This window comes from Rhodococcus aetherivorans, assembly GCF_011058165.1.
Classification (GTDB): domain Bacteria; phylum Actinomycetota; class Actinomycetes; order Mycobacteriales; family Mycobacteriaceae; genus Rhodococcus; species Rhodococcus aetherivorans.
Map to the genome: position 1 here is coordinate 1 of NZ_JAALEG010000054.1, position 42,502 is coordinate 42,502.

Genomic DNA, 42,502 nt, shown 5'->3' on the forward strand with positions numbered 1-42,502 from the left:
GCGGCGTGACCCCCAACGCCCGGCTAGACGACGGCCTCGAAGGACCATAGTGGCACGGCGTCGACGGGCGACCACCACACCATTTTCACCCCGGAACGGGCGTCCCGACAGGGACATATTGGCTAGACGACGGAAGCCGCCCGGTCCGAGGGACGGGGCGGCTTCCGGAGCAGAGCTTGCGTTCTACCTCAGAGTCCGTTGGCGACCTTGGCCAGGGCGGACTTCTTGTTGGCGGCCTGGTTGGCGTGGATCACGCCCTTGCTGGCAGCCTTGTCGAGCTTGCGGCTGGTGGAGACGAGGAGCTCGGTGGCCTTGTCCTTGTCACCGGCGGCCGCGGCCTCGCGGAAGGAACGGATCGCCGTGCGCAGCGAGGACTTGACCGACTGGTTGCGGAGTCGGTTGCGCTCGTTGGTGCGGATCCGCTTCACCTGGGACTTGATGTTGGCCACGCGTAAAATCCTGTCGTCTTGCTGGTAGTTGGTCGGAAAGCTCTGGGCGCACTACGGCACCGACGGACCACGATACCAGCGGCCTGTCGCAAACCCCAAACCGGGCGCCGGAACCGCCGGTGGTGACGGGCAGGTGACAAGCGGGTTTCCGGCACTGCACAGCCCGGCATCCTGTAGCAGGATTTCGGGCATGAGCAGCCGAACAACCGTCGCCCGACCCCCCGACCGCTCCCGCTCGCGCAGGCGTTCCGACGGGGTGTTCGACGGCTATCGCGACGTGCCCGGCTACACGCTCGCGTTCGACGAGATGTTCGACGAGACCGGTGGGGTGCGAGCCCCCTACCGGCGGCTGCACCAACGGTTCGTCTCCACCGGCGCCGACGAGCTCGCGGCGCGCACCGAGGCCCTCGGCCGCGCCTTCACCGACCAGGGCGTCACCTTCTCCCTGTCCGGACAGGAGCGGCCCTTCCCGCTCGACCTGATGCCCCGGGTCATCGCGGCGGCGGAGTGGGCCCGCCTCGAACGGGGCATCACCCAGCGGGTGAAGGCGCTCGAGATGTTCCTCGACGATGTCTACCGCGAGCAGCACATCCTCCGCGACCGCGTCATCCCCAAGCGGCTGGTGACCTCGTGCGAGCACTTCCACCGCGAGGCCGTCGGCATCGTCCCGCCCAACGGCGTCCGGATCCACGTCGCGGGCATCGACCTGATCCGCGACGAGAACGGCACGTTCCGGGTCCTCGAGGACAATCTGCGCTCGCCGTCCGGGGTGTCGTACGTCATGGAGAACCGGCGGGTGATGGCCCGGATCGCCCCGGACCTGTTCCGCGAGCACCGGGTGCGTCCCGTCGGCGACTACGCCTCGCACCTGCTGCGGGCGCTGCGGGCGGCCGCCGCGCTCAACGCCGCCGACCCGACCGTGGTGGTGCTGACCCCCGGCGTGGCCAACTCCGCGTATTTCGAGCACTCCCTGCTGGCCCGGCAGATGGGTGTCGAACTCGTCGAGGGCCGGGACCTGTTCTGTCGTGACAACGCGGTCTACATGCGCACCACCGAAGGCGAACGGCAGGTCGACGTGATCTACCGCCGGATCGACGACGCCTTCCTCGATCCGATGCAGTTCCGTCCCGACTCCGTGCTCGGCGTCGCCGGCATCCTCAACGCCGCCCGCGCCGGCAACGTCGTGATCTCGAGCGCCGTCGGCAACGGTGTCGGCGACGACAAGCTCGTCTACACCTACGTCCCCGAGATCATCGACTACTACCTCGGCGAGAAGCCGCTGTTGCCCAACGTCGACACGCTGCGCTGCTGGCTGGACGAGGAATGCGAGGAGGTGCTCGACCGTCTCGACGAACTCGTGATCAAGCCGGTGGAAGGCTCCGGCGGGTACGGCATCGTGTTCGGTCCCGACGCCTCGCCCGCCGAGCTGAAGACCATGACCCGCAAGATCCGCAACGACCCGCGCAGCTGGATCGCCCAGCCCGTCGTGCAGTTGTCCACCGTTCCCACCCGGGTGGGGGACCGGCTCGCGCCGCGTCACGTGGACCTGCGGCCCTTCGCCGTCAACGACGGGGAGGAGGTGTGGGTGCTGCCCGGCGGTCTCACGCGCGTCGCGCTGCCCGAAGGGTCGCTCGTGGTGAACTCGAGCCAGGGCGGCGGCAGCAAGGACACGTGGGTGCTCGCCGCGCGCAGTTCCGGGGAGGAACGAGAACTCGGCGGCGCCCAGGTGGTCGACCGGCCGGCGCACGGCGCGCAGGTCGAGCACGGACCCGACATCGGCGGCCCACAACAGCAACAGCAACAACAGCAGCAGCAGAGCGGGCTCGGGGGTGGGCGCTGATGCTGGCCCGCAATGCCGAGTCCCTGTTCTGGATCGGCCGCTACGTCGAACGCGCCGACGACACCGCCCGCATCATGGACGTCGCGGTGCACCAGCTGCTCGAGGACTCCACGGTCGACCCCGACCGCACCTGCCGGCAGCTGCTGCGGGTACTCGGATTCGCCGAGCCGCCGGGCGTGCTGGACGTGTCCACCGTGGTCGACCTGATCGCGTTCGACCGGCAGGGGCAGGGGTCGATCGTCGATTCCGTCGCGCACGCGCGCGAGAACGCCCGCGGCGCCCGCGAGGTCACCTCCAGCGAGATGTGGGAGTGCCTGAACGCCACCTACAACGGTCTCGCCGAGCGCAAGCGGGCCGCCCAGCGGCTCGGACCGCACGAGTTCTTCCGGTACGTCGAGGAGCGTGCGGCGATGTTCGCGGGCCTGGCGGACTCGACGCTCAGCCGCGACGACGGCTATCGCTTCCTGCTGCTGGGCCGGTCCATCGAACGCGTCGACATGGTGGTACGGCTGCTGCTCTCCCGGGCGGGCGACCGCCCGGGCTCGCCGACGTGGGCGACGGTCCTGCGGTCGGTCGGTGGTCACGACACCTACCTGCGCACCTACCGCGGTGCCCTCGACGCGAGCCTGGTGCTCGAATTCATGCTGCTGGACCGGCTGTTCCCGCGGTCGGTGTTCTTCGCCATCAGCGAGGCCGAGCGGTGCCTCGGTGCGCTCGACCGGCATCCGCACAGCCGGATCGGTGCCCGGGACGAGGCGCAACGTCTGCTCGGCCGTGCCCGCAGCGAACTCGAGTTCCTCGCCCCCGGACGGCTGCTCGAGGATCTGCAGACGCGCCTGCAGTCGCTGCAGGAGATGTGCCGGCAGGTCGGCGAGGCGATCGCGCTGCAGTACTTCCACGCAGCGCCGTGGGTGGCCTGGACCGATGCCGGCGCGGCACAGGGGGAGACGATCGTGGAGGGTGAGTTGTGACCTGGCGGATGCGAGTGGTCCACAAGACGGGGTACGCGTACGACGCGCCGGTCACCTCGTCGTACAACGAGGTACGGCTCACGCCCCGCGCGGACAGCCGGCAGACCGTCGTGCTCAACCGGGTCGAGACCACCCCGGCGACACGGTCGTACCGGTACGTCGACTACTGGGGCACGGCGGTGACCGCGTTCGACCTGCACGCGCCGCACACCTCGCTGGAGGTGACCGGACTGTCGGTGGTGGAGACCGAGGAGACCGCGGTGCCCGACGAGGCGATCGGATGGGACGAACTGCGCAGCGAGGAGAACCGGGACCGCTACGACGAGGTGCTGCTGCCGTCGCGGTACGTGCCGGCCGATCGCGGTCTCGCCAGGGTCGCCCGGCAGATCGCCAAGGGTGCCGATCCGGTGGCCGCGGTGCTGGCCGCGGCGCAGTGGGTGCACGACGAGATGTCCTACGTCCCCGGCACGACGGGGGTGCACACCTCGGCCGTGCAGGCCTTCGAGGAACGCGAGGGGGTCTGCCAGGACTATGCGCACCTGACGCTGCTCCTGCTGCGCGGCATGGGAATTCCCAGCCGGTACGTGTCGGGTTACCTGCATCCGACGGCCGCTGCCCCCGTCGGGGCGACCGTCGCGGGGGAGTCGCACGCGTGGGTCGAGGCCTGGACCGGTTCGTGGTGGGGTTACGACCCGACCAACGCCACGGTCGTCGGTGAACAGCACGTGTCCGTCGGTACCGGCCGGGACTACGCGGACGTGCCGCCGCTGAAGGGCATCTACTCCGGCGGCGGTTCGACGGCACTCGACGTTGTTGTGGAGGTCACCCGGCTTGCGTAGTGTCCGCTGTGTCTTGTTGCGGTAGTGCTGTGCGGCCTGTGAGCCCGTCTTCGACCCGCGGTGCTCGCCAGTGCCGAAGTTCGACACATCGGATCCGGTCCCGCGGGACCGCACGACGCGAGGTGGGCGCATGACGAACGAACGCGAGACGGGCCACGAGGGCCGGGCGGCGGACCGGGCACCCGGGGCCGCCGAGCACGAGACCGAGCACGAGACCGCGCTCGAGGCCGTGGAGAAGGACGAATTCTCGGACGCCAAGAAGTACGCCGCGGAGGCGATCGGCACGTTCGTGCTGGTCTTCTCCGCGGTCGGCACGGCGGTGTTCGCCGGGGACAAGGTCGGCAATCTCGGCGTCGCGCTGGCGTTCGGGCTGACCCTGCTGTTCCTCGTCTACGCCATCGGGCCGATCTCCGGATGCCATGTGAACCCGGCGGTGACGGTCGGCCAGCTCGCGATCGGCCAGGTCACCCTCAAGCGGGCGGTGTTCTACGTCGTGGCCCAGGTCCTCGGCGGCCTCGTCGCGGGCGTGACGATCTACTCGGTGGCGCAGTCGCTGCCCACCTACGACCGGGCCGCGCAGGGGCTCGGCGCCAACGGCTGGGGCCCGCACAGCCCGTCGGCGGTGGAGGGCCCGCTCGGCGGTGTGCTCGTCGAGGGTTACGGGATCGGGGCGACCATGGTCGTCGAGGTGCTGCTGACCGCGCTGCTGGTGTTCGTGGTGCTCGCCGCGACGGACCAGGCCTCGGACGTCCTGCTGGCCGGGGTGTCGATCGGATTCACCCTGGCGGTGATCCACCTGGTCTCGATCCCGATCGACAACACCTCGGTCAATCCGGCGCGGAGCATCGCGGTCGCGCCGTACCAGGACGGCGCGCTCGGACAGCTCTGGCTGTTCATCCTGTTCCCGCTGATCGGCGGCGCCCTCGGGGCGCTGGTCTACCGGTCGCTGTTCGGGCGGTTCGCCGGATTGCGGCCGTCCACGGCGCGGGTGGCGGGCGCCCGCCGGCGGTAAGGCGAGGGCCGGCTACTGCCAGCCGTACTCGGCGCGAAGGCGCGTGGCGACCTGCTCGAACCGGGCCCGGTCGAGCACCGCGCCTTCGCGCCGGATGCCTTCCTCGGGCACGTCCAGCACGCGGTCCAGGCGGACCCAGCTGGGCCGGCTGCCCGCGTCCCAGCTGCCGTTGCCCAGGGCCAGCCAGTCGCGGTGACCGTCCCGGTCGTTGTTCGACGACAGCATCAGGCCGAGCAGGGTGCCACCGTTGCGTCCGACGACGAGCACGGGCCGGTCCTTGCCCTGGGTCGCGTCCTCCTCGTAGGCCACCCACGTCCACACGATCTCGCCGGGGTCCGCGCGGCCGTCGAGGTCGGGGGCGTAGGCGATCCGCCGGGCGCGCTGCGCGGTGGGAGCGGTGTGGGAGGTCACCGGGCGGCCGGGCTTCGGGACCGGCCGGGCGGTGTCGGCGGCACCGGAGCCGAGCGCGGTCCGGGCCCGGTCGAGGGCGCCGGAGCGCTGCACCTGCTCGAGCAATCGCGGTCCCTGCTCGACCGCGAGCCGTCCCAGTTGCCTGCCCAGTTTCTTCCATGTGCCAGCCACGTCGGCGAGCTTAGCGGCGTGCGGGGCCGCGCAGGTGCGGCCGCGGGACCGGACCCGCCGCGACTTGGATATTCTGCAGGGGTGACCGCGTCCCGCCAGGGCCGCTGCCCGTCCGAGTCAGGAGCCCGACATCAGCACCTTCGCCGACACCACGTTCACGGACCCCGCGAAGATCCGGAACTTCTGCATCATCGCGCACATCGACCACGGCAAGTCGACGCTCGCGGACCGCATGCTGCAGCTCACCGGTGTGGTCGAGGAGCGCCAGATGCGGGCCCAGTACCTCGACCGGATGGACATCGAGCGCGAGCGCGGGATCACCATCAAGGCCCAGAACGTGCGGCTGCCGTGGCAGGTCGACGGCGAGGACTACGTGATGCACCTCATCGACACGCCCGGGCACGTGGACTTCACGTACGAGGTCTCCCGTGCGCTCGAGGCATGCGAGGGCGCGGTGCTCCTCGTCGACGCCGCCCAGGGCATCGAGGCGCAGACCCTCGCGAACCTCTACCTCGCTCTCGACAAGGATCTGACGGTCATCCCGGTCCTGAACAAGATCGATCTGCCCGCGGCCGACCCGGACCGCTACGCCGCCGAGCTCGCCCACATCGTCGGCTGCGAGCCCGAGGACGTGCTGCGCGTGTCGGGCAAGACCGGCGTGGGCGTGCCGGAACTGCTCGACGAGGTGATCCGGCAGGTGCCGCCGCCGGTCGGCGACCCCGACGCGCCGGCCCGCGCGATGATCTTCGACTCGGTGTACGACACCTACCGCGGCGTCGTCACGTACGTGCGTGTGGTCGACGGCAAGATCGTGCCCCGCGAGAAGATCAAGATGATGTCCACCGGCGCCACCCACGAGCTGCTCGAGGTGGGCATCGTCTCGCCCGAGCCGAAGGCCACCGCCGGTCTCGGCGTCGGCGAGGTCGGCTATCTCATCACCGGCGTGAAGGACGTGCGCCAGTCGAAGGTCGGCGACACCGTCACCTCTGCCCGCGGCGGCGCCGCCGAGCCGCTCACCGGCTACCGCGAGCCCCGCCCGATGGTCTACTCCGGCCTGTACCCGGTGGACGGGTCGGACTACCCCGTCCTGCGCGACGCTCTCGACAAGTTGCAGCTCAACGACGCCGCGCTCACCTACGAACCCGAGACGTCGGTGGCTCTGGGCTTCGGATTCCGGTGCGGCTTCCTCGGCCTGCTGCACATGGAGATCACCCGGGAGCGGCTCGAGCGCGAGTTCGGCCTCGACCTGATCTCCACCGCCCCCAACGTGGTCTACCGCGTGGTGCTCGAGGGCGGGCAGGAGCACATCGTCACCAACCCGTCGGACTGGCCCGAGGGCAAGGCCCGCGAAATCTACGAGCCGATCGTCAAGTGCACGATCATCTCCCCGAGCGAGTTCATCGGTTCGATCATGGAACTGTGCCAGTCGCGGCGCGGCGAGCTCGGCGGCATGGACTATCTGTCCGAGACCCGCGTCGAGCTGCGCTACACCCTGCCGATGGCCGAGATCATCTTCGACTTCTTCGACTCGCTGAAGTCCCGCACCCGCGGCTACGCCAGCCTCGACTACGAGGAGGCCGGCGAGCAGGAAGCCGCGCTGGTGAAGGTGGACATCCTGTTGCAGGGTGAGGCCGTCGACGCGTTCAGTGCGATCGTCCACAAGGACGCGGCGGCCGCGTACGGCAACAAGATGACCACCAAACTCAAGGAGCTCATCCCGCGGCAACAGTTCGAGGTCCCGGTGCAGGCGGCGATCGGGTCGAAGATCATCGCCCGGGAGAACATCCGCGCGATCCGCAAGGACGTGCTCGCCAAGTGCTACGGCGGCGACATCAGCCGCAAACGCAAGCTGCTCGAGAAGCAGAAGGAGGGCAAGAAGCGGATGAAGACGATCGGCCGGGTGGACGTTCCGCAGGAGGCGTTCGTGGCCGCGCTCTCGTCCGAGGCGTCTGCCGACAAGCCGAAGGGGAAGTAGCCCACCGTGCTCGAGACCTGGCTCACGCGCACCCTGGGCATCACCGTCCCGCTGCTCGGCGCCCCGATGGGAGGCCGCGCCGGCGGCCGGCTGGCCGGCGAGGTGACCCGCGCGGGGGGCCTCGGTCTGATCGGAGCCGCGCGTTACAACACCCCGCAATGGCTGGCGGCCGAGTCGGCGGTGGCCCGCGAACTCGGCGGCGGGCTGCTCGGTTTCGGCCTGATGACGTGGTCGCTGGCCGCCGACGACAGTCTTCTCGACGCGGTGCTGGCCGAACGGCCCCGGGTGGTGTCGCTGTCCTTCGGCGATCCGGCGCCCTATGTGCCGCGCGTGCACGCGGCGGGCGCCCTGGCGATCTCCCAGATCAACACGATCGAGGACCTGCGGATCGTCGAGGCCGCCGGGGTCGACGCGGTCGTCGCGCAGGGACACGAGGCCGGCGGGCACACCGGCCGCATCGGGACGCTGCCGCTCCTGCAGGAGGTGCTCGAATCGACGTCGCTGCCGGTGCTCGCCGCCGGCGGCATCGCGTCCGGACGGGGACTGGCCGCGGTGCTCGCGGCCGGCGCCGAGGGCGCGCTCGTCGGCACCGCGTTGCTGGCGAGCCCCGAGACGGTCGGCCCGGAGTATGCCCGGGACAGGCTCGTCGCGGCGAGCAGCACCGACACCGTCTACACCGACGTCTTCGACCGGGCCCGGCACCAGCCGTGGCCGGCGCGGTGGGGCGGCCGGGCCCTGACGAACGACTACACCGCCGAGTGGCACGGGCGCGGCGCCGACGAGGAGACCCTCGCCGCCGCGTACGACGGCAACGACCCCCGGCTCGGCGTGGTCTACGCGGGCGAGGCGGCCGGACTCGTGCGGGAACAGCGGCCCGCCGGCGAGATCGTCCGCGACATCGCGACCCGCGCGGAGGAACTGCTGCGCCGCTTCGGGTAGCGGGTCAGGGCGCCGGACGCGCGGGCAGGAACTCCCCGGCCGCGATCTGTTCCTCCGCCCGGATCACGTGCACGACCGCGTTGATCTGCGCCAGGTGGGTGAAGGCCTGGGGGAAGTTGCCCAGGTGCCGGCCCGAGCGCGGGTCGATCTCCTCGGCGTAGAGCTTGAGCGGGCTGGCGTAGCCGAGGAGTCGTTCGCACAGGGTGCGGGCCCGTTCCACCTCGCCGATCTCCACCAGGGCGGAGACCAGCCAGAACGAGCAGATCGTGAAGCTGCCCTCCTCGCCGGTCAATCCGTCGTCGGTGGAGTCCACCCGGTACCGCAGGACCAGGCCGTCCTCGGTCAGTTCGTCCTCGATCGCCAGGACCGTCGCCCGCACCCGCGGGTCGTCGGCCGGCAGGAACCGCAGCAGCACGACCAGCAGCGCGGACGCGTCCAGGGAGGGATGACCGTAGCGCTGGGTGAACACCCCGCGCTCGTCGACGCCGTGGGCGAGAATGTCCGCCTTGATCTCGTCGGCGACGGCGTCCCACCGCGCGGCGTGGTCCGGGCGGCCCTGCATGCGCGCCAGTCGCGCGCCGCGATCGAGGGCGACCCAGCACATCACCTTGGACGAGGTGAAATGCTGCGGCTCTCCCCGGACCTCCCAGATGCCGCGATCGGGCAGGCGCCAGTGGTCCTCGGCCTGGCCGACGAGCCGCTGCACGGCCGGCCAGAAGGTCTGGGGCATGTGCCGGCGGGTCCTCGCGTGCAGGTACACCGAGTCGAGCATGGCGCCCCAGATGTCGTGCTGCGTTTGGTGATAAGCATCGTTGCCGATCCGCACCGGACGGGCCCCGTCGTAGCCGCACAGGTGGTCGAGCTGCGATTCGGTGAGCACGCGCTCCCCACCCACGCCGTACATCACCTGCAGCGGCTGCAACCGGCCGTCCTCGCTGCGGGAGGCGTCGGAGATGAACGCGAAGAACGCGTCGGCCTCCCGGTCGAGGCCGAGGGTGTACAGGCCCCACAGTGCGAACGTGGAATCCCGCACCCACGCGTAGCGGTAGTCCCAGTTCCGTTCTCCGCCAGGCGTTTCCGGAAGAGACGTGGTGGCCGCCGCGAGCAGGGCGCCGGTCGGTGCGTAGGTCAGGCCCTTGAGGGTCAGGGCGCTGGCCTGCAGGTAACTCCGCCAGGGGTGATCGGGGAAACGGCCCGTGGTGATCCACTCGCGCCAGAAGTCGGCCGTCTCCGCCATTTTCGCGGCGGCTTCCTCGAACGTGGCGGGACACTGCACATCCGACCACGACAGCGCGACGAACGCCTTGTCGCCCTTGACCATCCGGGTGCGTGCCCGAGCCTCGCCGCCCTCGAGCCCGAGCCGGAGGTCGGTGGTGAGCCGTAGTTCGGGATGCTCGCCGGGTTCGCCGCCGGTGCAGAACGCGGTGGCCTCCTCGTACACCTTGCCCGTGTACTCCCAGCGCACCGGGGCGCGGTGGTAGTCGAACGCCGGCGCGCAACTGACGTCGAGTTCCACCGTCCCGCTCACGCAGCGGACGGTGCGCAGCAGAATGTGCTCGGCGTCCCAGTCCGTCGGCGTCCGGGTGTGAGTGCGCGATCGTTCCTGGACGGCGTGCCAGGGCCCCATCACCAGCGCGTCCCGCACCACCATCCATCCCGTCTCGGTCTGCCACGTGGTCTCGAGGATCAGTCCGCCGGGCAGATACCGGCGTGCAGCGGGCACGGTGCGGTCGTGCGGTCCGACACGGAAGTACCCGGCGCTGCGGTCGAGAATCGCCCCGAACACGCTGGGCGAGTCGGGCCGGGGCAGGCACATCCATTCCACCGCCCCGTTGCGCGCGATGAGGCATGTCGTTTCGCAGTCCGACAGGAACGCGTAGTCGTCGATCGGCGGGTACGGGCTGCGGTGTGGCGGGTGGGAATGCGCGGAGGAGATCCCGGACCCCGGAAACGTCTGTGCCATCACCTCATGATCCCGGCACCCGGCCGTCGGCGTCCACCGAAACGGCGACGACTAGGGTGGGGGCGTGGATCGGGTGGCATCGTGGTGGGACGGCTTCGAGTTGTGGCTGGCCGGCCTTCCCTTCGTCCCGCAGGTCGCGCTGGTGCTGGTCGTCATGGTGCCGTTGTGCGCCGGCGTGGCCTGGCTGCTCGACCGCGCCCTCGCGGGCGTGCTCGCGGCCGTCGGACGCAGAGAGCCGGCCGCGTCCGAACGGAAGACGGAGGATCGCTGACATGCCACGCTCGCGCGTGACCCTGGCCCTGCTGGCCCTGCTCGTTCTCGTCGTCGTGGCCTGGCTGCTGACCCGCTGACCCTGCGCCGGAGGTACGTCGTGAAATCTCGTCCGGGCCGGCGCGTCGCGGCGCTCGCCTCGATCGCGGCCGTCGTGCTCACCGCGTGTTCGGCCGGCTCCGGCGATCGCGGCGACGCGGCCGAGGCCGCCTCCGGGCCCACCGTCGACCTGTACGCCCACGAGGGTGCCCGGGCGGCGCTGGACACGGTGATCGCCGCGTTCGGCGCCACCGAGGCCGGCGAGGACGTCCGGTTCGACGTCGCGTCCGGTCCGTCCGCGCAGCAGGCCGTCGCCGTCGTGGACGGCGCCTCGGCCGATTTCGTCACCTTCGCATCGGTGCCGGACCTGACCGGCCTCGTCGACGCGGGACTCGTCGACCCGGACTGGAACGCGGGAGCGTACCGGGGAGTCCCGTACGGGTCCGTCGTCACGATGGTCGTGCGGGAGGGCAATCCGCGGGGTGTGGCGGGCTGGGACGATCTGCTCGCGCCCGGTCTCGAGGTGATCACCCCCGACCCGTCGGCCTCCGGTGCGGCGAAGCTGAACCTGCTCGCCGCGTACGCCGCGACGAGCGACGGCGGTGCCGATCCGCAGGCGGGGCTGGACTACCTCGCCGCGCTCGTCGGTGACCACGTCGAAACCTCGCCCGCGAGCGGCGAAGAGGCCGTGGAGGCGTTCGTGCAGGGTGCCGGCGACGTGCTGCTCCTCTCGGAACAGGAGGCGTTGCGGCTCGAGCGCGACGGCGCCGCCGTCCGGCGTGTCCCCCTGACCACCACTCTCCGGATCGACAGCCCCGCCGCGGTGATCGACAACGCACCCGACGTGCGGGCGGCCCAGGAGTTCAACGACTTCCTCTACACCGGGGAGGCGCAACGGCTGTGGGCGGCGGCCGGATTCCGGCCCGCCGACCCGGGTGCCGCACGCGAGTTCGCCGACGACTTCCCGGCTCCCGAAAGACTGTGGACCGTCGAGGATCTCGGTGGCTGGAGCACGGTCGACGCCGAGCTGTTCCGGCCCGGTACCGGCAGCATCGCCGTGATCTACGCCGGCGCGGCGAACTAGGGCGACGGAGCCGGGGATCCGCGCGCCCTGCGGACTGCTGCGCTCGAAATTCCTTGCGCGACCGGAGGTCACGGCCGCATGCGTCACTCGCGGCAGATGAGTACCGGGCAGCGGGAGTGATGGAGCAGGCCCTGGCCGGTGGAGCCGAGCAGAGCCGACGCGATCGTGCTGCGACCGTGGCTGCCCACCGCGACGAGTTGCGCGTCGATGGAACGCTCGATGAGGGCCACCATCGCGCCGCGGCGCTCGAGCTCCGTCCGCAGCTCGACGTCGGGATACCGCTCGCGCCAGCCGGCCAGGCTCTCCGCGAGGTCGGCGACCTTCTGCTCCGCGTACGTCGTCCAGTCGACGAAGCGGGCGGACTCGTCGTAGCCCCGCAGGGTCGACTGCTCGGTCCATGCGTGCACGGCGATCAGCGGTACGCCGAGGAACGACGCGAACTCGAACGCATGCTCGATGGCAGCGTTGCTCAACGCGCTGCCGTCGACGCCGACGACGACCGGCCGGGTGTCCACCTCCTCGTGATCGCCCTCGCCCCGCCACGCCACGACCGGGCAACGGGCGTGGTTGGCGACGCGGACGACGTCGGAGCCGGCGAACATCGAGCGCAGTTCGCCGGTCGTGGTCCGGCCCACCACCAGCAGGCGGGCGGTCTTCGACAGTTCGACGAGGGTCTTCGCCGGCGGTCCCGGCCGGCTGCTGCATTCGACCGTCACGTCCGTGCGGCCGTCGAGCGCCGCCCGGCGGGCGCGTTCGAGCAGCCGTTCGCTGTCGGCCTGCAGGAGCTTGGCGAACTCCTCCTTGGATCTGCCGCCGGTCGCGCTCGGCGCATCGGGCAGCACGTTGACGAGGTGCAGCGGCTCGCGGAAGATCCGGGCGGCAGATGCGGCCCAGTGGGCCGCGGAGAACGAGCCGTCCGAACCGTCGATGCCGACTACGATCCCGTGCCGAATCGGTGCTGTGGCCATGACGATGCCTCCTTGCCTCGACTCCAGTCTGTCCCGATAGGACCGGCGTGCGCCAGAGGCAATCGGTGGTTGTCAGGCGATGTGGCGCGCGGCGGTCCCGGCGTGCACGAGCGACTGCCGGTAGCGCTCGTCGATCACGAGCCCGACGGAATCGGAGGCCGCGAGGGTGGTGGCGCAGCTGACCTCGGGGAACGCCGCCCGGGCGGCGGCGACGGCGCGGTCCCACAGCAGGCCGGGGGCGAGCATCCACGGCGCGAGCACGAGGGTGGTGGCGCCGGCGGCGCGCAGGGCCGCCAGGGCGTCGACGACGGTCGGTGCCGCGGCGGTGGCGAAGCACGTCCGGCCCCACGCCCACGACGTGCCCCGCAGCAGGCGCGGGGTGATCGCGTCGGTGGCGGCGTTGGCGTCGTGGCGGCGGGATCCGACCGCGCACAGCGCGACGCCCACCGTCGGGTCGGTCCGGGAGACACCGGTGGCGGCGATCGCCTCGCGGGCCGCCGCGACGAGACGGTCGTCGGCGCCGAGGACGTCCGCCTGGATCACGTCGAGAAGCGGGTGCCGGGCGCGGGCCTCGGCGAGCAGCGCGGGCAGATCCACGCGGGCGTGGAAGGCGCTGCCCAGCAGCAACGGGACCACCACCACGCGGCGGTGTCCCTCGGCGGCGACGGCGTCGACGACCTGCCCCACCGACGGGGTGTTCAGGTCCAGGAACGCAAGCCGCACGTCCCGGCCCGGGTGGCGTTCCCGCAGCGCCGCGAGCACGGCAGCCATGGCGCGCGCCGAGCGCGGGTCACGGCTGCCGTGCGCGACGGCGACGAGCGGGATCATGCGGGGACGCGGTCCCCGAGTTCGATCTCGGCGAGGCTGTTGCCCACCAGGCCCGCCGCGAGGGTGTTGCCGCCCGCGGGATCGATGAGCAGGAAGCTGCCCGTGCGCCGGTTGACCTTGTAGTCGTCGGCCGCGATGGGCTCGGCAACCCGGACGGTGATGCGGGCGATCTCGTTGAGCTCGAGCGACTCGGGGGTGGGAACCGAGGTCAGGGTCTGCTCGTCGAAGCGCTCCTCGAGCGTCCCGACGATCGCCTGCGTCGTGCGGGTGCCGTGCTTGAGCAGCAGCCGGGCACCGGGCCGCAGCGGCTTCTCCGCCAGCCAGCACACCGTCGCCTCGAACTGGCCGATCGGTTCCGGGGCGGCGGCCGGGGCGGCGATGACGTCGCCGCGGGAGACGTCCACGTCATCCGCGAGGATCAGCGTGACGCTGCGGCCGGCGTGCGCGACGTCGAGCTCGCCGTCGGCGGTGTCGATCCGCTCGATCGTGGTCCGGGTGCCCGCGGGCAGGATCACGACCTCGTCGCCGGGACGGACACTGCCCGCCGCGACCTGTCCGGCGTAGCCGCGGTAGTCCGGGAACTCGGCGGTGCGGGGCCGGATCACGTACTGGACCGGGAACCGCAGCCCGATCTCGTGACGGCCGTGGACGTCGGCGTCGACCGGGACGGACTCGAGGTGCTCGATGAGCGTCGGACCGTCGTAGTATGGCGTGTTCTCCGAACGGACCGCGACGTTGTCCCCGTGCAGGGCGGAGACCGGGATCTCCTGCACGTCCTCCGGGGACCAGCCGAGCGACCGGGTCAGGGCGTTGAACTGGTCGCAGATGTCGGCGAACACGCGCGCCGGGTCGTCGACCAGGTCGATCTTGTTGACCGCCAGGACGAGCTTGGGCACGCCGAGCAGCGCGAGGACGGCGGCGTGCTTGCGGGTCTGCGCGATCACGCCCTTGCGGGCGTCGACGAGCAGCACCACGAGCTGGGCGGTGGACGCACCCGAGACGGTGTTGCGGGTGTACTGCACGTGTCCCGGGGTGTCCGCGAGCACGAAGCTGCGCCGGGGTGTGGCGAAGTAGCGGTACGCGACGTCGATGGTGATGCCCTGTTCGCGCTCGGCGCGCAGGCCGTCGACGAGCAGGGACAGGTCGGGGGTGTCGAGACCCTTGTCGACCGAGGCGCGGGTGACCGCGTCGATCTGGTCGGCCAGCACGGACTTGGTGTCGTACAGCAGCCGGCCCACGAGGGTGGACTTGCCGTCGTCGACGCTACCGGCGGTGGCGAGTCGAAGGAGGTCGCTCATGATCAGAAATATCCCTCTCGCTTGCGGTCCTCCATGGCCGCTTCGGAAACGCGGTCGTCGCCGCGGGTCGCCCCGCGCTCGGTGAGCCGCGACGCGGCGACCTCGGCGAGGATCGCCTCGTTGTCGGCGGCCTCGGACAGGATCGCGCCGGTGGTGGAGCCGTCGCCGACCGTGCGGTAGCGCACCGACCGGACCTCGAGTTCCTCACCCTCGGCCGGGCCGCCCCAGACGCCGGGCGTCATCCACATGCCGTCGCGCCGGTACACCGGGCGCTGGTGGGCGTAGTAGATGCCGGCGAGTTCGACGTTGTCCCGGGCGATGTACCGCCAGATGTCGAGCTCGGTGAAGTTGCTCAGCGGGAAGACCCGCACGTGCTCGCCGGGGGCGTGCCGGCCGTTGTACAGGTTCCACAGCTCGGGCCGCTGCCGCTTGGGATCCCACTGGCCGAAGGCGTTGCGCAGCGAGAAGATCCGCTCCTTGGCGCGGGAGCGCTCCTCGTCGCGGCGGCCGCCGCCGAACACCGCGTCGAAGCGGTTCTCGGCGATGGCGTCGAGCAGCGGCACCGTCTGCAGCGGATTGCGGATCCCGTCGGGCCGCTCGGTGAGGCGGCCGTCGGCGAGGTAGTCCTCGACCTTCGCCACGTGCAGCCGCAGCCCGTACTTCTCGACGACGTGGTCGCGGAACTCGAGGACCTCGGGAAGGTTGTGCCCGGTGTCGACGTGCAGCAGCGCGAACGGCAGCGGCGCGGGCCAGAAGGCCTTGAGCGCCAGATGCAGCAGGACCGTCGAGTCCTTGCCGCCCGAGAACAGGATCACCGGGCGCTCGAATTCGCCGGCGACCTCGCGGAAGACGTGGATCGCTTCGGACTCGAGCGCGTCGAGGGTGTCGAACCTGTCGCCGTCCGACTTGCGCCGGGATTCGGAGAAATTCGTGTCGATGAGTGTCATGAGGCGTGCAACCCGCATTCGATCTTGGCTCGGCCGGCCCACCGTCCGCTGCGCGGATCGGCTCCGGGTAGTGGTTTGGCGGTGCAGGGGGCGCACCCGATGGACGGATAGCCCTCGTCGACCAGGGGATTGACGAGGATCCCGTGCTCGTCGATGTAGTTCTGCATGTCCTCGTCGGACCACGCGGCGATCGGGTTGATCTTCACCAGCCCGAAGGCATCGTCGAAGGAGATCAGCGGGGCGTTGGCCCGGGTGGGGGCCTCCACCCGGCGGATGCCGGTGACCCACGCCTGATAGCCCTTCAGGGTCTCCTTCAGCGGCACCACCTTCCGCAGGCGGCAGCACTCGTTGGGGTCCCGCGCGAACAGATCCTTGCCGAGCAGTGCGTCCTGCTCGGCCACCGTCTGCTGCGCCTTGGCCTCGACCAGGTTGACGCCGTACACCTGCGCCACGGCGTCACCGGTGCCGAGGGTCTCCGCGAAGTGGTAACCGGTGTCGAGGAACAGCACGTCCACGCCGGGATGCACCTGCGCCGCGAGGTGCACGAGCACCCCGTCCTGCATGTTCGACGCCACGATGTACGAGTCGCCGAAGTTCTCCTCGGTCCACTGCAGCAGTTCCCGCGCCGAGGCGCCGTCGAGAGTGGCCGCCCCCTGCGCGGCCAGCTCCCTCAGTTCCTCCGTTGTCCGTGTCGTGGTCACGTTCCGTCCTTCGATCGTCTGCTCCCCGGTCATCGCAAATCGGCCTCGTCCGCGCGCAGCACCCACTGCGAGAAGCGTTCTCCCGCAGTGCGGTGCTTGACGAAGTTGCGCACCACGCGCTCGATGTAGTCGCCCATCTCGGCGCTGGTCACCTTGTGCTGGCGCAGCTTGCGGCCGAACGCGGCATCCATGCCGAGCGTCCCGCCGAGGTGCACCTGGAAACCCTCCACCTGGTTGCCGTCCCCGTCGTCGACGAGCTGGCCCTTGAAGCCGATGTCGGCGACCTGGGAACGCGCGCACGAGTTGGGGCAGCCGTTGATGTTGATCGTCACCGGAACGTCCAGCTGGGCGTTGATGTCGGCGAGGCGCTGCTCGAGCTCGGGCACCAGCGCCTGCGAACGCTTGCGGGTCTCGACGAACGAGAGCTTGCAGAACTCGATGCCCGTGCAGGCCATCAGGTTCTTGCGCCACGGCGTCGGGTTCGCGGGCAGGCCCAGTTCGCCGAGGTCGGCGATCAGCTGATCTACCTTCTCGTCGGCGACGTCGAGCACGATGAGCTTCTGGTACGGCGTGAAGCGGATGCGATCGGATCCGGCCTTCTCGGCCGCGTCGGCGACGGCGGCGAGGATCGTGCCGGAGACCCGGCCCGCGATGGGGGCGACGCCGACCGCGTTGAGCCCGTTGCGCAGCTTCTGCACGCCCACGTGGTCGATCGGGCGCGCCGGCTTCTCCGGCGCGGGTCCGTCCAGCAGCGGCCGCTTCAGGTATTCCGTTTCGAGAACGTCCCGGAACTTCTCGACGCCCCAGTCCTTGATCAGGAACTTCAGCCGCGCCTTCGAGCGCAGGCGGCGGTAGCCGTAGTCGCGGAAGACCGACACGACGGCCTCCCACACGTCGGGCACCTCGGCGAGCGGGATCCACGCGCCGACCCGTTGCGCCAGCATCGGATTCGTCGACAGGCCGCCGCCGACCCACAGGTCGAAGCCGGGGCCGTGCTCGGGGTGGTTCACGCCGACGAACGCGACGTCGTTGATCTCGTGCACCACGTCCTGCTGACCGGAGATCGCGGTCTTGAACTTGCGCGGCAGGTTCGAGTACTTCGGGTCGCCGATGTAGCGGCGGACGATCTCCTCGACCGCCGGTGTGCCGTCGATGATCTCGTCGAGGGACTCGCCGGCGAGGGGGGAACCGAGCACCACGCGGGGGCAGTCGCCGCACGCCTCGGTGGTCTTCAGGCCGACGGATTCGAGACGGCGCCAGATCTCCGGGACGTTCTCGACCTCGATCCAGTGGTACTGGACGTTCTCGCGGTCCGACAGGTCGGCGGTGTCGCGAGCGAACTCGGTCGAGATCCCCGCGATCGTGCGCAACTGCGCGAGGTTCAGGGCGCCGCCGTCGCAGCGCACCCGCATCATGAAGTACTTCGCCTCGAGCAGATCGATGTTCTCGTCGCCGGTGTAGGTGCCGTCGTAGCCCTGTTCGCGCTGCGTGTACAGGCCCCACCAGCGGAAGCGGTTGCGCAGGTCGCTCCGGTCGATTCCGTCGAATCCCGTGTGCGCGTAGATGTCTTCGATGCGCCGGCGCACGTTGAGCGGGTTGTCGTCCTTCTTGACCTGCTCGTTGGGGTTGAGCGGCTCACGGTAGCCGAGGGCCCACTGGCCCTCCGCGCGCTGCTTGGCGGGCCGGGCCGGGCGGCGGCGGGCCGCGGCGGTTTCGGTCGTATCGCCGGCGGGGGAGACGTCGGTGGTCGACGACATACGGGTACTCCTGGAGTTCGCGAGGGACCGGATCGGGATCGGCAGGGCGGGCTGAGCCCGGCGCGGACATGCCTCGACCCGGCGGGAAGCGGGGGCTGCCGGGGGTGGGGCCGACTATCGACAGTCGGCGCAGAAACCGGCGGTGCAGGACAGACACCGCGATGCACAGACACGCTTGAGGTCGACGTGGCGTCGCGCCACGAGTCGCACTCCGGGTCCGGTCATGCGGACCATTGTGCCATGTCACGGGCCTGTTCTCGAAACGTGGCGGTATTTACGCCGAATTTCGGGGAAATGCCGAGGTGACAGCGCCGGGCCGGGGTGGCGTGTCCGGGCCGTGTCCGGGCGGCGGGCTCCGGTCGGCCTTCTGGAACACTGGGGGAGTGAGTGGAACCAATGTCGGAGTCGGAGCAGGGTTCGAATTGCCGGCCTCGGCCCTCGCCGGTGTCGGTTCCCGCCCGTTCGGCGTGTACGTGCACGTCCCGTTCTGCGCGAGCCGCTGCGGCTATTGCGACTTCAACACCTACACCGCCGGAGAGCTCGGCACGTCCGCGTCTCCGCAGTCGTGGCTCGAGGGGTTGCGCAGCGAGCTCGACATCGCGGCGCGACTGCTCGGCGCCCCGGCGGCGCAGACCGTCTTCGTCGGCGGTGGCACCCCGTCGCTGCTCGGTGCCGACGGCCTGTCGCAGGTGCTCGCGGCGGTCCGGTCGAGCTTCGGCCTCGCCCCGGGCGCGGAGGTGACGACGGAGTCCAACCCGGAATCGACGTCGCCGGAGTTCTTCGACGGCATCCGCGGGGCCGGTTACACCCGCGTGTCGCTGGGCATGCAGTCCGCCGCTCCGCACGTGCTCGCGGTGCTCGACCGCACGCACACCCCGGGCCGGGCCGTCGCGGCCGCGGGCGAGGCGCGGGCCGCCGGATTCGACCACGTCAACCTGGACCTGATCTACGGCACCCCCGGCGAGCGGGACGAGGACCTCGACGCGTCCCTCGACGCCGTGCTCGCTGCGGACGTCGATCATGTCTCGGCGTACGCGCTGATCGTCGAGGACGGCACCGCGCTCGCCCGCCGGGTGCGCAGGGGCGAACTGCCGGCCCCCGACGACGACGTGCTCGCGGCCCGCTACGAGCGCATCGACGCGCGGCTCGAGGCCGCCGGCCTGACCTGGTACGAGGTGTCGAACTGGGCGCGCGCCGGCGATCCGTCGGCGCGGTGCGCCCACAACCTCGGCTACTGGGACGGCGGCGACTGGTGGGGGGCCGGGCCGGGCGCGCACAGCCACGTCGGCGGCGTCCGCTGGTGGAACGTCAAGCACCCGGCGCGCTACGCGGACGCGCTCGCCGCCGGCGGGCTCCCGGTCGGGGGCAGCGAACTGCTCACCGCCGGCGACGTCCACACCGAACGGGTGATGCTCGAGGTGCGGCTGCGCACCGGCCTGCCGCTGGACGTGCTCGCCCCCGAGGAACGACGCGCCGCCGAGACCGTCGTCGCGGACGGCCTCGCCGACCTGCGCGCCGGCCGGCTGGTGCTCACCGATCGCGGCCGGCTCCTCGCCGACGCGGTGGTGCGCGCGATCCTGACCTGACCGCGCAGCCGCCCGGCGCCCTCACCGCGCAGCGGTGCGATGTCCTGACCGCGCAGCGGTGCGATGTCCTGACCGCGCAGCGGTGCGATGTCCCGACCGCGCAGCGGTGCGATGTCCCGGCCGCGCAGCGGTGCGATATCTACGCCTCGGTGGTGTCGGCGTCCGGGGCGTGAGGGAACAGGGCGTCGTAGTCGAACACTCGCGCATGCAGGACGGTGCGGTTGCGCAGCGCCGAGCGCACGGCCCGGTGCAGGCCGTCCTCGAGGTACAGCACACCCTTCCACTGGACCGCGTGCGGGAAGAGGTCGCCGTAGAAGGTGGAGTCCTCCGACAGCAGCCGGTCGAGCTCGAGCACCTTCGTGGTGGTGACGATCTGGTCGAGCCGCACCTGCCGGGGCGGGATCTGCGCCCAGTCGCGCAGCGAGAGCCCGTGGTCGGGATACGGCTTGCCGTCCCGGACGCCCTTGAAAATCATGGCACCAACTTACGACGCCTCGCCGGCGGGCGCCGTCCCGCTCGCCGTCCGGGACCGGCGACTAAACTGGAGCGAAACGGCACGCAGTGCACCGTCCTGCGGTGGTGCGTGCCGTTCCGGGTGCGACAGCAGAGACGGAGGTGGGCGGGATGTCGAGCACCGAGGAACGGCGCTTCCAGGTGTTGCGAGCGATCGTGGCCGATTACGTGTCCACCAAGGAACCCATCGGTTCGAAGACGCTCGTCGAGCGCCACAACCTGGGCGTATCCAGCGCGACGGTCCGCAACGACATGGCCGTGCTCGAGGCCGAGGGGTACATCACCCAGCCGCACACCAGCTCCGGCCGGGTTCCCACGGACAAGGGCTACCGCCAGTTCGTCGACCGGATCGCCGACGTCAAGCCCCTCTCGGGGGCCGAGCGCCGGGCGATCCTGCAGTTCCTCGAGTCGGGTGTGGACCTCGACGACGTGCTGCGGCGCGGCGTCCGGCTGCTGGCGCAGCTGACCCGGCAGGTGGCGGTGGTGCAGTACCCCACGCTGTCGGCTTCGTCGGTCCGCCACCTCGAGGTGGTCGCGTTGACCCCCGCCCGGTTGCTGCTGGTGCTCATCACCGACTCCGGCCGGGTGGACCAGCGCATCGTCGAGCTCGGTGACGTCCTCGGCGAGGAGGACCTGTCGCGGCTGCGGGACCTGCTCGGTGCCGCGCTGACCGGTAAGCGGCTCGCCGCGGCGTCGATCGCGGTGAGCGAGCTGGCCGAGGATGCGCCCGACGAGCTGCGCGATGCGGTCATCCGCTGCGCAACCGTGCTGGTGGAAACCCTCGTCGAGCATCCCGAGGAGCGGCTCGTGCTCGGCGGCACGGCGAACCTGACGCGTAACGTCGCCGACTTCGACCCGCACGCCGGCTTCCCCGGCTCGCTGCGTACCGTGCTCGAGGCGCTCGAGGAGCAGGTGGTGGTCCTCAAGCTGCTGGCGGCGACGCAGGACGCCGGCCGCGTGACGGTGCGGATCGGCGAGGAAACCCAGGTCGAGCAGATGCGCGGCACGTCCGTGGTGTCCACCGGGTACGGTGCCGCGGGCACCGTCTTCGGCGGCCTCGGTGTGCTCGGCCCCACCCGGATGGACTACCCGGGGACCATTGCGTCGGTGGCTGCGGTCGCCCGCTATATCGGTGAGGTACTCGGCGAACGCTGAGCGCCGGGCGGCGCGGACGGACCATCCGACGACACAACATCTGTGCGAATAGAGAAGGACGAAGAACTCACGTGGCACGGGACTACTACGGGACGCTCGGCGTGTCGAAGAACGCGACCGATCAGGAGATCAAGCGGGCGTATCGCAAGCTCGCGCGCGAGCACCACCCGGATGTGAACCCGGACGAGGCGGCGCAGAAGAGGTTCCAGGAGATCTCCACAGCGTACGAGGTGCTCTCCGACCCGGAGAAGCGGCGCATCGTCGACCTCGGCGGGGATCCGCTCGGGTCCGGGCCGGGGGCGGGCGGTGGCTTCTCCGGTGCCGGCTTCGGCGGCCTCGGCGACGTGTTCGAGGCGTTCTTCGGTGGCGGGGCCACCACGTCCCGCGGGCCCAGGGGCCGCGTCCAGCCCGGCGCGGACTCGCTGCTGCGCACCCGGCTGACGCTCGAGGAGTGCGCCACCGGTGTCAGCAAGCAGATCGCCGTGGAGACCGCGATCCTGTGCGACGGCTGCGCCGGGTCCGGTACCAACGGCGACTCCAAGCCCGTGCGCTGCGAGACGTGCGGCGGCGCCGGTGAGGTGCAGTCGGTGCAGCGCTCGTTCCTCGGCCAGGTGATGACCTCGCGGCCGTGCCCGACCTGCCGCGGCGCCGGCGAGACGATCCCGGACCCGTGCCGCAAGTGCGGCGGCGACGGCCGGGTGCGGGCCCGCCGCGAGATCACGGTCAAGGTGCCGGCCGGTGTCAGCAACGGCATGCGCATCCGGCTGGCCGCGCAGGGCGAGGTCGGCCCCGGCGGCGGCCCCGCCGGCGACCTGTACGTCGAGATCATCGAGCAGGCGCACGACGTGTTCGTGCGCGACGGCGACGACCTGCACTGCACGATCCGGATCCCGATGGTCGACGCGGCGCTGGGCACCACCGTCGTGCTCGACACCCTCATCGACGGACCCGCCGAGATCACCGTCGAACCCGGCACGCAGCCCGGGTCGGTGGCGGTGCTGCGGGGCCACGGCATGCCCAAACTGCGCTCCGGGGTGCGCGGGGATGTGCACGCCCACCTCGAGGTGGTGGTCCCGTCGAAGCTCGACGGCAAGCAGTCCAAGCTCCTCGAGGAGTTCCGTCGCAAGCGCGAGCACGAGGTGCCCGAGGTCGTCACCACCGGCTCGCAGCACGCCGGGGGCTTCTTCTCCCGGCTGCGCGACGCGTTCAGCGCGCGCTGAGGCTTGGGCGGTGGCCGCAACCCTGTTCTATCTCGATCCGCTGCCCGAGGCCGGGGCTGTCGCGGTCCTCGACGGCAAGGAGGGCCGCCATGCGGCGACGGTGCGGCGCATCGCGGTGGGTGAGCGCCTCGTCCTGTCGGACGGCCGCGGCCACGTCGCCGACGTGGAGGTGACGGCCACCGCGAAGGACCGGCTCGAGGCCCGCGTCCTGGCTCGGCGCGAGGTCCCCGCACCGCGCCCGTGGGTCACCGTGGTGCAGGCGTTGCCGAAGTCCGATCGTTCCGAACTGGCCGTGGAGCTGGCGACGGAGGCGGGTGCCGACGCGTTCGTGCCGTGGCAGGCCGCGCGGTGCGTCGCCCGCTGGGACGGGCCGAAGGCGGCCAAGGGCGTCGCGCGATGGCAGGCCGTCGCGGTGGCGGCCGCGAAACAGTCCCGGCGCGCCCACGTTCCCGAGGTGGCGCCGGTCCAGCGGACCGCGGGCGTCGCCGAGGCCGTGCGCGCGACCGTCGCCCGCGGGGGTGTCGCGGCGGTCCTGCACGAGTCGGCAACCGAACCGTTCGCCGCGCTGCCGCTGGCCGACGTCCCCGAGCTGATGCTCGTGGTCGGGCCGGAGGGCGGCGTCGACGACGCCGAGATCGCGGCGCTGACGGCCGCGGGGGCCCGGCCGGTGCTGCTCGGGCCGACGGTGCTGCGAACGTCCACCGCCGCGGCCGTCGCGCTCGGAGCGGTGGGAGTGCTCACCGCACGGTGGAGCGCCCGGCCCGTCGAATGACCCGGGAACCGGCTCCGGAACGCGTTCGGAGGCTTCCGGTTCCGGGTTTTCCTGGGGATCTCGCCGCGCGGACCGCGCTTCACGGGGCCCGGCGGTCGAGCCGTACGGCCAGGCCGTCGAGCGGCGCACCCAGGCCTAGCTCGAACAGGTGGTCGAGGTCGAAGTCGTAGCCCTCCGCGGAGAGTGCGACGAGTGACCGGGCGAACGTCGGGTAGCTGCCGGAGCCGACGATCGCCTCCAGCGCGGGAAGCTGGTCGTCCACATGAGCCCCTGCGGCTCCCGCACGGTGCGCGGCTGCCGCTGCACTAGCGTGTCACGCATGTCCCGAACCCGTATCGCCTACGGTCCGCAGCCGCAGCAGTTCGGCCACCTGTACCTGCCGGACGCCGCGGATCCGGCCGGGCCCGTGCCCGTCGTGATGGTGGTCCACGGCGGCTTCTGGAGCGGGAAGTACCACCTCAACCTCGGCACGCCGCTGTCGCTCGAACTCGCCGCGCACGGTGTGGCGGCGTGGAACGTCGAGTACCGGCGGCTCGGCGCGGGCGGGCGGTGGCCGGAGATGTCCGCCGACGTCGTCGCGGCCCTCGACGCCGTCGCCACCGCGGTGGCCGAGCGGGCCCTGGCCGCGGGTGTCGAACTCGATCCGGCCCGGGTGCGGGTCGTCGGGCACTCGGCCGGCGGTCAGCTCGCCGTGTGGCTCGCGGGTCAGCGCACGCAGGTGCGCCCCGAACTCGTCGTCTCCCAGGCGGGTGCGCTCGACCTCGCGTCCGCGGGTGAACGCGGCCGGCGGATCGGGTACATCGAGGACCTGTTCGGTCAGCCCTACGACGCGGATCCGTAGTTGTACCGGTCGGCGTCGCCCCGGCACCGGGTGCCGATCGGTGTGCCGGTCGCTCTCGTGCACGGCACCGAGGACGCCCAGGTACCGGTGAAGGTCGCCGAGCGCTATGCCGCGGCGGCGGTCGCCGCGGGCGATCCGGTGGAACTGCACGTCGTCGACGGGGAGGACCACTTCGCGTTCCTCGACAAGCGGACCCGCAGCTGGGCACTGTCGCGCGACCTGCTGCTCGCCCCCGAACCGCTGGGCTCGGGGGCGCGCTCGGCGGGCTGAGCGCTCAGCCGCGGCGGGGCAGGACCGCGACGACGACGACGGCGCCGACGGCCAGGGCAAGGCCGCCGACGAGACTCGCCGACGTGATCGCCTGCGAGAAGGCGGAGGCCGATGCGTCGAGAAGCGGCTGGGCGTAGGAGGAGACGAACGGGTTCTTCGCCAGCTCCTCGGCGACGATCGCCGCACCGCCGACCGAATCGCCCGCCGCAGCGACGGCCGCGTCGGCCTGGGCGGCCATCGGCCCGTCGAGAGTCGCGAGCGGCAGTCCCGTGAGGAATCCGGAGATCTCGCGCTGGTAGGTGGTGGCCAGCACCGAGCCCAGCACGGCGATGCCGAGGGATCCGCCGAGCTCGACCGCGGTGTCGTTCAGGCCCCCTGCGGCGCCGAGGTCGGACTCGGGGAATCCGCTCATCACGAGGTCCGTGGCCGGGGGTGCGGCCAGCCCGATGCCGAGGCCGAGGAGCACGAGCGAGACGAGGAACAGCCCGTATCCGGAACCGTCGTCGACGAGGGCGAGAGCGAGGACGCCGGCCGCGGCGACGGCCGTTCCGGCACCGATCGCGACGCGGGCACCGAGGCGTGGGGCCAGCCGCCCGCTCACGGCCGATCCGATCGACACGGCCCCGGCCAGGGGGAGCAGGCGCAGACCGGTGTCGAGGGGGCTGTAGCCGAACACGAACTGGAAGTGCTGCGCCACGAAGTAGATCGCCCCGAACGACGCGAGGAAGAGCAGCAGCACGGACAGGCACGCGCCGCCGACGGAACGGTCGGTGACCCGCCCGAGGTCCAGCAGCGGCTGCGGGTGGCGCAGTTCCCAGGCGACGAACGCGGCACCGGCGAGGGCCGCGACCGCCACGGATCCGAGCGACGTTGCGTTCCAACCGAAGTGGAAGCCCTCGATGATGCCGAAGACCAGGGCGCCGACGGCCGCCACGGACAGGGCGCCGCCGGCCCAGTCGATGCGGGTGAGGTGCTCGGCCCGGGACGGCGGCACCAGCGCGAGCGCCGCGACCGCGGCGAACGCCGCGATCGGCACGTTGATGAGGAAGGTCGAACCCCACGCGTGCTGTTCGAGCAGCCAGCCCGCGAGCAACGGGCCGAGCGCGATCGCCAGTCCGGAGGTCGCGGCCCAGGCGGCGATGGCGCGGGGCCGTTCCGAGGCCGGGAACATGGCGACGAGCAGGGACAGGGTCGCGGGCATGATCACCGCGGCGCCGACCCCCATGGTGATGCGGGCGACGATCACCTCGGTCGCGGTGCCGGCGAGGCTGCCGAACACGGCCCCCGCGGCGAAGACGGCCAGGCCGGCGAGGAGGGCGCGCCGCCGGCCGTAGCGGTCGCCGAGGACGCCGGCGAGCAGCATCAGCGCGGCGTAGGGGACGGTGTAGCCGTCGATCACCCACTGCATGTCGGTGCTGGTGAGCCGCAGTTCGCGCAGCATGCTCGGCGCCGCGACGATCAGCGCGGTGTTCGCCATCACGACGATCAGCAGGCTCAGGCAGAGCACGGCGAGGCCGGCCCACCGTCGCGGATACGGGCGGGTGGGATCTGCGGTCGAGCGGGTCAGGATCGAGGTCATCGGCGCTCCTCACGGGATGCGGGCATCGGCAGCAATTTGCACAACACTGTGCAAGTTAGAAATTTGCACACGTGTGTGCAAGTAAAGTTGACGGACGTCACACCCGGCGGCGGAAGAAGGTGTCAGCGTGGCGGAACCGGTCCGGGGGCCGCGGCGGCGGACGAGCGGGAACCGAGCCCGGATCCTCGAGGCGGCGATGGGGTGTTTCGCCGCCGACCCGGACGCCAGCATGGACGACGTCGCGCGAGCCGCCGGCGTGGTGCGCCGCACCGTCTATGCCCACTTCCCGAACCGCGAGGCGCTCGTCGACGGCATCGCCGAGGAGGCGGCTGCCGCGCTCGCCGCCGCGGTCGACCGGCCGGACCCCGAGGAGCCCGACCTGGCGCTCGCCGCCGCGGCCCTGATGACCTGGCCCGTCGGTGACCGCTTCCGCGTGCTGCTGTCCTTCGCGCGCAAGGAGGTCGGCGACGAGCGCATCGGCGAACTCATCGCCCCGCTGCGCGCCCGCACCCTCGCGATCGTGGAGCGGGGCTGCCGGTCGGGGGTGTTCTCCGCCTACCTTCCGGCCGTCGTCCTCGTCGGGATGCTCGAGGGGCTCACCATGGCGACTCTCGAGCAGGCCAATCTCGGGGTGGTGCACGACGCCGGGGAGACCGTCGCCCTGGCCGCCCTCGTCCTCATGGGGGTCCCGCCGGAGCGGGCCGTCGACGTCGTCCAGCGGGCCCAGCGAGCGCAGCGGGATCGGCGCGCGGCGCACGGCCCGGGCGGCAATGCGGTGGGGCGCGGGGACGCCCGGCGCTAGACTGGCATCGTCACGACGCCCGTCGTGCGCGAGACGAACCGAAAGCAGGCCGTACCGTCCACGTGAGTGAACCAGACGACACCCGAGACACCGGGAACGCCGAACGGACCACCGTCCGTTCCCACCTGGACCTGCCGCCCGAAGCTGCGGCGCCGCTGCTCGGCTCGGCCGACGAGAATCTCATCGCCCTCGAACGGGCCCTCGGTGCGGACATCCACGTACGCGGCAACTCCGTCACCCTCACCGGCGCGCCGGCGGACGTCGCGCTCGCGGAACGGGTGCTCGGGCAGCTCGTCACCCTCGTCGGACGCGGGCAGGCGGTGACCCCGGACGCGGTGCGCCGCACCGTGGGCATGCTCACGCAGGGTCTGTCCGACTCGCCGGCCGACGTCCTCAGCCTCGACATCCTGTCCCGGCGCGGCAAGACCATCCGGCCCAAGACCCTCAACCAGAAGCGCTACGTCGACGCCATCGACACCAACACGATCGTGTTCGGCATCGGGCCCGCGGGCACCGGCAAGACGTACCTCGCCATGGCCAAGGCCGTGCAGGCGCTGCAGTCGAAGCAGGTCACCCGCATCATCCTCACCCGGCCCGCCGTCGAGGCCGGGGAGCGGCTCGGCTTCCTGCCGGGCACGCTGCACGAGAAGATCGACCCGTACCTGCGCCCGCTGCACGACGCGCTGCACGACATGATGGACCCGGAAGCCATCCCGAAGCTGATGCAGGCCGGGGTCATCGAGGTCGCGCCGCTGGCGTACATGCGCGGACGCACCCTCAACGACGCGTTCATCATCCTCGACGAGGCGCAGAACACCACCGCCGAGCAGATGAAGATGTTCCTGACGCGTCTCGGCTTCGGTTCCAAGATCGTCGTCACCGGCGACACCACGCAGGTGGACCTGCCCGGCGGTGCCCGCTCCGGGCTGGCGGCCGCCGCCGAGATCCTCGAGGGCATCGACGGCATCCATTTCGCCGTCCTCGACAGCAGCGACGTGGTGCGACACCGGCTCGTCTCCGACATCGTCGACGCCTACGAGCGTTTCGAGGCCGATCGGCCGGCCGGCGTCGCCATGGGCAACCGGGCCCAGCGGCGGGCAGCAGCCCAGAGCCGGGTGCCGCGCCGGTGACCGTGACCGAGGGCCCCGCCCGTCTCGTACCCGCCGTGTCCGCATCCGCCCAGAAGGAACGCCACAGATGAGCATCGAGATCTCGAACGAATCGGGGATGGACGTCGCCGAGGAGGACCTGATCGACATCGCGCGGTTCGTCATCGCCCGGATGGACGTGCATCCGGCCGCGGAACTGTCGATGGTGCTCGTCGACTCCGACACCATGGCCGATCTGCACATGCGCTGGATGGACCTGCCCGGCCCCACCGACGTGATGTCCTTCCCCATGGACGAACTCGAGCCCGGCGGCCGCCCCGACGCCCCCGAGCCCGGCCCCTCGATGCTCGGTGACATCGTGCTGTGCCCGTCTTTCGCCGCGGAACAGGCCGAGAAGGCCGGCCATTCGCTCGCGCACGAACTCGCCGTGCTCACGGTCCACGGGATGCTGCACCTGCTCGGTTACGACCACGCCGAGCCCGACGAGGAGAAGGAGATGTTCGGTCTGCAGAACCAGCTCCTCGAGGAGTGGTACGAGGAACTGCGGCGCGCCGAGCACGAGGCCAGGCTCGCGGCCCGCGATCAGCAGCTCCTCGGCAAGGCCGGCTTCTTCGACCCGACCGAGCGGTAGCGGCCTCGTGATCGGAGCACTGGCGTGAGCGCCCCCGCGCTCGTCGTCGTCGCCGTCGTGCTGGTGGCGCTCGGCGGGCTGTTCGCGGCGGTCGACTCGGCGCTGAACACCGTCTCCCCGGCCCGCGTGGAGGAACTCGCCAAGGGCGAGCGGCCCAGCGCGCAGAAGCTGCTGGTGATCCTCGAGGACCGGCCGCGGTACGTCAATCTCATGGTGCTGCTGCGCATCCTGTGCGAGATCACCGCGACGGTGGTGCTGGTGGCGGCGCTGCTCGACTGGATGGGCCACACCGGGGCGCTGGTGGCCAGCGCCGTGATCATGGTGCTCGTGGACTACATGGTGATCGGCGTGGGCCCCCGAACCCTCGGTCGCCAGCACGCGTACCCCATCGCCCTGGCCGGGACCGTGCCGTTGCGCGTGATCGGTGTCCTGCTCGGCCCGCTGAGCCGGCTGCTGATCCTGATCGGCAACGCGATCACCCCCGGCCGGGGATTCCGGAACGGGCCGTTCGCCAACGAGATCGAACTGCGCGAGCTGGTGGACATGGCGCAGGAGCGCGGCGTCGTCGCCGCCGAGGAACGGCGAATGATCCAGTCGGTGTTCGACTTCGGTGACACCACCGCACGCGAGGTGATGGTGCCGCGCCCCGAGATGGTGTGGATCGAGGTGGACAAGACCGCCGGCCAGGCGACGTCGCTCGCGGTGCGCAGCGGGCACTCCCGCATCCCGGTGATCGGCGAGAACGTCGACGACATCCGCGGCGTCGTGTATCTCAAGGACCTGGTGCAGCAGACCTACTATTCGCGCGACGGCGGCCGGAGCGTGACCGTCGCCGAGGTGATGCGCCCGGCGGTGTTCGTGCCGGATTCCAAGCGCCTCGACGATCTGCTGGCCGACATGCAGCGCGACCGCAACCACATGGCGCTGCTCGTCGACGAGTACGGCGGCATCGCCGGGCTGGTCACCATCGAGGACATCATCGAGGAGATCGTCGGCGAGATCGCCGACGAGTACGACACCGGAGAGATCGCGCCCGTCGAGGATCTCGGCGACGACACCTTCCGGGTCTCCGCGCGGTTGCCCGTCGAGGACCTCGGTGACCTGTTCGACGTTGCGCTCGACGACATCGAGGTCGACACAGTTGGCGGTTTGCTCGGGTTCGTGCTCGGCCGGGTACCGTTGCCGGGTTCCGAAGTGGAGACCCACGGTCTGCGGCTGCGCGGCGAGGGCGGCCGCGACGCCCGGGGCCGGGTCCGCATCAACACCGTGTACGTGCAACGGGTCCCCGCGACGGAGACGGCCGAGACCGCCGCCGAGGAATCGGTCGACGGGTGACCGCGGCCGTCGACGCCACGACACCCACCGTGCCGATCCGCACCGCCGGCACCGCAGACGAGGAGCTCGTATGACCGACCCCGACTTCCGTTCCGGCTTCGTGTGTTTCGTCGGACGGCCCAACACCGGGAAGTCGACGCTGACGAATGCGCTCGTGGGCAGCAAGATTGCGATCACCTCGTCGCGTCCGCAGACCACCCGGCACACCATCCGGGGCATCGTGCACCGTGAACACGCACAGATCATCCTCGTGGACACCCCCGGCCTGCATCGGCCGCGGACGCTGCTCGGGCAGCGGCTCAACGACCTGGTGCGCGACACCTATTCGGAGGTCGACGCGGTCTGCGTGTGCATCCCGGCCGACGAGAAGATCGGCCCCGGCGACCGCTGGATCGTCGAACAGGTGCGGCAGGTCGCCCCGCGCACGAAGCTGATCGGCATCGTCACGAAGATCGACAAGGTGAGCAAGGAGCGGATCGCGCCGCAGCTGCTCGCCGTCTCCGAGCTGCTCGGACCGGACGTGGACGTCGTGCCCGTGTCCGCCACCTCGGGCGAGCAGCTCGAGGTCCTCATCGACGTCCTCGCCTCGCACATGGAACCCGGGCCGGCGTTCTATCCCGACGGCGAACTGACCGACGAGCCCGAGGAGACGCTCATGGCCGAGCTGATCCGGGAGGCCGCACTCGAGGGACTCGGCGACGAGCTGCCCCACTCGCTCGCGGTGGTGATCGAGGAGATCACCGAGCGGGAGGGTCGCACCGAGAAGCAGGGCGAGCTGCTCGACGTGCATGCGCTGCTGTACGTGGAGCGGCCGAGCCAGAAGGGCATCGTGATCGGCAAGGGCGGCGCCCGCCTGCGTGAGGTGGGCACCGCTGCCCGCTCCCAGATCGAGAAGCTGCTCGGGGTGAAGATCTACCTCGATCTGCACGTGAAGGTCGCCAAGGACTGGCAGCGCGATCCGAAGCAACTCGGCCGCCTCGGCTTCTGACCGTCGCGTGCGGTGTCGTCGGAGGGGCCCCGACAGGAAGGGATGCGCAGTGCCCTCTCCCGCATCGCTCGCGCCGACCGGTCGGGTCCGCCCGGGAGGCGGTCGTGGCCGGTGACCCCGGAGGCGGTCTGCGAGGCATGATCGTGCGTCACCGCGTCGCGTTCGGTCTCCTCCTTGCGCTCGCCTCGTCGGCGTTCGCCGTGCTGTGGCTCTTCGTCGTGCCCGCGCGAGCCGACGAGACGACCGGCGTGCAGTCGGCCGCGATCCGCTACGCCCATCCGGCGTGCTGGATGCTGCTGGCCGCGGCGTCGGCCCTGTTCGCGACGCGCGCCCCGCGCCGGACCGTCGACGCCGTCGCGTGGAGTGCGCTCGTCGCGTATGCGGTCTTCGTGGTGGCGACCCTGGCCTGACCCGTGTCGGCGGCGCCGTGTGCGGCCCGCGGTCAGTCCGCCGCGGCGGGCACCGTGCTGCGCACCAGCTGCAGCACCGCCGCCGAGAGGTCGGGCGCGGCGCCGGTGGCCAGGCGGCGCAGCTGGAGTCCGGTGATGGTCGCGACCAGGGTCGGGGCGACCGACTCCGGTCGGGGGACACCGAGTTCGGTGAGGATGGTCACGGTCAGCGCGTCGTAGGCGGCCCAGCATCGGGCCGCCGCCTCCCGCAACTGCGGATCCCGGCCGGCCTGGACGTAGAGCTCGAACGGCGCGATCCGCTCCGCCGAGAACGACAGGTCCTCGGCGACCTGTCCGGTGAGTGCCGCGGCGTCGGCCAGGCTCAGTCCGCGACCACGGTAGTCCTCCGCCAGATCCCGCAACCGCGTGGTCTCGTCTGCGACGAACGTCGTCAGCGCCGACCGCAGCAGGTCGGACTGGGTGGGGAAGTGGTAGGTGATCGAGCCGAGGGAGACTCCCGCCCGGGCGGCGATGCGGCGGTTGGTGATCGCGGCGATGCCGTCCGTGCCGATCAGATGCAGGGTCGCGGCCACGATCGCGCCGCGGACGTCCGTGCCCATCGAGGTCACCACCACCGCTGCGGCGTGTGACGATCCCAGCGCAGTTCCGACTCGAGCTGGGCGGCGAGGGAGATCAGCAGGGGCTCCGCGTTCTCGTGTCCCATGAGCTGGGCGCCGACCGGCAGGCCCGATCCGGTGAAGCCCGCCGGGATGTTCACGCTCGGCCAGCCCAGGACGTTCCACGGCCAGGTGTAGGGGCAGGCGGCCGTGATCACCTTGTCGGTGGCCCAGCCCCCGAGGCCGTCCATCGCCTCCACCACCGGGGGTGGGGTGGCGGTGGTGGGGGCGAGGATGACGTCGAAGCGGTCGAAGATCGTGCCGATGCGCCGGCGGATGCGTGGTTCGGCGGCGCGAGCGGCGCGCAGCGGACGGCCGCGCAGCAGCCGGCCGGTGCGGGCGTTCGCGCGGGTGCGCGGGTCGGCGAGGGCCGGGTCGGGCAGCCGCCGCACCCAGTCGTCGACGCCGGCCATCGACCGGGGCAGGAAGTTCAGGCCCAGCAGCTTTCCGTAGGCCGGGTCGGCGACGGTCACGTCGTGGCCGAGGGCACGCAGCGTGCCGGCGAGGGCTTCGACGCGCGCGCGGATCTCGGCGTGCAGTCGGGTGCGGGTGGCGGTGTAGGGGCGCGCGAGCGAGAGCGCGATCCGCAGCCGGCCCGGATCGCGACCCACGGCGTCGGACACCGTGACGGCTTCGGCTTCGTGCAGGTCGCCGACGTGGTTGCCCGCGACGGCGTCGAGCAGCAGTGCGGCGTCGGCGACCGTGCGTGCCAGGGTGCCGTGGGTGGTGAGGCCGTGGAAGGCCTCGGGGTCGGGCCACATCGAGATGCGGCCGCGTTGCGGCTTGATTCCCACGAGGTTGGTCCAGGCGGCCGGGATGCGGACCGATCCGGCGCCGTCGGAGCCGAGCGCCGCGGACACCAGGCCCGCCGAGACCGCGGCGGCGCTGCCCCCCGACGAACCGCCGGGGGTGTGGTCCCGGTGCCAGGGGTTGCGGGTGTGGCCGAAGGCGCTGCCGCCGGTGAACGGCCACTGCCCCAGTTCGGGGGTGTTCGTCTTGCCGACGATCACGGCGCCGGCGGCCCGCAGCCGCCGCACCACCTCCGCGTCCTCCTCGCGGACGGCGAACTCGCCGGCGCATCCGAACGCGGTGATCTCGTGCGCGATGTCGGTGTCGTCCTTCACCGCGACCGGCACACCGAGCAGGGGGAGACGGACGCCGGCGGCGAGACGCCGGTCGGCCTCCTCGGCCTCGGCGAGCGCCTGCTCCCGGCGGACGCCACGGAAGGCATTGAGTGCGCGATTGCCGGCCTCGATGCGTTCCAGGGCCGCGCGCGTCGCGGCGACGGACGTGGTGGCGCCGGCGGCGAGGGCGGCGGCCTCGGCGGCGAGGCCGGGCGCTCGGGTGTCTGCCCGTGGTGCGGTCATACGGCTGCGTCCCCCTTCGTAGTGTTCGTTCGAACGAACAATAACGCGTTCCAGTTCGTCTCGTCGAGGGCGGGATGCGCAGAAATGTGGCGCTCGTCACATTGGCGGGAGGCGCGACAATCGGTTGGGTATGCCCCCGGGGATATCGCGGGAGCCTCCCCGGGGTGTCGTAGGGACCGGCTGTCAGGAGATACACATGGGTTCATCGCGCACACGCAACCTCCGGCGCGTACCGGACACGGAGACGCGGATGGTCTTCCGCACCATCCACGGGTACCGTCGCGCGTTCCGGATTGCCGGCGAGGGGCCTGTGCTGCTGCTGATCCACGGGATCGGCGACAACTCCTCGACCTGGCAGGAGGTCATCCCGCACCTGGCCCGCAGGTACACGGTCATCGCACCGGACCTGCTCGGCCACGGCCGCTCCGACAAGCCCCGCAGCGACTACTCGGTCGCCGGGTACGCCAACGGTGTGCGTGACCTGCTGTCGGTCCTGGGCATCGAGCGCGTCACCGTGGTCGGGCACTCCCTCGGCGGCGGCGTCGCGATGCAGTTCGCGTACCAGTTCCCGCAGATGGTCGACCGGCTCGTCCTGGTGGCCGCGGGTGGCGTCACCAAGGACGTTCACCCGGCGTTGCGCCTGCTGTCCCTGCCGGGGCTGAGTGAGGCGCTCAAGCTGCTGCGCCTACCGGGCGCCATGCCCGCGATGCGCATTGCCGGTGGCCTGCTGGGCCGGTGGCACGACACCCCCTTGCGTCCCGGGGTCCTGCTGCACGACACCTCGGATCTGATCCGGGTCCTGAGCGGATTGCCCGATCCCACCGCGTGCGAGGCGTTCCTGCGCACGCTGCGGGCCGTCGTGGACTGGCGTGGTCAGGTGGTGACGATGCTCGACCGCTGCTACCTGACCGAGGACCTGCCCGTGCAGCTGATCTGGGGTGAGCACGACAGCGTGATCCCGGTGGATCACGCGCACCTGGCGCATTCGGCGATGCCTCATTCCCGGCTCGACGTCTTCCGCGGCGCCGGCCATTTCCCGTTCCGGGACGATCCCATCCGGTTCGTGCGGGTGGTCGAGGAGTTCCTCGACTCGACCGCACCCGCCGAGTTCGACGAGCAGCGCTGGGGCCGGCTGCTGATCAACGGCGTGAGCGAGAGCCGGATCACCGGCGGTCCGGCCACCCGCCGGGCCGTGCTCGGCGCGATGGGCGCCGACGAGCGCAGCGCCACCTGAGCGATCCCGGCGCCCGCCGCCGCTAGGCGGGGGCCGCGCTCCACAGTGCCCGGAGTTTCTCGGCGGTCACCACGGTGCCGAAGTTCTGGGCCACTACGGCCACCGACGCATCGTGAGCGGCCGGGCTGTAGGTCGCGGCGCAGTCCTCCACCAGGGACACCCAGTACTCGTGGAACAGGGCGCTGCGCAGGCTCGACTCGACGCACACCTCGGTGGCCACCCCGGTGAACAGCAGCGATTCGATGTTCCGTGAGCGCAGGACGTCGTCGAGGTCGGTGCCGACGAACGCGCTGAACCGGTGCTTGACGACCACCGCATCCGCGTCTTGCGGTGCGACGCCGTAGAATTCGGCGCCCGCGGTGTCCGGCCGGCAGGTGAGCCCGGTGCGGGCCGCGTCGGGTCCGTCGCCGACCCGTCCGAGCCACTGTGGCGTGTCCGTGGTCTCGTCGTGAAGGGTGCGGACGAACACGATCTGCACGCCGGCGGCCCGCGCCGATGCGATGAGGCCGGCGAGGCGCGGTGCCATGGCGACCGCGGCCGTCACGTCGAAACCGCAGCGCGCCAAGGCGCCGTCCGGGGAGCAGAAGTCGTTCTGCATGTCGATCACGACAAGCGCGCAGCGCTGTGGGTCGTAACGGAAGGGAATCGAATCCATCGTCGGGTCCTCGGGGTAGGGGATAGAAGGAAAGTCGGGGACGGGTGTGCTCACGTCGGCCGAGGTCACCAGATGACCACGGCGGCCAGGGTCGCGACGACGAGGCCGGTCACGACGGGAACGGCGAGGTGGCGGACCATGTCGGTGACGGAGACCTTGCAGAAGCCGGCCACCACGACGAGGGACGACCAGATGACCAGGGTGCCCCCGCCGGTCCAGGTGGCGCCGTTCTGGGCGATGGCGGCGAGCGTCGCGGTGTCGATGCCCGACTGCGGGGCGAGGGCGGCGGCCAGGCCGCCGGTGAGCGGCAGGCCCGCCCAGCCGGACCCGTCCAGGCCCATCGCCATTCCGATCACGAGCATGCTCAGGGCGACGAAGAGTCCGTTGTCCGGGATGAAGCCCTGCACGCCCTCGACGGCGTCGAACAGGAAGGCCGGGCCGGTACTGTCCTCGAGACCCAGGATCGCACCGGAGTAGTCGGGGATGCCCATGTACACGAATCCCGCGACGGGAAGGATGATGCCCATCGCCTTGAAGGCGTAGGACAGGCCGTCGACGAAGTGCGTCGCGCAGAACTCGAGCGCCTCCTGCCTGCGGGCGGTGACCGTCACCAGTGCCATCAGGATCATCGCCGTCCCGCCCACCAGGGACGCGCCGGCGCCGTCCGACCACGGCACGAGGTCGGTGAACCGGCCGAGCAGCATGTAGACGAGCACCGCGGCGAACGCGGCCGGCACACCGACTGCCCACCGGCGGGCCAGGCGCGGGCGGCCGGTGATGCGGGTGCCCTCGTCGTATCCGGGAAGTTCGTCCTCGAGAACGTCGACCGCACGCTCGGGCGTGGGCTCCGCCGGCGCGGCGCTCGCCGGCACGGGGTTGCGTGCGCCGCCGCCGGCCGCGGATCCGGGGTGCCCGCTCCCGCCGCCCGTCCCCGGCGTGCCGGCGCCGCCCGTCATCCGGCGGCGCACGGTGAGGAACCAGGCCAGCACCGCGGCGACGACGCCGACGATCAGCGAGATCACCAGCGCGCGACCGGCGATGTCGTCGGCGGGCACCCCGGCGCCGCTCGCGGAGATCGACGGGGCCAGCCCGATCACGTAGTCCGAGGCGATGGACATCCCCTGACCCGAGATCGCCAGGGCGAGCGCCGCACCCAGGGGTGGCAGCCCGGCCTTGATCGCGGCGGGCAGCAGCACGGCCCCGATCAACGCGAGGGCGGGCGTCGGCCAGAAGAACAGCGACAGGAGATAGGTGAACACGAACAGCACCACGTAGGCGACGCGGCCGTTGATCATCCACCGGCTCATCGGCCGCACCATCATCTCGTCGGCGCCGATGCTCCGCATCGCGGCCAGCATCGAGGTGACCGCCGCGATGACGACGAAGATCTCGAACAGCGCCGAGCCCGAGGTGAGCGTCGCCCGGAACACCGCCATCACGGCGTTCGCGACGTTGCCGTCGTAGGCGAGGGCGGTGGCAAACGTCGCCACCACTGCCGGGATCATCACGTTCTTGCGCAGGGCCATGGCCACGAGGAGGGACACGAGGCCGAGCAGGAAGACGATATGGGCGGTGGTCACGGGTGGCTCCTCCAGCGGGCTGAGGCATCGGGCCGGGGGATCGGCGCCGCCGCGGGGTGCAGGCCCGCCTGGGCCCCGCGCTACGGGCGTCGCCGCACCGGATGTCGTCCGATGGTGCTGGGTCCGGCCCGGTTCGGCAAGGGCGAAAATGACCGAACCGCAGGGGGTTCTGCTGTGCAGGTTGCAGGGAGGGTGACGACCGCGTTTCGGGTCGGCCGGGCCTGTGAACAACGCGAAAAATCCGCGCCGCCGCCTCGGTGTCGGCCCGGCGTGACAGACTCGCAGGGTGAGGTTGTACCGGGATCACGCGGTGGTGCTGCGCCAGCACAAGCTGGGCGAGGCCGACCGCATCGTCACGCTGCTCACCCGTCGCCACGGCCTCGTGCGGGCCGTCGCGAAAGGGGTGCGGCGCACCCGCTCGAAGTTCGGGGCGCGGCTCGAGCCGTTCGCGCACATCGACGTGCAGTTGCATCCGGGCCGCAGCCTCGACATCATCACCCAGGTCCAGACCGTCGATGCGTTCGGCGCCGACCTCGTCGACGACTACGGCCGCTACACCACCGCGTGCGCCGTGCTCGAGACCGCCGAACGGCTCGCCGGTGAGGAGCGCGCCCCCGCCCCGCAGCTGCACCGCCTCACCGTCGGTGCGCTCCGTGCCCTGTCCGACCAGGTCCGGCCGCCGGAACTGATCCTCGACGCCTACCTGCTGCGGGCCATGGCCTACGCCGGCTGGGCGCCGGCGATCAGCCGCTGCGCTCGCTGCGACGAGCCCGGCCCGCATCGCGCGTTCCACGTCGCGGCCGGGGGAGCGGTATGCGTGCGGTGCCGGCCGCCGGGCGCCGCGACCCCCGGCGCGGGTGTGCTGGATCTGATGGACGCGCTCTTCCACGGTCGCTGGCAGGGCACCGACACGGTGTCCGAGGCGACCCGCGGGCAGGCCAGCGGCCTGATCGCCGCCCACCTGCAGTGGCATCTGGAGCGGCAGTTGCGGACCCTGCCGCTGATCGAACGCGGCCGTCCCCATGCGGTGGCTGTGGGCGGGGAGACGGTCGGGCAGGATGGGGAGCGTGATTCGACGCCGCACCCCGCAAGCATCGCGTGACCGCGAGATCCGGCCACCCGACCCGCACCCGTCCGGCGCCCGCCCGCCCGGTCTGCAGCCCGAACTGATCCCGCGGCACGTCGCCCTGGTCATGGACGGCAACGGCCGCTGGGCCCAGGAACGCGGTCTGCCTCGCACCGCCGGCCACGAACGCGGCGAGGCGGTGCTGATGGACACCGTGTGCGGGTGCATCGAGATGGGCGTCAAGTGGCTCTCGGCGTACGCGTTCTCCACCGAGAACTGGAAGCGCAGCCCGGACGAGGTGCGCTTTCTCATGGGCTTCAACCGGGACGTGATCCGCCGCCGCCGCGACGAGATGCACGAGATGGGGGTACGCGTGCGCTGGGCCGGACGCCGGCCGAAGCTGTGGCGCAGCGTCATCAAGGAACTCGAGATCGCCGAGGAACTGACCCGCGACAACGACGTGATGACCCTCACCATGTGCGTGAACTACGGAGGTCGCGCCGAGATCGCCGATGCCGCAAGGGAGATCGCGCGTCGCGTGGCCACGGGTGAGCTCGACCCGGAACGCGTCACCGAGGCCACGGTTGCGCGGTACCTCGACGAGCCCGACATGCCGGACGTGGACCTGTTCCTGCGGCCGTCCGGGGAACAACGCACCTCGAACTTCCTGCTCTGGCAGTCGGCCTACGCCGAGATGGTGTTCCAGGACAAGATGTTTCCCGACTTCGACCGTCGGGACCTGTGGGCCGCCTGCGTGGAGTACGCCTCGCGCGACCGCCGCTTCGGGGGCGTGAAGTGACGGGCGCCGGAACGGGACCGGAGGAGCGGAGGCCGGCCCCCGGCGGGGTGGACCCGAGCGGCCTCGGCCTGCGCGACCGGGTCGCGGCCGCGCTGGCGGAGTTCGTCGCCATGCACGAGCCCAGGACGAACGGCGACGATGCGCTGGGATTCGACTATGCGGGCGTGCCGTGCGCCGTGCGGGTGGTGACCCTCACCGAGGGTCTCGACGTGGTGTCGCTGACCGGCGTCCTCGCGTGGGACCTGCCGCTCGACGACGCGTTGCGCACGCGGGTCGCCGGGGCGGCCGACGCGCTGCAGTTCGGGTCGATACACCTCGTCGAGCGGGACGCCGAGGCGGACGTGGTGCTGCGGTACTCCTTCCCCGCCACCGGCCTTCGGGACTCGCCCCTGACCACGATGCTGCTGCTCGTGCTCGGCGGCGCCGGCGACGCGCGCTCGGCCGTCACGGGCACGGGCGGATCCGAGTGAGCGAACTCGACTGGGACTCCCCGATCGCCACCGGGAACGACGACGCGCTGCGTGCCGCCGTGCTGCGTGTCTTCTCGGCGGTCCTCGCCGAGGAGATCGAACCCGACACGGACGGCGACGTGCCGATCTGGGTCGACGATGTGCTCACCTACGCCGTCGTCGATTCGCGGGCCGGGGTGGTGGAGCTGACGACGTACCTGGTGGAGCGGATCGCCGGTCGTACCCGCGCGGCCGAGGTCCTCGTCGACCTGCAGGCGCAATGGCCGGACGCGCGGCTCGAGTTGCACCAGGACCGGGTGACGGCGGTGCAGCGCGTCCCGGCGCGCCCGCTGGTGCCGGTGCACCTGGCGCGCGCGGTCGCGGTGGTCGCGGCGCTGGTGCCGCATGTGCCCGAACTGGCGGCGCGGCTCGGCGGCCGGGCGTGCGTGTTCGACGAGCCGGGCGACGAGACTGCCGGCGAGGTGGTCGACCTGCTGGGCGGGTGCGGCTGCGACGGCTGCGGGTGCCGCTGACCGTCGTCGGTCAGCGCGACGTCGCCGGCGCGGCGTCCGCGCAGTCGCGGCAGGTGCCGAAGATCTCGACGGTGTGGCTCACGTCGACGAAACCGTTGTCCTCGGCCACCTCGTGCGACCAGCGCTCGACCGCCGGCCCGTCCACCTCCACCGTGTAACCGCACGCCCGGCACACGAGGTGGTGGTGGTGACCGGACGAGCAGCGCCGGTAGACGGACTCGCCGCTGTCGGTGCGCAGCACGTCGACGGTGCCGGCTTCGGCGAGGGACTGCAGCGTGCGGTAGACGGTGGTCAGGCCGATGCCCTCGCCGCGCTTGCGCAGTTCGTCGTGCAGGTCCTGGGCGGAGCGGAACTCCTCGATCTCGTCGAGCAGCGCGGAGATGGCGCTGCGCTGCTTGGTGGAGCGGACTCCGACTACGGGTTTGTGGGCGGGCGACACGACTACGGTCAACCTTCCTCGACGTGGGCGACGGCGTCGACGACGATGTGGGCGAGATGGTCGTCGACCAGACGGTAGAGCACCTCGCGGCCGGCGCGTTCGCCGCGGACCACGCCCGCGGCCTTGAGGATGCGCAGGTGCTGGCTGATCAGCGGCTGGGTGACGCCGAGCGCGCCGACCAGTTCGTGTACACAGCGTTCGGATTCGCGCAGTTGCAGCACGATGGCGATGCGCACCGGTGCGGCCAGCGCGCGCAGGAGCTCGCCGGCGGCGGCGAGGGTTTCCCGCGACGGGGCGGGTACGGCGGACGGCGTCGCCGATCCCGGGCGGCAGTCGTCGTGCGGACGGTCCGGGGCCGCGGCGTCGCCGCCGGGGCCGGTGTCGGCAACGCTCAACGGATCTCCTTCGTGGACTGGCGGCCGCGTTATTGCAAACCGATTCCATTTTGATATGCATGAATGTGCATGTCAACCGGCGTGCAGTTCGACCGCCCCGCGCGGAGCGATAGGCTTACGGGTCGACGCACGCTGCGAAACCCCGCATCGAAGATGGAGTGAATCCGAGTGGCACCGAAATCCAAGATCGATACCGTCGCCAACCTGGCCAAGCGCCGGGGCCTGGTCTACCCCTGCGGTGAGATCTACGGCGGTACGAGGTCGGCCTGGGACTACGGGCCGCTCGGCGTGGAGCTCAAGGAGAACATCAAGAAGCAGTGGTGGCGCAACATGGTCACCAGCCGCGAGGACGTCGTCGGTCTGGACTCGTCGGTCATCCTGCCGCGTCAGGTGTGGGTGGCGTCGGGCCACGTCGGGGTGTTCAACGATCCGCTCGTCGAGTGCCTGAGCTGTCACAAGCGCCACCGCCAGGATCACCTGCAGGAGGCGTACGCCGAGAAGAACAAGCTCGACGATCCCGACTCGGTTCCCATGTCGGAGATCTCCTGCCCGGACTGCGGCACCAAGGGCCAGTGGACCGAGCCCCGTGACTTCAACATGATGCTCAAGACCTACCTCGGCCCGATCGAGAGCGAGGAGGGGCTGCACTACCTGCGCCCCGAGACCGCACAGGGCATCTTCGTGAACTTCGCGAACGTGCTCACCACGTCGCGCAAGAAGCCGCCGTTCGGAATCGGCCAGATCGGCAAGAGCTTCCGCAACGAGATCACCCCGGGCAACTTCATCTTCCGGACCCGCGAGTTCGAGCAGATGGAGATGGAGTTCTTCGTCAAGCCGGGCGAGGACGAGCAGTGGCACCAGTACTGGATCGACTACCGGATGGACTGGTACACCGGGCTCGGCATCAACAAGGACAACCTGCGCCTGTACGAGCACCCGCAGGACAAGCTGTCGCACTACTCGAAGCGCACCGTCGACATCGAGTACCGCTTCCACTTCCAGGGCAGCGAGTGGGGTGAGCTCGAGGGTGTCGCCAACCGCACCGACTTCGACCTGTCGACGCACGCGCAGCACTCGGGCGCCGACCTGAGCTTCTTCGACCAGACCACCAACGAGCGGTACACCCCGTACGTCATCGAGCCGGCAGCGGGCCTGACGCGGTCGCTCATGGCGTTCCTCGTCGACGCCTACAGCGAGGACGAGGCGCCCAACGCCAAGGGTGGTGTCGACAAGCGCACCGTGCTGCGCCTCGACCGCCGGCTCGCCCCGGTCAAGGCGGCGGTGCTGCCGCTCTCGCGCAACGCGGACCTGAGCCCCAAGGCGAAGGACCTCGCCGCGCAGCTGCGCCAGCACTGGAACATCGAGTTCGACGACGCCGGCGCCATCGGCCGCCGCTACCGTCGCCAGGACGAGATCGGCACCCCGTTCTGCATCACGGTCGACTTCGACACCCTCGAGGACCAGGCCGTCACCGTCCGCGAGCGCGACACCATGGCGCAGGAGCGCGTCGGCCTCGACCAGGTCGAGGGCTACCTCGCCCAGCGGCTGATCGGCGCCTGACCACAGAGCCTCCGTGAGAGGGTCGGCCGCCTCGCGCGACCGGCCCTCTCACGCTGCGCGGCCGGGACTAGAACCGGCCCCCGCTCGACCCCCCGA

At 71.2% G+C, this 42,502-nt stretch carries 42 protein-coding genes and 1 pseudogene; 25 read left to right on the forward strand and 18 right to left on the reverse strand.

The annotated features are described in order from the left end of the window. Positions 1-188: 188 nt before the first annotated feature. Complete coding sequence (gene rpsT, locus G6039_RS19410; RefSeq protein WP_003937021.1) at positions 189-449, reverse strand: 30S ribosomal protein S20; 261 nt, start codon at positions 447-449, stop codon at positions 189-191. A gap of 190 nt (positions 450-639) precedes the next feature. Here rpsT and G6039_RS19415 point away from each other — a divergent pair, with 190 nt between their 5' ends. The 4 genes from G6039_RS19415 to G6039_RS19430 all read left to right on the forward strand — a co-directional run bounded on the left by G6039_RS19415 (position 640) and on the right by G6039_RS19430 (position 5,111). Next, a complete protein-coding gene (locus G6039_RS19415) occupies positions 640-2,289 on the forward strand; it encodes a circularly permuted type 2 ATP-grasp protein (protein ID WP_206531182.1) in 1,650 nt (549 codons plus the stop codon). After that, the gene (locus tag G6039_RS19420) at positions 2,289-3,260 is read left to right on the forward strand and encodes an alpha-E domain-containing protein (RefSeq protein ID WP_006933787.1); all 972 of its coding nucleotides are present in this window, start codon (positions 2,289-2,291) and stop codon (positions 3,258-3,260) included. The genes G6039_RS19415 and G6039_RS19420 overlap by 1 nt, the downstream gene beginning before the upstream one ends. 8 nt (positions 3,261-3,268) lie before the next feature. Continuing rightward, positions 3,269-4,099 carry a transglutaminase family protein gene (locus tag G6039_RS19425; RefSeq protein WP_029544370.1) on the forward strand — a complete coding sequence of 277 codons (831 nt, stop codon included), beginning with the start codon at positions 3,269-3,271 and terminating at the stop codon, positions 4,097-4,099. Positions 4,100-4,229: 130 nt separating this feature from the next. Continuing rightward, positions 4,230-5,111 (forward strand): aquaporin, encoded by an 882-nt coding sequence (locus G6039_RS19430; protein WP_029544368.1) that lies wholly within the window; start codon positions 4,230-4,232, stop codon positions 5,109-5,111. 12 nt (positions 5,112-5,123) lie between these two features. Here G6039_RS19430 and G6039_RS19435 read toward each other — a convergent pair whose 3' ends face one another. Then, positions 5,124-5,693, reverse strand: a complete 570-nt coding sequence (locus G6039_RS19435; protein ID WP_043801733.1) for a type II toxin-antitoxin system PemK/MazF family toxin — start codon at positions 5,691-5,693, stop codon at positions 5,124-5,126. A gap of 187 nt (positions 5,694-5,880) precedes the next feature. Between G6039_RS19435 and lepA the strand changes: the two genes are divergently transcribed. Then, complete coding sequence (lepA, locus tag G6039_RS19440; protein WP_230304568.1) at positions 5,881-7,668, forward strand: translation elongation factor 4; 1,788 nt, start codon at positions 5,881-5,883, stop codon at positions 7,666-7,668. Between the two features lie 6 nt (positions 7,669-7,674). Beyond that, positions 7,675-8,607 (forward strand): NAD(P)H-dependent flavin oxidoreductase, encoded by a 933-nt coding sequence (locus tag G6039_RS19445; RefSeq protein ID WP_043801736.1) that lies wholly within the window; start codon positions 7,675-7,677, stop codon positions 8,605-8,607. A 4-nt stretch (positions 8,608-8,611) separates the two neighbouring features. On the opposite strand, the gene G6039_RS19450 is transcribed toward G6039_RS19445, so the two are convergent. Next, on the reverse strand, positions 8,612-10,570 hold the full coding sequence (locus G6039_RS19450; RefSeq protein WP_029544363.1) for a glycoside hydrolase family 15 protein: 1,959 nt from the start codon (positions 10,568-10,570) through the stop codon (positions 8,612-8,614). Positions 10,571-10,634: 64 nt separating this feature from the next. Between G6039_RS19450 and G6039_RS19455 the strand changes: the two genes are divergently transcribed. Next, positions 10,635-10,841 (forward strand): hypothetical protein, encoded by a 207-nt coding sequence (locus tag G6039_RS19455; RefSeq protein WP_006933801.1) that lies wholly within the window; start codon positions 10,635-10,637, stop codon positions 10,839-10,841. Between the two features lie 99 nt (positions 10,842-10,940). Then, on the forward strand, positions 10,941-11,963 hold the full coding sequence (locus G6039_RS19460; RefSeq protein ID WP_043801740.1) for an extracellular solute-binding protein: 1,023 nt from the start codon (positions 10,941-10,943) through the stop codon (positions 11,961-11,963). Between the two features lie 83 nt (positions 11,964-12,046). On the opposite strand, the gene G6039_RS19465 is transcribed toward G6039_RS19460, so the two are convergent. The 6 genes from G6039_RS19465 to G6039_RS19490 form a co-directional block, all read right to left on the reverse strand. Next, positions 12,047-12,931 carry a universal stress protein gene (locus tag G6039_RS19465; protein WP_029544359.1) on the reverse strand — a complete coding sequence of 295 codons (885 nt, stop codon included), beginning with the start codon at positions 12,929-12,931 and terminating at the stop codon, positions 12,047-12,049. 72 nt (positions 12,932-13,003) lie between these two features. Continuing rightward, on the reverse strand, positions 13,004-13,759 hold the full coding sequence (locus G6039_RS19470; protein ID WP_029544357.1) for a sirohydrochlorin chelatase: 756 nt from the start codon (positions 13,757-13,759) through the stop codon (positions 13,004-13,006). After that, positions 13,756-15,057, reverse strand: a complete 1,302-nt coding sequence (locus tag G6039_RS19475; RefSeq protein WP_006933807.1) for a sulfate adenylyltransferase subunit 1 — start codon at positions 15,055-15,057, stop codon at positions 13,756-13,758. Before G6039_RS19475 ends, G6039_RS19470 begins: the two co-directional genes overlap by 4 nt. Positions 15,058-15,059: 2 nt before the next feature. Then, positions 15,060-16,004 carry a sulfate adenylyltransferase subunit CysD gene (cysD, locus tag G6039_RS19480; RefSeq protein ID WP_006933809.1) on the reverse strand — a complete coding sequence of 315 codons (945 nt, stop codon included), beginning with the start codon at positions 16,002-16,004 and terminating at the stop codon, positions 15,060-15,062. After that, the gene (locus G6039_RS19485; RefSeq protein ID WP_029544355.1) at positions 16,001-16,738 is read right to left on the reverse strand and encodes a phosphoadenylyl-sulfate reductase; all 738 of its coding nucleotides are present in this window, start codon (positions 16,736-16,738) and stop codon (positions 16,001-16,003) included. The genes cysD and G6039_RS19485 overlap by 4 nt, the downstream gene beginning before the upstream one ends. After that, positions 16,735-18,462: a nitrite/sulfite reductase gene (locus G6039_RS19490; protein WP_006933822.1), complete on the reverse strand. Its 1,728-nt coding sequence runs from the start codon at positions 18,460-18,462 to the stop codon at positions 16,735-16,737. Before G6039_RS19490 ends, G6039_RS19485 begins: the two co-directional genes overlap by 4 nt. Before the next feature lie 383 nt (positions 18,463-18,845). Between G6039_RS19490 and hemW the strand changes: the two genes are divergently transcribed. Then, positions 18,846-20,048, forward strand: coding sequence for a radical SAM family heme chaperone HemW (gene hemW, locus G6039_RS19495; RefSeq protein ID WP_029544353.1), 1,203 nt, complete (start codon positions 18,846-18,848; stop codon positions 20,046-20,048). Positions 20,049-20,187: 139 nt separating this feature from the next. Here the strand turns inward: hemW and G6039_RS19500 are convergent, their stop codons facing one another. Further along, on the reverse strand, positions 20,188-20,523 hold the full coding sequence (locus tag G6039_RS19500; protein WP_006933828.1) for a type II toxin-antitoxin system VapB family antitoxin: 336 nt from the start codon (positions 20,521-20,523) through the stop codon (positions 20,188-20,190). 149 nt (positions 20,524-20,672) lie between these two features. On the opposite strand from G6039_RS19500, the gene hrcA reads away from it, so the two are divergent. The 3 genes from hrcA (at position 20,673) to G6039_RS19515 (ending at position 23,708) form a co-directional block, all read left to right on the forward strand. Further along, positions 20,673-21,716: a heat-inducible transcriptional repressor HrcA gene (gene hrcA, locus G6039_RS19505; protein ID WP_029544351.1), complete on the forward strand. Its 1,044-nt coding sequence runs from the start codon at positions 20,673-20,675 to the stop codon at positions 21,714-21,716. Between the two features lie 71 nt (positions 21,717-21,787). After that, the gene (gene dnaJ / locus G6039_RS19510) at positions 21,788-22,936 is read left to right on the forward strand and encodes a molecular chaperone DnaJ (protein ID WP_006933832.1); all 1,149 of its coding nucleotides are present in this window, start codon (positions 21,788-21,790) and stop codon (positions 22,934-22,936) included. A gap of 10 nt (positions 22,937-22,946) precedes the next feature. Further along, entirely contained in the window at positions 22,947-23,708 is a 762-nt protein-coding gene (locus tag G6039_RS19515; protein ID WP_029544348.1) for a 16S rRNA (uracil(1498)-N(3))-methyltransferase, read from the forward strand. A gap of 79 nt (positions 23,709-23,787) precedes the next feature. Here G6039_RS19515 and G6039_RS19520 read toward each other — a convergent pair whose 3' ends face one another. Continuing rightward, entirely contained in the window at positions 23,788-23,970 is a 183-nt protein-coding gene (locus G6039_RS19520) for a hypothetical protein (protein WP_029544346.1), read from the reverse strand. 57 nt (positions 23,971-24,027) lie between these two features. Here G6039_RS19520 and G6039_RS19525 point away from each other — a divergent pair. After that, positions 24,028-24,819 (forward strand): annotated as a pseudogene (locus G6039_RS19525) (alpha/beta hydrolase family protein). Between the two features lie 4 nt (positions 24,820-24,823). Here G6039_RS19525 and G6039_RS19530 read toward each other — a convergent pair. Continuing rightward, on the reverse strand, positions 24,824-26,398 hold the full coding sequence (locus tag G6039_RS19530) for an MFS transporter (RefSeq protein ID WP_043801746.1): 1,575 nt from the start codon (positions 26,396-26,398) through the stop codon (positions 24,824-24,826). Positions 26,399-26,525: 127 nt separating this feature from the next. On the opposite strand from G6039_RS19530, the gene G6039_RS19535 reads away from it, so the two are divergent. The 6 genes from G6039_RS19535 to G6039_RS19560 all read left to right on the forward strand — a co-directional run bounded on the left by G6039_RS19535 (position 26,526) and on the right by G6039_RS19560 (position 31,673). Then, positions 26,526-27,200 carry a TetR/AcrR family transcriptional regulator gene (locus tag G6039_RS19535; RefSeq protein ID WP_043801750.1) on the forward strand — a complete coding sequence of 225 codons (675 nt, stop codon included), beginning with the start codon at positions 26,526-26,528 and terminating at the stop codon, positions 27,198-27,200. A gap of 62 nt (positions 27,201-27,262) precedes the next feature. Next, on the forward strand, positions 27,263-28,330 hold the full coding sequence (locus tag G6039_RS19540; RefSeq protein WP_006943882.1) for a PhoH family protein: 1,068 nt from the start codon (positions 27,263-27,265) through the stop codon (positions 28,328-28,330). Between the two features lie 67 nt (positions 28,331-28,397). Next, positions 28,398-28,940 (forward strand): rRNA maturation RNase YbeY, encoded by a 543-nt coding sequence (ybeY, locus tag G6039_RS19545; protein ID WP_006943887.1) that lies wholly within the window; start codon positions 28,398-28,400, stop codon positions 28,938-28,940. Positions 28,941-28,964: 24 nt separating this feature from the next. Continuing rightward, positions 28,965-30,275 (forward strand): hemolysin family protein, encoded by a 1,311-nt coding sequence (locus G6039_RS19550; protein ID WP_029544339.1) that lies wholly within the window; start codon positions 28,965-28,967, stop codon positions 30,273-30,275. Positions 30,276-30,345: 70 nt separating this feature from the next. Next, positions 30,346-31,263, forward strand: a complete 918-nt coding sequence (gene era, locus G6039_RS19555; RefSeq protein ID WP_006943889.1) for a GTPase Era — start codon at positions 30,346-30,348, stop codon at positions 31,261-31,263. A gap of 137 nt (positions 31,264-31,400) precedes the next feature. Beyond that, positions 31,401-31,673: a hypothetical protein gene (locus G6039_RS19560; RefSeq protein WP_152104029.1), complete on the forward strand. Its 273-nt coding sequence runs from the start codon at positions 31,401-31,403 to the stop codon at positions 31,671-31,673. Between the two features lie 32 nt (positions 31,674-31,705). Here G6039_RS19560 and G6039_RS19565 read toward each other — a convergent pair whose 3' ends face one another. Together G6039_RS19565 and G6039_RS19570 are read right to left on the reverse strand one after the other, a co-directional pair. After that, positions 31,706-32,272, reverse strand: a complete 567-nt coding sequence (locus G6039_RS19565) for a TetR/AcrR family transcriptional regulator (protein WP_037201765.1) — start codon at positions 32,270-32,272, stop codon at positions 31,706-31,708. A gap of 5 nt (positions 32,273-32,277) precedes the next feature. Beyond that, a complete protein-coding gene (locus tag G6039_RS19570; RefSeq protein ID WP_043801758.1) occupies positions 32,278-33,696 on the reverse strand; it encodes an amidase in 1,419 nt (472 codons plus the stop codon). Positions 33,697-33,892: 196 nt separating this feature from the next. Here G6039_RS19570 and G6039_RS19575 point away from each other — a divergent pair, with 196 nt between their 5' ends. Next, on the forward strand, positions 33,893-34,930 hold the full coding sequence (locus tag G6039_RS19575; protein WP_043801760.1) for an alpha/beta fold hydrolase: 1,038 nt from the start codon (positions 33,893-33,895) through the stop codon (positions 34,928-34,930). A gap of 22 nt (positions 34,931-34,952) precedes the next feature. On the opposite strand, the gene G6039_RS19580 is transcribed toward G6039_RS19575, so the two are convergent. Beyond that, the gene (locus G6039_RS19580; protein ID WP_006943899.1) at positions 34,953-35,585 is read right to left on the reverse strand and encodes a cysteine hydrolase family protein; all 633 of its coding nucleotides are present in this window, start codon (positions 35,583-35,585) and stop codon (positions 34,953-34,955) included. Positions 35,586-35,650: 65 nt separating this feature from the next. After that, the gene (locus tag G6039_RS19585; protein WP_029544330.1) at positions 35,651-37,165 is read right to left on the reverse strand and encodes a hypothetical protein; all 1,515 of its coding nucleotides are present in this window, start codon (positions 37,163-37,165) and stop codon (positions 35,651-35,653) included. A gap of 286 nt (positions 37,166-37,451) precedes the next feature. Between G6039_RS19585 and recO the strand changes: the two genes are divergently transcribed. The 4 genes from recO to G6039_RS19605 are packed head-to-tail and all read left to right on the forward strand — an operon-like array spanning position 37,452 to position 40,012. Continuing rightward, the gene (gene recO, locus G6039_RS19590; RefSeq protein WP_080688608.1) at positions 37,452-38,267 is read left to right on the forward strand and encodes a DNA repair protein RecO; all 816 of its coding nucleotides are present in this window, start codon (positions 37,452-37,454) and stop codon (positions 38,265-38,267) included. Then, positions 38,224-39,030 (forward strand): isoprenyl transferase, encoded by an 807-nt coding sequence (locus G6039_RS19595; protein ID WP_037200968.1) that lies wholly within the window; start codon positions 38,224-38,226, stop codon positions 39,028-39,030. The genes recO and G6039_RS19595 overlap by 44 nt, the downstream gene beginning before the upstream one ends. Further along, positions 39,027-39,500 (forward strand): hypothetical protein, encoded by a 474-nt coding sequence (locus G6039_RS19600; protein ID WP_050035401.1) that lies wholly within the window; start codon positions 39,027-39,029, stop codon positions 39,498-39,500. The genes G6039_RS19595 and G6039_RS19600 overlap by 4 nt, the downstream gene beginning before the upstream one ends. Continuing rightward, entirely contained in the window at positions 39,497-40,012 is a 516-nt protein-coding gene (locus G6039_RS19605; RefSeq protein ID WP_006943910.1) for a T3SS (YopN, CesT) and YbjN peptide-binding chaperone 1, read from the forward strand. The genes G6039_RS19600 and G6039_RS19605 overlap by 4 nt, the downstream gene beginning before the upstream one ends. Positions 40,013-40,022: 10 nt before the next feature. On the opposite strand, the gene G6039_RS19610 is transcribed toward G6039_RS19605, so the two are convergent. Further along, positions 40,023-40,451 (reverse strand): Fur family transcriptional regulator, encoded by a 429-nt coding sequence (locus tag G6039_RS19610; protein WP_006943911.1) that lies wholly within the window; start codon positions 40,449-40,451, stop codon positions 40,023-40,025. Between the two features lie 8 nt (positions 40,452-40,459). After that, positions 40,460-40,846: an ArsR/SmtB family transcription factor gene (locus G6039_RS19615; RefSeq protein ID WP_029544328.1), complete on the reverse strand. Its 387-nt coding sequence runs from the start codon at positions 40,844-40,846 to the stop codon at positions 40,460-40,462. 168 nt (positions 40,847-41,014) lie between these two features. Here G6039_RS19615 and G6039_RS19620 point away from each other — a divergent pair, with 168 nt between their 5' ends. Beyond that, a complete protein-coding gene (locus G6039_RS19620) occupies positions 41,015-42,406 on the forward strand; it encodes a glycine--tRNA ligase (RefSeq protein WP_006943913.1) in 1,392 nt (463 codons plus the stop codon). Positions 42,407-42,502 lie beyond the last annotated feature (96 nt).

What these genes read in the sequence shown, in the direction of transcription:
- G6039_RS19490 (WP_006933822.1), bottom strand. Translation starts at nt 18,462, where the DNA reads ATGTCGTCGACCACCGACGTCTCCCCCGCCGGCGATACGACCGAAACC.
- G6039_RS19575 (WP_043801760.1), top strand. Translation starts at nt 33,893, where the DNA reads ATGGGTTCATCGCGCACACGCAACCTCCGGCGCGTACCGGACACGGAG.
- G6039_RS19485 (WP_029544355.1), bottom strand. Translation starts at nt 16,738, where the DNA reads ATGACCGGGGAGCAGACGATCGAAGGACGGAACGTGACCACGACACGG.
- G6039_RS19420 (WP_006933787.1), top strand. Translation starts at nt 2,289, where the DNA reads ATGCTGGCCCGCAATGCCGAGTCCCTGTTCTGGATCGGCCGCTACGTC.
- G6039_RS19470 (WP_029544357.1), bottom strand. Translation starts at nt 13,759, where the DNA reads ATGATCCCGCTCGTCGCCGTCGCGCACGGCAGCCGTGACCCGCGCTCG.
- G6039_RS19565 (WP_037201765.1), bottom strand. Translation starts at nt 32,272, where the DNA reads ATGGGCACGGACGTCCGCGGCGCGATCGTGGCCGCGACCCTGCATCTG.
- ybeY (WP_006943887.1), top strand. Translation starts at nt 28,398, where the DNA reads ATGAGCATCGAGATCTCGAACGAATCGGGGATGGACGTCGCCGAGGAG.
- G6039_RS19475 (WP_006933807.1), bottom strand. Translation starts at nt 15,057, where the DNA reads ATGAGCGACCTCCTTCGACTCGCCACCGCCGGTAGCGTCGACGACGGC.
- G6039_RS19465 (WP_029544359.1), bottom strand. Translation starts at nt 12,931, where the DNA reads ATGGCCACAGCACCGATTCGGCACGGGATCGTAGTCGGCATCGACGGT.
- era (WP_006943889.1), top strand. Translation starts at nt 30,346, where the DNA reads ATGACCGACCCCGACTTCCGTTCCGGCTTCGTGTGTTTCGTCGGACGG.
- G6039_RS19595 (WP_037200968.1), top strand. Translation starts at nt 38,224, where the DNA reads ATGGGGAGCGTGATTCGACGCCGCACCCCGCAAGCATCGCGTGACCGC.
- G6039_RS19580 (WP_006943899.1), bottom strand. Translation starts at nt 35,585, where the DNA reads ATGGATTCGATTCCCTTCCGTTACGACCCACAGCGCTGCGCGCTTGTC.
- cysD (WP_006933809.1), bottom strand. Translation starts at nt 16,004, where the DNA reads ATGACACTCATCGACACGAATTTCTCCGAATCCCGGCGCAAGTCGGAC.
- G6039_RS19415 (WP_206531182.1), top strand. Translation starts at nt 640, where the DNA reads ATGAGCAGCCGAACAACCGTCGCCCGACCCCCCGACCGCTCCCGCTCG.
- G6039_RS19500 (WP_006933828.1), bottom strand. Translation starts at nt 20,523, where the DNA reads ATGATTTTCAAGGGCGTCCGGGACGGCAAGCCGTATCCCGACCACGGG.
- G6039_RS19530 (WP_043801746.1), bottom strand. Translation starts at nt 26,398, where the DNA reads ATGACCTCGATCCTGACCCGCTCGACCGCAGATCCCACCCGCCCGTAT.
- G6039_RS19450 (WP_029544363.1), bottom strand. Translation starts at nt 10,570, where the DNA reads ATGGCACAGACGTTTCCGGGGTCCGGGATCTCCTCCGCGCATTCCCAC.
- hrcA (WP_029544351.1), top strand. Translation starts at nt 20,673, where the DNA reads ATGTCGAGCACCGAGGAACGGCGCTTCCAGGTGTTGCGAGCGATCGTG.
- G6039_RS19570 (WP_043801758.1), bottom strand. Translation starts at nt 33,696, where the DNA reads ATGACCGCACCACGGGCAGACACCCGAGCGCCCGGCCTCGCCGCCGAG.
- G6039_RS19560 (WP_152104029.1), top strand. Translation starts at nt 31,401, where the DNA reads ATGATCGTGCGTCACCGCGTCGCGTTCGGTCTCCTCCTTGCGCTCGCC.
- G6039_RS19425 (WP_029544370.1), top strand. Translation starts at nt 3,269, where the DNA reads ATGCGAGTGGTCCACAAGACGGGGTACGCGTACGACGCGCCGGTCACC.
- G6039_RS19430 (WP_029544368.1), top strand. Translation starts at nt 4,230, where the DNA reads ATGACGAACGAACGCGAGACGGGCCACGAGGGCCGGGCGGCGGACCGG.